This window comes from Veillonella sp. 3310 (assembly GCF_003999875.1).
Lineage (GTDB): Bacteria > Bacillota > Negativicutes > Veillonellales > Veillonellaceae > F0422.
In genome coordinates this window covers 230,687-288,357 of record NZ_RQVJ01000001.1, presented here as the reverse complement: position 1 = coordinate 288,357, position 57,671 = coordinate 230,687, and the positions used below count along the sequence as shown (strand labels likewise).

56 protein-coding genes and 1 riboswitch (1 of these 57 cut by a window edge) are annotated in these 57,671 nt (G+C 37.5%); of the genes, 51 read left to right on the top strand and 5 right to left on the bottom strand.

From position 1 onward, the window contains the following. Positions 1 to 82 precede the first annotated feature (82 nt). The 7 genes from ylqF to trmFO all read left to right on the top strand — a co-directional run bounded on the left by ylqF (position 83) and on the right by trmFO (position 8,637). The gene (ylqF, locus tag EO127_RS01425) at positions 83 to 976 is read left to right on the top strand and encodes a ribosome biogenesis GTPase YlqF (protein ID WP_127447705.1); all 894 of its coding nucleotides are present in this window, start codon (positions 83 to 85) and stop codon (positions 974 to 976) included. Next, positions 963 to 1,766, top strand: coding sequence for a ribonuclease HII (locus EO127_RS01420; RefSeq protein ID WP_127448055.1), 804 nt, complete (start codon positions 963 to 965; stop codon positions 1,764 to 1,766). The genes ylqF and EO127_RS01420 overlap by 14 nt, the downstream gene beginning before the upstream one ends. A gap of 244 nt (positions 1,767 to 2,010) precedes the next feature. Then, positions 2,011 to 2,367, top strand: coding sequence for a YraN family protein (locus EO127_RS01415; protein ID WP_127447704.1), 357 nt, complete (start codon positions 2,011 to 2,013; stop codon positions 2,365 to 2,367). A 15-nt stretch (positions 2,368 to 2,382) separates the two neighbouring features. Next, the gene (locus tag EO127_RS01410; RefSeq protein WP_127447703.1) at positions 2,383 to 3,954 is read left to right on the top strand and encodes a YifB family Mg chelatase-like AAA ATPase; all 1,572 of its coding nucleotides are present in this window, start codon (positions 2,383 to 2,385) and stop codon (positions 3,952 to 3,954) included. After that, the gene (dprA, locus tag EO127_RS01405; RefSeq protein ID WP_127447702.1) at positions 3,955 to 5,058 is read left to right on the top strand and encodes a DNA-processing protein DprA; all 1,104 of its coding nucleotides are present in this window, start codon (positions 3,955 to 3,957) and stop codon (positions 5,056 to 5,058) included. Between the two features lie 13 nt (positions 5,059 to 5,071). Then, entirely contained in the window at positions 5,072 to 7,321 is a 2,250-nt protein-coding gene (gene topA, locus EO127_RS01400; RefSeq protein WP_127447701.1) for a type I DNA topoisomerase, read from the top strand. Beyond that, a complete protein-coding gene (trmFO, locus tag EO127_RS01395; RefSeq protein ID WP_127447700.1) occupies positions 7,318 to 8,637 on the top strand; it encodes a methylenetetrahydrofolate--tRNA-(uracil(54)-C(5))-methyltransferase (FADH(2)-oxidizing) TrmFO in 1,320 nt (439 codons plus the stop codon). The genes topA and trmFO overlap by 4 nt, the downstream gene beginning before the upstream one ends. Before the next feature lie 194 nt (positions 8,638 to 8,831). Here trmFO and lgt read toward each other — a convergent pair whose 3' ends face one another. Further along, positions 8,832 to 9,644 carry a prolipoprotein diacylglyceryl transferase gene (lgt, locus tag EO127_RS01390; RefSeq protein ID WP_127447699.1) on the bottom strand — a complete coding sequence of 271 codons (813 nt, stop codon included), beginning with the start codon at positions 9,642 to 9,644 and terminating at the stop codon, positions 8,832 to 8,834. Positions 9,645 to 9,781: 137 nt separating this feature from the next. Here lgt and EO127_RS01385 point away from each other — a divergent pair, with 137 nt between their 5' ends. From EO127_RS01385 to EO127_RS01375, 3 genes are read left to right on the top strand one after another with little or no spacing between them, the layout of a single operon-like run. Further along, entirely contained in the window at positions 9,782 to 11,209 is a 1,428-nt protein-coding gene (locus EO127_RS01385; RefSeq protein WP_164742246.1) for a glycosyl hydrolase family 18 protein, read from the top strand. Between the two features lie 51 nt (positions 11,210 to 11,260). Then, a complete protein-coding gene (leuS, locus tag EO127_RS01380) occupies positions 11,261 to 13,729 on the top strand; it encodes a leucine--tRNA ligase (RefSeq protein ID WP_127447698.1) in 2,469 nt (822 codons plus the stop codon). Between the two features lie 12 nt (positions 13,730 to 13,741). Continuing rightward, entirely contained in the window at positions 13,742 to 14,221 is a 480-nt protein-coding gene (locus EO127_RS01375) for a dCMP deaminase family protein (RefSeq protein WP_009354146.1), read from the top strand. Between the two features lie 142 nt (positions 14,222 to 14,363). Here the strand turns inward: EO127_RS01375 and EO127_RS01370 are convergent, their stop codons facing one another. Beyond that, positions 14,364 to 14,858, bottom strand: coding sequence for an S-adenosylmethionine decarboxylase family protein (locus EO127_RS01370; protein WP_127068727.1), 495 nt, complete (start codon positions 14,856 to 14,858; stop codon positions 14,364 to 14,366). Between the two features lie 225 nt (positions 14,859 to 15,083). On the opposite strand from EO127_RS01370, the gene EO127_RS01365 reads away from it, so the two are divergent. From EO127_RS01365 to EO127_RS01305, 13 genes are all read left to right on the top strand, one after another. Next, positions 15,084 to 17,900: an FAD-binding and (Fe-S)-binding domain-containing protein gene (locus tag EO127_RS01365; protein ID WP_127447697.1), complete on the top strand. Its 2,817-nt coding sequence runs from the start codon at positions 15,084 to 15,086 to the stop codon at positions 17,898 to 17,900. 134 nt (positions 17,901 to 18,034) lie between these two features. Continuing rightward, positions 18,035 to 18,165: riboswitch (FMN riboswitch) on the top strand. A 95-nt stretch (positions 18,166 to 18,260) separates the two neighbouring features. After that, complete coding sequence (gene ribD, locus EO127_RS01360; RefSeq protein ID WP_127448054.1) at positions 18,261 to 19,391, top strand: bifunctional diaminohydroxyphosphoribosylaminopyrimidine deaminase/5-amino-6-(5-phosphoribosylamino)uracil reductase RibD; 1,131 nt, start codon at positions 18,261 to 18,263, stop codon at positions 19,389 to 19,391. Next, positions 19,372 to 20,025, top strand: a complete 654-nt coding sequence (locus EO127_RS01355) for a riboflavin synthase (protein ID WP_127447696.1) — start codon at positions 19,372 to 19,374, stop codon at positions 20,023 to 20,025. Before ribD ends, EO127_RS01355 begins: the two co-directional genes overlap by 20 nt. A gap of 14 nt (positions 20,026 to 20,039) precedes the next feature. Beyond that, positions 20,040 to 21,236 (top strand): bifunctional 3,4-dihydroxy-2-butanone-4-phosphate synthase/GTP cyclohydrolase II, encoded by a 1,197-nt coding sequence (locus EO127_RS01350; RefSeq protein WP_127447695.1) that lies wholly within the window; start codon positions 20,040 to 20,042, stop codon positions 21,234 to 21,236. A gap of 72 nt (positions 21,237 to 21,308) precedes the next feature. Further along, the gene (ribE, locus tag EO127_RS01345; protein ID WP_127447694.1) at positions 21,309 to 21,773 is read left to right on the top strand and encodes a 6,7-dimethyl-8-ribityllumazine synthase; all 465 of its coding nucleotides are present in this window, start codon (positions 21,309 to 21,311) and stop codon (positions 21,771 to 21,773) included. Between the two features lie 14 nt (positions 21,774 to 21,787). After that, positions 21,788 to 22,660, top strand: a complete 873-nt coding sequence (gene hslO, locus EO127_RS01340) for an Hsp33 family molecular chaperone HslO (protein ID WP_127447693.1) — start codon at positions 21,788 to 21,790, stop codon at positions 22,658 to 22,660. 28 nt (positions 22,661 to 22,688) lie between these two features. Further along, the gene (mtnA, locus tag EO127_RS01335; protein ID WP_127447692.1) at positions 22,689 to 23,741 is read left to right on the top strand and encodes an S-methyl-5-thioribose-1-phosphate isomerase; all 1,053 of its coding nucleotides are present in this window, start codon (positions 22,689 to 22,691) and stop codon (positions 23,739 to 23,741) included. A gap of 9 nt (positions 23,742 to 23,750) precedes the next feature. Then, entirely contained in the window at positions 23,751 to 25,028 is a 1,278-nt protein-coding gene (locus EO127_RS01330; protein ID WP_127447691.1) for an amidohydrolase, read from the top strand. A 292-nt stretch (positions 25,029 to 25,320) separates the two neighbouring features. Further along, the gene (locus tag EO127_RS01325) at positions 25,321 to 26,271 is read left to right on the top strand and encodes an ABC transporter substrate-binding protein (RefSeq protein ID WP_127447690.1); all 951 of its coding nucleotides are present in this window, start codon (positions 25,321 to 25,323) and stop codon (positions 26,269 to 26,271) included. An 18-nt stretch (positions 26,272 to 26,289) separates the two neighbouring features. After that, positions 26,290 to 28,437: a TonB-dependent siderophore receptor gene (locus EO127_RS01320; protein ID WP_127447689.1), complete on the top strand. Its 2,148-nt coding sequence runs from the start codon at positions 26,290 to 26,292 to the stop codon at positions 28,435 to 28,437. A gap of 124 nt (positions 28,438 to 28,561) precedes the next feature. Beyond that, positions 28,562 to 28,741, top strand: coding sequence for a 30S ribosomal protein S21 (gene rpsU, locus EO127_RS01315; RefSeq protein ID WP_009353131.1), 180 nt, complete (start codon positions 28,562 to 28,564; stop codon positions 28,739 to 28,741). A gap of 20 nt (positions 28,742 to 28,761) precedes the next feature. Then, positions 28,762 to 29,214, top strand: coding sequence for a GatB/YqeY domain-containing protein (locus EO127_RS01310; protein WP_127447688.1), 453 nt, complete (start codon positions 28,762 to 28,764; stop codon positions 29,212 to 29,214). Positions 29,215 to 29,333: 119 nt separating this feature from the next. Continuing rightward, a complete protein-coding gene (locus EO127_RS01305) occupies positions 29,334 to 31,229 on the top strand; it encodes a glutamine synthetase (RefSeq protein ID WP_127447687.1) in 1,896 nt (631 codons plus the stop codon). 63 nt (positions 31,230 to 31,292) lie between these two features. On the opposite strand, the gene EO127_RS01300 is transcribed toward EO127_RS01305, so the two are convergent. Together EO127_RS01300 and tpx are read right to left on the bottom strand one after the other, a co-directional pair. Continuing rightward, a complete protein-coding gene (locus EO127_RS01300; RefSeq protein WP_164742245.1) occupies positions 31,293 to 31,712 on the bottom strand; it encodes a phosphate-starvation-inducible protein PsiE in 420 nt (139 codons plus the stop codon). A gap of 69 nt (positions 31,713 to 31,781) precedes the next feature. Beyond that, the gene (tpx, locus tag EO127_RS01295) at positions 31,782 to 32,297 is read right to left on the bottom strand and encodes a thiol peroxidase (protein ID WP_127447686.1); all 516 of its coding nucleotides are present in this window, start codon (positions 32,295 to 32,297) and stop codon (positions 31,782 to 31,784) included. A 124-nt stretch (positions 32,298 to 32,421) separates the two neighbouring features. Between tpx and EO127_RS01290 the strand changes: the two genes are divergently transcribed. From EO127_RS01290 to EO127_RS01245, 10 genes are all read left to right on the top strand, one after another. After that, positions 32,422 to 34,158 carry an ABC transporter ATP-binding protein gene (locus tag EO127_RS01290; RefSeq protein ID WP_127447685.1) on the top strand — a complete coding sequence of 579 codons (1,737 nt, stop codon included), beginning with the start codon at positions 32,422 to 32,424 and terminating at the stop codon, positions 34,156 to 34,158. Then, positions 34,148 to 35,881, top strand: a complete 1,734-nt coding sequence (locus EO127_RS01285; RefSeq protein ID WP_127447684.1) for an ABC transporter ATP-binding protein — start codon at positions 34,148 to 34,150, stop codon at positions 35,879 to 35,881. The genes EO127_RS01290 and EO127_RS01285 overlap by 11 nt, the downstream gene beginning before the upstream one ends. Before the next feature lie 12 nt (positions 35,882 to 35,893). Next, positions 35,894 to 36,697, top strand: coding sequence for an RNA methyltransferase (locus tag EO127_RS01280; RefSeq protein ID WP_127447683.1), 804 nt, complete (start codon positions 35,894 to 35,896; stop codon positions 36,695 to 36,697). A 59-nt stretch (positions 36,698 to 36,756) separates the two neighbouring features. Next, a complete protein-coding gene (locus EO127_RS01275; RefSeq protein ID WP_127447682.1) occupies positions 36,757 to 37,623 on the top strand; it encodes a ChbG/HpnK family deacetylase in 867 nt (288 codons plus the stop codon). Beyond that, complete coding sequence (locus EO127_RS01270) at positions 37,620 to 38,618, top strand: flippase-like domain-containing protein (RefSeq protein ID WP_127447681.1); 999 nt, start codon at positions 37,620 to 37,622, stop codon at positions 38,616 to 38,618. Before EO127_RS01275 ends, EO127_RS01270 begins: the two co-directional genes overlap by 4 nt. A 2-nt stretch (positions 38,619 to 38,620) precedes the next feature. After that, positions 38,621 to 39,073, top strand: a complete 453-nt coding sequence (locus tag EO127_RS01265) for an ACT domain-containing protein (RefSeq protein WP_062402832.1) — start codon at positions 38,621 to 38,623, stop codon at positions 39,071 to 39,073. Positions 39,074 to 39,091: 18 nt separating this feature from the next. Continuing rightward, positions 39,092 to 40,384, top strand: coding sequence for a homoserine dehydrogenase (locus EO127_RS01260; RefSeq protein ID WP_127447680.1), 1,293 nt, complete (start codon positions 39,092 to 39,094; stop codon positions 40,382 to 40,384). A 10-nt stretch (positions 40,385 to 40,394) separates the two neighbouring features. Continuing rightward, a complete protein-coding gene (thrB, locus tag EO127_RS01255; protein ID WP_127447679.1) occupies positions 40,395 to 41,324 on the top strand; it encodes a homoserine kinase in 930 nt (309 codons plus the stop codon). A gap of 80 nt (positions 41,325 to 41,404) precedes the next feature. Further along, entirely contained in the window at positions 41,405 to 42,268 is an 864-nt protein-coding gene (gene htpX, locus EO127_RS01250; protein WP_127447678.1) for a zinc metalloprotease HtpX, read from the top strand. 64 nt (positions 42,269 to 42,332) lie between these two features. After that, positions 42,333 to 42,836 carry a cob(I)yrinic acid a,c-diamide adenosyltransferase gene (locus EO127_RS01245; RefSeq protein WP_127447677.1) on the top strand — a complete coding sequence of 168 codons (504 nt, stop codon included), beginning with the start codon at positions 42,333 to 42,335 and terminating at the stop codon, positions 42,834 to 42,836. 114 nt (positions 42,837 to 42,950) lie between these two features. On the opposite strand, the gene EO127_RS01240 is transcribed toward EO127_RS01245, so the two are convergent. Continuing rightward, positions 42,951 to 43,301, bottom strand: coding sequence for a hypothetical protein (locus EO127_RS01240; protein WP_009353780.1), 351 nt, complete (start codon positions 43,299 to 43,301; stop codon positions 42,951 to 42,953). Positions 43,302 to 43,373: 72 nt separating this feature from the next. Here EO127_RS01240 and cobU point away from each other — a divergent pair, with 72 nt between their 5' ends. The 18 genes from cobU to EO127_RS01150 form a co-directional block, all read left to right on the top strand. Further along, positions 43,374 to 43,961 (top strand): bifunctional adenosylcobinamide kinase/adenosylcobinamide-phosphate guanylyltransferase, encoded by a 588-nt coding sequence (cobU, locus tag EO127_RS01235; protein WP_127447676.1) that lies wholly within the window; start codon positions 43,374 to 43,376, stop codon positions 43,959 to 43,961. After that, a complete protein-coding gene (locus EO127_RS01230; RefSeq protein ID WP_127447675.1) occupies positions 43,954 to 45,474 on the top strand; it encodes a cobyric acid synthase in 1,521 nt (506 codons plus the stop codon). Before cobU ends, EO127_RS01230 begins: the two co-directional genes overlap by 8 nt. Further along, the gene (cbiB, locus tag EO127_RS01225; RefSeq protein ID WP_240645958.1) at positions 45,474 to 46,451 is read left to right on the top strand and encodes an adenosylcobinamide-phosphate synthase CbiB; all 978 of its coding nucleotides are present in this window, start codon (positions 45,474 to 45,476) and stop codon (positions 46,449 to 46,451) included. The genes EO127_RS01230 and cbiB overlap by 1 nt, the downstream gene beginning before the upstream one ends. 7 nt (positions 46,452 to 46,458) lie before the next feature. Beyond that, positions 46,459 to 47,196: an adenosylcobinamide-GDP ribazoletransferase gene (cobS, locus tag EO127_RS01220; protein WP_127447673.1), complete on the top strand. Its 738-nt coding sequence runs from the start codon at positions 46,459 to 46,461 to the stop codon at positions 47,194 to 47,196. A 19-nt stretch (positions 47,197 to 47,215) separates the two neighbouring features. Continuing rightward, the gene (locus EO127_RS01215) at positions 47,216 to 48,094 is read left to right on the top strand and encodes a GHMP kinase (RefSeq protein WP_127447672.1); all 879 of its coding nucleotides are present in this window, start codon (positions 47,216 to 47,218) and stop codon (positions 48,092 to 48,094) included. Positions 48,095 to 48,105: 11 nt separating this feature from the next. After that, positions 48,106 to 49,200: a threonine-phosphate decarboxylase CobD gene (gene cobD / locus EO127_RS01210; protein WP_127447671.1), complete on the top strand. Its 1,095-nt coding sequence runs from the start codon at positions 48,106 to 48,108 to the stop codon at positions 49,198 to 49,200. Positions 49,201 to 49,211: 11 nt separating this feature from the next. Beyond that, on the top strand, positions 49,212 to 49,856 hold the full coding sequence (locus EO127_RS01205; RefSeq protein ID WP_127447670.1) for a histidine phosphatase family protein: 645 nt from the start codon (positions 49,212 to 49,214) through the stop codon (positions 49,854 to 49,856). Beyond that, entirely contained in the window at positions 49,846 to 50,571 is a 726-nt protein-coding gene (locus EO127_RS01200; protein ID WP_127447669.1) for a pseudouridine synthase, read from the top strand. Before EO127_RS01205 ends, EO127_RS01200 begins: the two co-directional genes overlap by 11 nt. 74 nt (positions 50,572 to 50,645) lie before the next feature. Beyond that, positions 50,646 to 51,716 (top strand): Xaa-Pro peptidase family protein, encoded by a 1,071-nt coding sequence (locus EO127_RS01195; protein ID WP_127447668.1) that lies wholly within the window; start codon positions 50,646 to 50,648, stop codon positions 51,714 to 51,716. Positions 51,717 to 51,730: 14 nt separating this feature from the next. Continuing rightward, a complete protein-coding gene (gene efp / locus EO127_RS01190) occupies positions 51,731 to 52,288 on the top strand; it encodes an elongation factor P (RefSeq protein ID WP_062402805.1) in 558 nt (185 codons plus the stop codon). A gap of 96 nt (positions 52,289 to 52,384) precedes the next feature. Next, positions 52,385 to 52,747, top strand: a complete 363-nt coding sequence (locus tag EO127_RS01185) for an Asp23/Gls24 family envelope stress response protein (protein ID WP_127447667.1) — start codon at positions 52,385 to 52,387, stop codon at positions 52,745 to 52,747. Positions 52,748 to 52,756: 9 nt separating this feature from the next. After that, positions 52,757 to 53,137: an Asp23/Gls24 family envelope stress response protein gene (locus tag EO127_RS01180; protein WP_127069247.1), complete on the top strand. Its 381-nt coding sequence runs from the start codon at positions 52,757 to 52,759 to the stop codon at positions 53,135 to 53,137. Beyond that, positions 53,124 to 53,522 (top strand): transcription antitermination factor NusB, encoded by a 399-nt coding sequence (nusB, locus tag EO127_RS01175; protein WP_127447666.1) that lies wholly within the window; start codon positions 53,124 to 53,126, stop codon positions 53,520 to 53,522. The genes EO127_RS01180 and nusB overlap by 14 nt, the downstream gene beginning before the upstream one ends. A gap of 1 nt (position 53,523) precedes the next feature. Then, the gene (locus EO127_RS01170; RefSeq protein ID WP_127447665.1) at positions 53,524 to 54,516 is read left to right on the top strand and encodes a metallohydrolase; all 993 of its coding nucleotides are present in this window, start codon (positions 53,524 to 53,526) and stop codon (positions 54,514 to 54,516) included. Position 54,517: 1 nt separating this feature from the next. Beyond that, positions 54,518 to 55,723, top strand: a complete 1,206-nt coding sequence (xseA, locus tag EO127_RS01165) for an exodeoxyribonuclease VII large subunit (RefSeq protein ID WP_127447664.1) — start codon at positions 54,518 to 54,520, stop codon at positions 55,721 to 55,723. Continuing rightward, positions 55,716 to 55,925 carry an exodeoxyribonuclease VII small subunit gene (gene xseB, locus EO127_RS01160; protein WP_062402788.1) on the top strand — a complete coding sequence of 70 codons (210 nt, stop codon included), beginning with the start codon at positions 55,716 to 55,718 and terminating at the stop codon, positions 55,923 to 55,925. The genes xseA and xseB overlap by 8 nt, the downstream gene beginning before the upstream one ends. 82 nt (positions 55,926 to 56,007) lie before the next feature. Beyond that, positions 56,008 to 56,886, top strand: coding sequence for a polyprenyl synthetase family protein (locus EO127_RS01155; RefSeq protein ID WP_127447663.1), 879 nt, complete (start codon positions 56,008 to 56,010; stop codon positions 56,884 to 56,886). A gap of 9 nt (positions 56,887 to 56,895) precedes the next feature. Next, positions 56,896 to 57,671 carry the 5' portion of a TlyA family RNA methyltransferase gene (locus EO127_RS01150; RefSeq protein ID WP_127447662.1) on the top strand. It continues 28 nt past the right edge of the window, so 776 of the gene's 804 nt are visible here — the first part of the coding sequence; it begins with the start codon at positions 56,896 to 56,898; its stop codon lies off the right edge, out of view.

The following is a 57,671-nucleotide window of genomic DNA, read 5'->3' as shown; positions in this document are numbered from 1 at the left end:
TAGCCATGAGACGTAAGTCTATGGCTAGCCTTTTTTTATTTCCATAAGTATATGATATAGATAATAGACGTATAGGTGAAATATGAGTCAAGAAATTTTTCCAGTCGTACAGTGGTTTCCAGGCCATATGGCGAAAGCCACTCGCATGATTACGGAACATAAAAAGAAAGTAGATGTGGTTATCGAATTACTAGATGCACGTATTCCTCGGAGTAGTGCTAACCCAGTGATTCGTGAATTGATCGGCGATAAGCCACATGTAGTGATTTTAAATAAATGTGATTTGGCGAATCCAAAAGCTACAAAAGAATGGATTGAATTTTTCAAAAACGAAGGTATTCATGCCATAGCTATTGATTCCAAAAATGGGAAAGGTAATAAACAGTTGGTGAAAACTGTAGAATCCTTAGCACAGCCCATCATCGATCGTTGGCTAAAAAAAGGTATCAAAGGTCGCACCGTGCGCACTATGATTTTAGGTATTCCCAATGTAGGCAAATCCACATTAATCAATAAATTAGCTGGATCTGCAGCGACACGAACTGCCAATAAACCGGGTCATACACGGGGTCAACAATGGGTTAAGGTAGGTAAGAATTTAGAACTGTTAGATACGCCAGGTGTGTTGTGGCCTAAGTTTGAAGACCAGCGAGCGGCCGCACGGTTAGCGATGACCGGGGCGATTTCTGATGATGTGTATGATTTAGATTCTGTTATTAAGCAGCTCTTGGCATATTTAGAAGAGCATGAACCGACGTTACTGCATGAACGCTATAAATTGACGGAAGAAGAACGCACATCTGTAGATACTATGTTAGAGGCTATCGGTCGTCGCCGTGGTTGTTTAGTAAGCGGTGGCATCGTAGATTATGATAAGGTACGTCGTGTGATTTTAACTGATTACCGCAATAATAAATTGGGATACATTACTTTTGATGGCGTCGATGAGGAGCCGTACTATGTTGACGAAGAATGACTTTCACCAGCTGAAAGTAAAAGAAATTAAGGAACTGTTGCAAGGGGAATGTCCTTTTGACTATGTGCAATGGGCATTAGAAGATCCTCGTGAATCCGTTAAGAACGCAGCGGGTGTGTATTTACGAAAGCAGAAAAAGGTCTTAGAAGAGCAACAACGGTTAGAAGCCATGTATGCCTATGAAGATAGCTTCTATGAAGAAGGAAAATTCTTAGTAGCTGGCGTTGATGAAGTGGGCAGAGGCCCGATTGCAGGCCCAGTCACGGTAGCAGCTGTTATTTTACCACCTCATTGCAAGTTAGTAGGTTTGAATGATTCTAAAAAACTAACACCAGAAAAGCGGGATGCCTTATTTGATCAAATCATGGAAGTGGCAGTAGCTGTACACTGTGTGTCTTATGAGGCGGAAGTCATTGATACACTCAATATTTATGAAGCTACGCGACAAGCTATGTATGAAGCCATACGCCATTTGCCAGTACAGGCAGAAGCTGTCTTGTCGGATGCCATGAAATTACCAGATTTAAAGGTACCAGTAGAATCTTTGATAAAAGGGGATTCGAAAAGTGCGTCTATTGCCGCCGCCTCCATTATAGCGAAGGTAACGCGGGACCGCTTCATGGAATCTATGGAAGAAGAGTATCCAGGTTTTGGTTTTGCTATTCATAAAGGATATTATACAGATGTACACAAGCAGGCTATCAAAGACTTAGGCATTACTCCATTGCATCGGCATAGTTTTGAACCTATAAAATCCATTGTAGCAGGTAAGCCTGTGGAAGAAATATAAACTGTAGAGTATTAGCCTAGTATAGGCTTACAGGTAATATCTTATCTGTCATCTCTATTGGTGATAAATAATAGTATATTGTTTTATAAAAGCGTTCTTATAGATGATTCTATGAGAATGCTTTTTGTATATCGATAATTGTATATGGATTATAACACTCTTAGAGGAGTACACTCCTAACAGTGTGGGGTGCCCCGTTTACATTCTTTCATAATGAAAGTAATCTAGAACTAAGGAGGTGCCTATGAACCACATTGAATTAGGAAGATACGGAGAAGACCTAGCTACAAATTATTTGAAAGATCAAGGCTATGATGTATTGGAACGAAATGTACGCTATCGATTTGGTGAAGTAGATATTATCGCTAAAAAAGAAAATATACTTATTGTAGTAGAAGTGAAAACGAGACGTACCCAAACCTATGGAATGCCCTGCGAGGCGGTGCATTGGAAAAAGAAACAACACATACGTCATGTTATATCAATGTTTTTGGCAACTCGTGATATAGAGTATGAATCTATACGATTTGATGTGATAGAAGTATATGTGCCTCAAGCAGGAGATCATGAATTACGGCATATGAAAGCATGTCATTTATAAGATAGGAGGAGAACCATGTATGCAAAAACCTATGGAGTATGTGTAAGTGGTATTGATGGCTATGTGGTGACCGTAGAAGTAGATATTAGCCCAGGCTTACCAAGTTTTGATATTGTTGGCTTACCAGCTACCTCTGTGAAAGAGGCAAAAGAGCGAGTCCGATCGGCTATCAAAAATGGGGGCTTTGAGTTTCCTATGAAACGAATCGTGGTCAATTTGGCGCCTGCACATATTCGGAAAGATGGATCATCCTTAGATTTAGCCATTGCCATGGGTATTTTAGCAGCCCTACAGGAAGGTAAACATAAGAAAAAACAGTCTATACAATGGAATCACCATGTATTTATAGGAGAATTATCATTGGATGGTTCTTTGCAACCTGTAATGGGTATGTTATCTATGGTGATGGGGGTGACAAATCAGGAGTTAGAAAATGAACATAGTTATACTTCTATGGTAGAAGATATTATTGTGCCACTGGGAAATCAAGAAGAGGCTACTAGTGGTTCTTCCATACCTGTGTATGGATTGTCTAGCCTATCTGAAGTTGTTGAACTAGTAGAGCATCCTGAAAAGAAAAAGCACCTAAGTATACAAACATCGATAGAGATATCAAAACATAGGATGGAAATGCTAGACTTACAAGATGTAAAAGGACAAGTGATGGCTAAGCGAGCCTTAGAAATAGCAGCGGCGGGTGGTCATCATTTGTTGATGACAGGACCTCCGGGGTCGGGCAAGACTATGTTAGCAAAGCGATTGCCCTTTTTATTGCCACCTCTTTCAAGGGAGGAACAACTAGAGGTAAGCCGTATTTATAGTGTGATGGGTTTATTAAAAAGTGGTCGATTAATGGAAGAACGACCATTCCGGAGTCCTCATCATACGAGTACCTTAGTGGCCATGGCAGGAGGGGGACAACCACCGAAACCAGGGGAAATTACGTTGGCTCATAAAGGTGTGTTATTTTTGGATGAAGCACCAGAGTTTCGTAGACCTGTTATAGAGGTATTGCGACAACCCTTAGAAGAACGGCAAATACATATTGCACGGATTGGAATGGCAACGACCTATCCCAGTGATTGTATTGTTGTCATGGCTATGAACCCATGTCCATGTGGATGGTTTGGAACGGAAGAAGATTATCGATGCACATGTACAGCTACGCAAATTCAACGGTATCAACGGGTTTTATCGGGTCCTATTTTGGATAGAATGGATTTAGTAGTTCCCGTAGAACGGCCTACGTTAACAGAGATATATGCACCAAGGGATGAAGTTAGTACGAAGCAAGTACGGAACCGTGTAATTCGTGCGAGAGCTATGCAAATGGAAAGGTACAAGGGTACGAATATCAGCGTGAACTCACATTTAAGTCATAGTGATATTGAAATCTATGCGAAACTTTCTGAAGAAGCTAAAAATTTACTAGATTCAGCTTTTACCACGTTGCATTTGAGTTTACGTAGTTATGACCGCATCATCAAGGTAGCAAGAACGATTGCTGATTTGGCAGAATCTGAAGAGATTTTGGCAGAGCATGTGGCAGAGGCCTTAAGTTATCGGCAAGTACAGGAGGGATTGTAAATGAAAGAGGAAATCTATGCGAGTGCTCTCCAACATGTGGTAGGGTTAGGTAATGCTAGTTTAGGTAATTTATTTACTTATTACGAAAGTGCAAAGGAAGCTTGGCATCATGTGTTACATCATAATGTAGAACCATCGTTAGGTTGTAAATATGAATTGTTTGATGAAATTCGTCGACCTATCAATGAAAGCTTTCTATTACAATTAGAAGAAGATTTAGAGCGCTTTCATATGCATGTGATTACTTGGGAATCTCCTTACTATCCTAAATCGTTACTAGAGATTTATAATAGTCCCCGAGTGTTGTATGGGCGTGGAAATATAGAAGTGTTGCAGCATATGGATCGTTCATTAGCAATGGTAGGCGCTAGAAAGTGCTCTTCTTATGGTGTACAAGTAGCTAGATACTTTGGTCGTGCTTTATCTAATTTAGGTATTATCGTTGTTAGTGGCGGCGCTATGGGCATCGATCGTGCTAGCCATGAAGGAGCTTTGCAAGGACAAGCTCCAACGATTGCCGTCATGGGCTGTGGTTTAAATGTAACCTATCCAAGAACAAATCGGAATTTATTTTTAGAAATTTTAGAAAAAGATGGATTATTACTATCTGAATATGGACCGCATATGCAAGCTAAGAGCCATCACTTTCCTTCTCGAAATCGAATTATTAGTGGTATGACGAGAGGCACCATTGTTGTGGAGGCAAAAGCTAGCAGTGGTTCTTTGATTACTGCTGATATGGCGATAAATGAAGGAAGAGATGTGTTTACTATACCAGGGAATGTATTGACACATACTTGTGATGGAAATCATTGGCTTATTCAGCAAGGGGCTACTGTCTTAACAGATCCTGAACAAGTATTGCATGAATATGGTTGGCAAAAAGTCGCAAAGTATAGTAACATGAATAGTGAACAAGTAAACACAGTGAATGAAGAGGAACAACGTGTGCTAGAGGCTATGAATCCTGGTGGAAATACAACGATTGAAGAATTAGTACATACGACTCAATTGCCTTTAACAAATCTTCATACATTGCTGTTACAATTAGAACTAAAACAAATGATTACACATACCTCTCAGGGGTACGTACTACATACTTAGAGGAGGAAGATTTTTGGCCATTACTAGATCCTTCGTTACAGGGGAGAAGAAAAAAGACAAAGAAGCAAAAGAAGCTGTCAAATCAAGCGCCAAAGCACCAGAGCCTAGACCTTTGGTTATGCGTCCAGAACCGATTGAAATAGAGCATAAACGGACTTTCAAAAAAGATGGAAAAACTTTAATCATCGTGGAATCTCCAGCAAAGTCAAAGACCATTGAAAAATTTTTAGGTGATGACTATGTGGTAAAAGCTAGCATGGGACATTTAAGAGATTTACCTAAAATGCAAATGGGTGTATCTATTACTAATGGATTTTTACCTAGATATTTGAATGTACCAGGTAGAAAGGCTGTTATCGAAGAGTTACGTAAAGAAGCAGATAAGGCAAAAGCTGTATATTTGGCAACTGACCCTGACCGTGAGGGAGAGGCCATCTCTTGGCATTTAGCTCATATTTTAAATATAGATGGAACTACGCCATGTCGGGTGACTTTCAATGAGATTACTAAGCATGCTATTCAAGAAGCGATAGCAGCACCTAGACCGATTGATATGCATATGGTAGATGCTCAACAGGCTCGTCGTGTATTGGACCGTATTGTAGGTTATAAATTAAGCCCTTTACTGTGGAAAAAAATTTGTAAAGGTCTAAGTGCCGGACGTGTTCAATCTGTAGCCGTACGCATTATCTGTGATCGGGAGCGAGAGATCCAAGCCTTTGTTCCAGAAGAATATTGGACTATTGAAGGTGTGTATCAAACTGCTAAGAATGAACAATTTGATGTGGTAGTGACTCACAAAGGCAATGAAAAGTTAACGATTTCTAATAAAATAGAAAGTAATGCCGTATTAAGCGTTATTCGTGGTCGTGAAAGTGTAGTTAGTTCTGTAGAATCACGGCAACGTAGTCGTAAAGCACCTGCTCCATTTACGACGTCTACGATGCAACAAGAAGGTGTACGAAAACTGAATATGAATGCAAAACGCATTATGTCTGCTGCACAACATTTATATGAAGGTAAAGAAATTGGTGGCTATGGTCATGTAGGTTTGATTACGTATATGCGTACAGATTCCAATCGGATATCGAAGGAAATGCAAGAAGCAGCTAAAGCCTATATTCTTAAGACTTTTGGGAAGGAGTTTTATCCAAGTAAACCAAATGTATTTGGAGCGAAGGCGAATGCACAAGATGCGCATGAAGCAATTCGCCCTACCATGTTGGAATTGCCACCTAAAGCGGTAGCGTCCTATTTAACTAGTGATGAGCTAAAATTATATACCTTGATTTGGAATCGATTTTTAGCTAGTCAAATGGCTCCACAGAAAAGTGAAACAGTAACCATGCACTTTCATGTAGATGAGTATACGTTGAAGGCGTCAGGGAATCGTGTGCTATTCAAAGGTTTTACAGAAGTCTATGAGGAAGCTAAAAAAGAGGATGACCATATATTGCCAGCTCTAGAGAAAGGGCAAACTATTATGCCTATTTCTATAGATGGTATACAGCATTTTACGCAACCTCCAAGTCGTTATTCTGAGGCAGGTCTTATCAAAGTATTAGAAGAACAAGGAATTGGTCGTCCAAGTACCTATGCAGCAACCATTGATACCATTTTAAAACGGAATTATGTGGAACGGAAGGACAAACAGTTTATTCCTACTGACTTAGGATTTGCTGTGGTGGAGTTTTTAACAACTCACTTTGAAAAGTTCATTAATATGAAATTTACAGCCTCTATGGAAGAAGATTTAGACCATATTGCACAAGGGACTAACTTCTACGAAGCCGTGATTCATTCATTCTATGAAAGTTTCGAGAAGGAGTTATACACAGCTGAATCGGCTGAAAGGATAGAGATAGAAGCAGAGAAGAGTGGTATTCTTTGTGAAAAATGTGGACATGATATGGTCTACAAATTAGGGCCTTATGGTAAATATTTAGCATGCTCTAATTTTCCAGAGTGTCGAAATATTAAGTCCATTACAGTTAGCACAGGGGTTATATGTCCTAAATGTAAATCTCATGAAATTTTAGAACGTAAATCTAAGAGAGGTCGTATCTTTTATGGTTGCGAAGGGTATCCATCTTGTGATTTTACTATGTGGGATAAACCTATTGATAAAACCTGTCCAGTTTGTGGCAGCTTAATGGCTGAAAAAGTATATAAAAACGGCAATAAGAAAGAGTTTTGTTCTAATCCTGATTGTGAAACAAGACCAAAACGTAAACCTAGAACAAAGAAAGAAGATAAAGAATGAAAGATTTTGTAACTATTATTGGAGCTGGTCTTGCTGGCTCTGAGGCAGCCTACCAATTGGCTAAACGTGGTATTCCTGTACACCTATATGAAATGCGTCCAAAAGTGTCTTCACCGGCTCATCATACAGATCAATTTGCAGAGTTAGTATGTTCTAACTCTTTGCGTGCAAATACCATAGAAAATGCAGTGGGTCTTTTGAAAGAAGAAATGCGTCGCTTAGATTCCTTAATTATGGAATCTGCCGATGCTACGCAAGTTCCAGCAGGTGGTGCCTTGGCTGTAGATCGTCATGCTTTTAGCAAAAGGGTCACAGAACGTATTAAAGAACACCCCTTAATTACGGTGATTCATGAAGAAGTGACTGAGATTCCGGCAAAAGGTATTGTTATTTTTGCAAGTGGCCCACTTACATCAGAAACTTTAGGGGCTAAAATTAAGGAGTTAACTGGTTCTAAAGATTTTTATTTTTATGATGCAGCAGCGCCTATCGTAACAGCAGAGTCTTTGAATTACGATAAAGTATTTGCAGCCTCACGGTATGATAAAGGGGATGCAGACTATTTAAACTGCCCTATGACGAAAGAAGAATATGATGCTTTCTATGAAGCTCTGACTACAGCTGATGTGGTACAACCCAAAGATTTTGAAAAAGAAATTTATTTTGAAGGTTGTATGCCTGTAGAAATTATGGCATCCCGTGGGGTAGATACATTGCGTTATGGACCTTTAAAACCAGTTGGTCTCGTAGATCCTCGGAACAATATTGAGTGGCATGCGGTAGTGCAGTTACGCAAGGAAAACAAAGAAGCTACTATGTACAATTTGGTGGGCTTTCAAACACATTTAAAATGGGGCGAACAAAAACGAGTATTCCAAATGATTCCAGGTTTAGAGAATGCAGAATTTATTCGCTATGGCGTGATGCATCGTAACACGTATATTAACTCTCCAGAACTGTTAAACCAAGCATTCCAATTACAGTCTAATCCACGATTATTCTTTGCTGGTCAAATGACAGGTGTGGAAGGCTATTTAGAATCAGCAGCTGCAGGTATGATGGCAGCTATCCAAGTGGCACGTATGTTACAGGATAAAGAATTTGTTACATTCCCAAAAACAACGGCTCTTGGTGGGTTAAGTCATTATATCAGTGCCTATGAAGGTTCTAATTTCCAGCCAATGAATGTAAATTTCGGCATCATGGAACCTTGGGGAGCTAAAGTACGTAAGAAAAAAGAAAAAAATGCATTAATTGCGCAACGTGCTTTAGAAGAATTAGATGCATTAATTGCGCATGAAGAGTTACTATCTTAATTCATGAATTGGTACCCAATAGGTATAGTACTTTAGATGTACAAAGATAATAGGACCTTGTAATAATTGAAGTATTATAGATAAAAAAGAGGAAAGAAGCCGTCATGGCATTCTTTCCTCTTTGTATTTCTTATAGATATGTGATTATATTGATGTTACGTCTATCACGACGTGTTGGAAGATAATAGAATCTATTATTTTACTTTTTTGCTTTTTCCTGTAGGGAATACATGTGTGTCCGTTGTTCCTTTATAATGAAGGTATAGCCAGATACCAAAGGACACAGCCATTACAATTAAGCTTGTAACCTGGGCTGACTTAAAGCCTAATGTTAGATTTACATAATCTCCACGTAGGAATTCTAAGAAGAATCGTAAGCCAGAATACAAGAAGGCATATAAGCAGAAGATTTGTCCTTTTTTATGAGGGAATACATTAGCCAATAGTAGGATAACAAACAAAATAATATCTACTTGACCTTCCCAAATTTCAGCAGGCCATAATGGTTGATTACCATAGGTACGGTATGCCAAGGTAGTTTCTGGGTAGAGAATACCAAAGTTTCCCCCGGTAGGGTGACCAAAGGCATCACCATTCATTACATTCGCCATACGTCCTACAGATTGACCTACCATTAGGGCTGGTGCAAATAAATCAGCAAATGCCCAAGGATCTACTTGTTGTTTCTTTAAATAATAAATCCCTGCAATGGCACCTAATAAGACGCCACCTTGGATAGCCATACCACCTTGCCACACATAAGGGATTTCCAATAAGTGATTGTGATAGTATCCCCAGTCGAAGAAGAATACATCCCATAGTCGAGCACCGATGATACCAGCTATAGCGACAGTAATGGTGAAATCCACCATATGCTTTTCCCAACCACGGCCATCTTTTTTCATAATAAAGTAGCCCACAATAGCAGCACTAATAATACCTAAAGCAAGTAGTAATCCGTAGGCTCTGACAGGAAAGCCTCCGATGAAAAATAAATATTGATACATAGTACCTCCTGATATTTTACTAAATATATTTTTAATATTCCTACCTTTGTAGTGTACCATAAATTTTAGAGAAATAGTATAGTGTTCCCAATATATGGACCGAATGTGATATAATAGAAAGGTTAAAAGGAGCGCTTATGAAACACTTACAATTTATGAAACATATGGTGCTAGGAATATCAACCTTGAGTTTATTTGCTTCCTATCAAGTGGCAGAGGCAACAATCCATATTCCTTTTCCAGCACTTTCCAATACAACAACAGCAGTAGCACCTACACAATACGTAGGTCCTATGTTACATGTACCAGAGAAACAAGAAGTTACATTGCCGATTACTATGGTATTTGATCCCATAGTATCAGAAACGGCCTATGATACAAAGTATGTACAGAATGGCACGTCGATCATGTCTCCAAGTTGGTTTGAATTGACTACGTCCGGTCTAAAAGCTAGTCCTAAGCTATCTCATGACTACGTGAATAGTTATAAAGAAAAAGGATATCGTGTATGGCCTTTGATTACAAACCAATTCGATCCAGACATGACTAGTAAAATCCTTGCGAATGAATCGATGTGGGAACGATATAAACAAGGGCTTATTAATTATGCTACAGAGTATGGTTATGATGGATATAATTTTGATTTTGAAAATGTCCACTATAAAGATAAAGCACAGCTAACTAAGTTTGTAGATTTTCTTGCTAAGGGATTGAGAGATTATAACTTACATAGTTCTATTGATGTAACGGGGTATTCTAATAGTGAAAACTGGTCTTTAGTGTATGACCGTAAGGCCTATGCTGATGCAGTAGATTATGTGGTGCTTATGGCTTATGATGAAACGTGGGCATCCAGTGATACAGCGGGACCAGTTGCTTCCTATCCATGGGTGAGAAAGCATACAGAGAAAATGCTTTCAGAAGTGCCTGCATCAAAACTCGTATTGGGTATTCCATTTTATATGCGTGAATGGTCTGTACCAGTGAAAGGTTCTTGGGAAGGAAAAGCAAAAAGTAAAACCTTAGCAATGACCAAAGCGTTGGATTTAGAACGTGAATACAGAGATGTGATGCGTTGGGATGATCGTTTAAAAGGTAATTATTTAACATTAACGAATAAAAATGGCGTCTATGGTATCTATGATGAAAAGAAACCATATGAAGGGACACTCACAAAAATTTGGTTTGAAGATCCACAGTCTTTAAGCTATAAAGTGGGCCTTGTAAAAGAATTCCAACTTGCAGGAGTAGCGGCTTGGCGTAAAGGTTTTGAAGCTTCCGATGTATGGCCAGTATTGAGTTTTGCTCTAGATAGTGCTACTACAAATAGCACTGAAAAAGGGAAAGCGGATTCAGATAAAAAAGATCATAAAAAAGAAGTAAAAAAACAAGAAAAAAAGAAAGATAAGAAGAAAAAGTCTAAACATATAGATACTTCAGAAGTGACAAAAATTTCTAAAGATGGTAAAGAAGTGGTGTTAAAATTTAAGAAACCACATAAACAGTCTGATGAAACAGGCATCGTAAAGGTTACGAAAGAAAAAAAGTCTTTGCCTAAAGACTAAAGTTTGGAGTATACTTAAATGTATTAACACATACAAATGAGGAGGCATAGCATGTACGAAAAATACGTGGCGCAAGATATTGAAAAGAAATGGCAAACATATTGGGAAGAGTCTGGAGTATTTAAAACAGAATATGACCCAAGTAAAGAAAAATATTATGTATTAGAAATGTTCCCATACCCATCTGGTAACTTACATATGGGGCATGTGCGTAACTATTCTATCGGTGATGTAGTAGCGCGTTTCAAAAAAATGCGTGGATTTAACGTATTACATCCAATGGGATGGGATGCCTTCGGTATGCCTGCGGAAAATGCAGCCATTAAACATGGTGTGTCTCCAAAAGATTGGACATTGGATAATATTGCCAATATGACACGTCAACAAAAAGAGTTGGGCTTATCCTATGATTGGGGCCGTGAAGTTGCGACTTGTAAAGAAGATTACTATCGCTGGACACAATGGTTATTCCAACAATTTTATAAGCAAGGCTTAGCATACAAAAAAGAAGCGAAAGTAAACTGGTGTGAACACGACCATACTGTATTGGCGAATGAACAAGTTATTGATGGGAAATGTTGGCGCTGTGACAATGATGTGGTGAAAAAAGACTTGAAACAATGGTTCTTAAAAATCACTGACTATGCCGATCGTTTGTTAGAAGATTTAGATACATTAGATCAATGGCCAGATCGTGTAAAAGCAATGCAACGCAACTGGATTGGTCGTAGTGAAGGTACACAATTTGCATTCCATGTGCCTAAAATTGATAAAACCTTTGAAGTGTATACAACACGTGTGGATACTTTATTTGGTGTGTCCTATGTGGTATTAGCTCCTGAGCATCCATATGTAAAAGAATTGATTCAAGATGCTGCTAATAAAGCGGAATTAGAAGCTTTCATTGAAACATTGCGCAACCAAAGTGATATTGAACGTACTTCTACAGAAGCAGAAAAAGTAGGTATGTTCACAGGTTCTTATGCAACACATCCTATTACGGGCAAAGAAGTACCAATTTGGATTGCTAACTATGTATTAGCTGACTATGGTACTGGTGCTGTTATGGGTGTTCCGGCTCACGATGAAAGAGACTATGCATTTGCGAAAAAATATGATTTACCTGTGAATTGGGTAATTCAAAATAATGCCCAAGATTTAGATTTCCAAGCATTAGACGAAGCCTTTACAGAAGATGGTGTATTGGTGAACTCTGGTGATTTCAGCGGTAAAACATCAGAAGGAGCACGCCAAGCATTGGGTGATTATTTCACTGAACAAGGTACAGGTCGTAAGACTGTAAACTTCCGTCTACGTGACTGGTTGATTTCCCGTCAACGTTACTGGGGATGTCCAATCCCAGTTGTGTATTGTGAAAAATGTGGAGAACAACTAGTACCAGAAGATCAATTGCCTGTAAAACTTCCAGAAGATGTATCCTTTGATGGTGGTGCTATTTCTCCATTGGCAACGTCGGAAACTTTCTTGAACACTACCTGCCCATGCTGTGGTGGTCCTGCTCGCCGTGAAATCGATACGATGGATACATTTATTGATTCTTCTTGGTATTTCTTACGCTACACTGACGCTCGCAATGATAAGGAAGTGTTCAACAAGGAAATCGCGAAATACTGGATGAATGTAGACCAATATATTGGTGGTATTGAACATGCGATTTTGCATTTATTATATGCCCGTTTCTTTGTCAAAGTATTGCATGATATTGGTTTAGTAGAAGTAAATGAACCTTTCAAAGCTTTGTTAACACAAGGTATGGTGTTAAAAGAAGGCTCTAAAATGTCTAAATCCAAAGGCAATGTAGTATCTCCAGAAGAAATTATTGCCAAATACGGTGCAGATACAGCTCGTTTATTTATTTTATTTGCAGCACCAGTAGATCGTGATTTGGATTGGAGCGATCAAGGGGTAGAAGGTTCCTATCGTTTCTTAGGTCGTGTATGGCGTATTATCGATACATACCAACAATTAGGTGCCTCTGGACATCATGATAGCTTATCTAAAGATGAAACTGCATTACGCCGTGAATTGCACCGTGCCATCAAAAAAGTAACAGAAGACTTAGATGGTAAATTCAATTTTAACACTGCCATCAGTACTGTTATGGAATTGGTAAATGCAATGTACCAATTTAAAGATAGTCATGATACAGTACAAAGTGAGTTAGCGAAAGAACTAGTTGAAAAGTTAACATTATTGCTTGCTCCATTTGTACCACATATTACAGAAGAAATCTGGCATGAATGTGGATTTGAAGGTTCTGTACATGCTGCATCTTGGCCGACGTATGAAGAATCTGCTTTAGTAGTAGATGAGGTAGAAGTGGCAGTGCAAGTAAATGGTAAAGTACGTGATAAATTGACAGTATCTGTTTCTTTATCTAAAGAAGAACTAGAAGCCGCTGCAAAAGCATTACCACGTGTACAAGAGTTTACAGAAGGTAAAACGGTTGTGAAAGTAATTGTAGTACCTAAAAAATTAATTAATATTGTAGTCAAATAAAACGAGGTTCCTATGGAAAAACGTAAGGACTATATTAGCTGGGATGAATACTTTATGGGTGTTGCCATGTTAGCAGGGCAACGCTCTAAAGATCCTAATACCCAAGTAGGAGCTTGCATTGTAAGTGATGATAATAAAATTTTATCTATCGGATACAATGGTATGCCCTTAGGTTGTGATGATGATGATTTCTCTTGGAATCGTAATCGAGAAGAAGACAATAAATACTTTTATATCGTTCATAGTGAATTGAATGCCATATTAAATTATCGTGGTGGTTCTTTAGAGGGCAGTAAAATCTATGTTACTTTATTCCCTTGTAATGAATGTGCCAAAGCTATCATTCAAAGTGGGATTAAAGAAGTCATTTATTGGCGTGATGATTATAAAGATACACGAGAAGTGCAAGCATCAAAGCGATTGTTTCAAACTGCGGGAGTAACGATTACGGCTTATGAACCAAGCGGTAGACAATTATCGTTACAACTGTAATTAATTTGACTACATATGTATATAATAAGGCTGAACTTGTGGAATTGATTCCTAGGTTCAGCTTTTTATATGTGTTTAGTATAATATCGAACAAAAGAACGGCTAGCTCCTATTAGGGACTAGCCGTTTATATGTTCGATATTTAATTGTTATTACCCATTACTTTTTTGATGGCTTTTACGCCCTTGGAAGTAATGTTTTTACCAGTTTTTGTCAATCGTGTACGAGTACGTGTGACTCTACCCATAGCAGTTAGAGAAGACTGTTTACGAGGCTTCATATCTCTTTCATTACCGAAGTCACCACGACGAATACTTGTGGCTTTTACCTTTTCAGAACCCACAGATCGTTGCAATTCTTTCATAATTACTTTTGGTTCTACAGATTTTTCAAATGTATATACATCTGCTGCTACATAGCCTAATTGAGGATACGCATGAAGAATTACATGGCAATGATGAGATACAGCTACCAAGAAGATTTCATCTTCTAAAATTTGGCAATCAATTTCTTCAACACATTGATTGGTAATTGCTAAGGCATTTACAATAGCATCTTGTAAGACAGCAGGAGATTCTATTTTTTCATCAATACAAGAATATAAATCAATTAAGACGTGCTCACCTAAAACGTGCATGTTTTCACCTACTTTCATTCATAGTCTATTATATAAGATAATTTTAATTTTGTAAATTTGTTATACTTTTTTGTAATAGTACTAATTATAAAAATTAATTATAGAATTTACTAAACTCTACTACTATGGTAAGCTATAGATAAGACATAGAGAGCTATGCCCTTTTGAACGAGTTGTTCAAATTTGTGAATGATACTACATAAGGTAATGCTAGGAGGTCCTATTATGAAAGCACCGTTACGTTACGATTTTGCTTCTTTTTCTACGGAAGCGCAGGCTGTATGCCCTGAACGAGTATTTACAGATTTTTTACACCGCTATGCCTATGGTGTAGATGCTTCTTGTTATTCCTATGTACCACAAGTGGTGGTGAAAGTTAATAATGAATCAGAAGTGATTCGTATTTTAGCTTTAGCAAATCAATATGGTACACCAGTGACTTTTAGAGCAGCAGGTACATCTTTATCTGGACAATGTTCTAGTGAACATGTATTAGTGGTTGCTAATGATGGCTTTAAACGAATGGAAGTATTAGACGGAGGTAAAGCATTACGTTGCGATTGTGGCGTTATTGGGGCCGACGCGAACGAAAAGTTAGCTCCTTATGGCCGCAAAATTGGCCCAGATCCAGCTACTATTGCGAGTGCTTTAGTAGGGGGGATTTTCAATAATAACTCTTCAGGCATGTGTTGTGGTACTGTAGAAAACTCCTATCAAACAGTAAAATCTGTACGTGTTGTATTAGTGGATGGTACGATTTTAGATACTAGTGATCCAGCTAGTGTACAAGCTTTCATGAACTCTCGCGCTGACCTTGTAAAAGGATTACTAGATTTACGTAAATGGATTTTTGATGATCCAGAATTAGTAGAATTAATTCAACGTAAATTTAAAATTAAAAATACAACAGGATACTCCATTAATACCTTAGTTGACTTTGAAGATATTGTGGATATTTTAAATCATATCTTTATCGGTTCTGAAGGCACATTAGGCTTTGTATCTGAAGTGGTGTACAACACAGTAGAAGATAAAAAATTCAAAGCCTGTGGTCTTGTATTCTACAAAGAGTTATCCGATGCATCTCGGGCTGTTGTAACATTAGCGAATATGGGACGTAAATATGTAGTATCCGCTGAAATGATGGACTATCTCAGCTTAAAAAGTGTACAAAAATTAGAGCAAGTACCTGATTTTGTGCGCGGTGTACTAGAGGGTACTAGCTGTATTCTATTCCAATCTGAAAGCAATAACGAACAAGAATTGGCGGAACAAGTGGAATATATTAAAGACCAATTAAAAGATATTCCTACGATTATTCCAAGCTTATATTCTACAGATCCAGCAGAATATAATTCATGGTGGTATATCCGCAAAGGCTTATTACCAATTGCTGCAGGACAACGTAAATCTGGTTCTACTGTAATCACAGAGGACGTATGCTTTAAAATTGAAGATTTCGTTAAAGGTATTGGAATTATTACAGAATTATTTCGTACCTATGACTTTATGGATAACGGCATTATCTTTGGACATGCTTTAAGTGGTAATGTTCACTTTATTATCACCCCAGATTTGAATGACCCTAGAGAACGTGATAATTTCAGTGGTCTTGTGAAAGAAATGGCAGAGCGTGTAGCAGCTGTAGAAGGTAGTATTAAAGCTGAACATGGTACAGGTCGTATGGTAGCGCCATTTGTAGAACTAGAGTGGGGTGTTAAAGCTTACCAAGTTAACCGCCGCATCAAAGAATTATTTGACCCTACGTATTTGATTAATCCGGATGTTATTATTACTGATGATCCAGATGTATATAAAAAGAATTTAAAAGCCATGGCAGCTATCGATCCATTGTTCAATATGTGTATTGAATGTGGTTTCTGTGAAAAGAACTGTCCATCTAAAAACTTAACATTGACACCTCGTCAACGTATTTCTTTAGTGCGTGAAGAGACTCGTCTTCGTCAAGAAGGTAAACATGCTGAAGCTGATGCATTAGCTGAGGGATACCAGTATTATGGTGTGGATACATGTGCAGCATGTTCCATGTGTTCCATGTTATGTCCGTTAGGTATTGATACTGCACAAATTGCTTTATCTGTTCGTAAAGTAACGGCAAAAGGTCATGGCATTGCAGAAGCGATTTATGACAATTTCCCAGCTACTTTAGCAGCAGCTCGCATGGGTGTGACATTAGGTGGTGCAGCAGGCAAAGTAATTACGAATAAGCTGATTTCTAAAATTACAAAAGGTGCTCATGAATTAACGGGAATTACACCATATGCACCAACAACATTGCCAAAAGCAAACCGTCATACATTGAAGAACCAACGAAATACAGTAGGCAATGATAATGTTGTATATTTTAGTACCTGTGCAAACCGTGCATTTAAACCAAATCAAGGACAAAAAGATACTCGTAGCTTACAACAAGTAATGGAAAACTTATGTAAAAAAGCAGGGTATAACGTGATCTATCCACGCCATATTGAAAATCTATGCTGTGGTTTGAGCTTTGAAAACTATGAAGATATTGATAAACGTGCTTTGCGCGATTTAGAAAATGCTTTATTAGAAGCAAGCTGTGGTGGAGTGTATCCAGTTGTCATTGATCATTCTGCATGTTTCTCTCATGCGTTTAAACACATTAAATCAGTTACAATCCTTGATATATCTGAGTTCTTGTACACACATATTGTTCCTAAATTAGAGATTATGAAATGTAAAGAACGTGTTATCGTACATAAACAATGTAAAATCAAAAAAGCTGGTAAGGAACAATATATTGAACTTATTGCACGAGCATGTACTGATGAAGTATTCAATATTAAATCCTTTGCATGCTGTGGTTTTGCAGGGCAAAAAGGTTTCTTCACACCTGAATTGAACCATTCCGCTACACGGGATTTGGGAGATGAAGTGAAAGAGTACGGAGCAACATTAGGAGTAAGCTCTAGCTCTACCTGTGAAATTGGTTTAGGAGAACGTGCAGGCATTCCATTTATTGGTATTGCATACCTATTAGATGCATGTTCTAAATAACTATCTATTACAACCGTATACAATGAAAAGAAAAGCAGTCCTTTTGGGGGTTGCTTTTCTTCTTTCATTGCTATATTAAGTAATCTATGATACAATAAACTCATCTTATAAAGATAAGAACTACAATCAAATACATAAGTCTTTGAGGCAAGGTGCGAGGGAAACCTCAATTCCTGACCGGCGGTATAATAGTCCGCAAGCTCTTGAGAGCAGATCCGGTAATATTCCGGAACCGACAGTAAAGTCTGGATGGGAAAAGACAGTATATTGATAGCTATTGTGTAAGCTATCAAATATTTGGAATGCTAAAGGGACTATGTATATAGTCCCTTTTTTGTGTAGAGGTGAGCCATGACACATATGACAACTGATGAAAAATATATGGCAAAAGCGATTGAATTAGCAGAAAAAGCAAGAGGATGTACATCTCCGAATCCGATGGTAGGGGCTATCATTGTAAAAGATGGTCGCATCATTGGTGAAGGGTATCATCAAAAAGCAGGGGAACCTCATGCAGAGGTATATGCTTTGCATCAAGCTGGTATGGATGCCAGAGGAGCTACCTTGTATGTAACGCTTGAACCATGTTCACATTATGGAAAAACACCGCCCTGTGCGAAGAGGGTTATTGCCGCTGGTATTACTCGTGTTGTCATTGGTATGATTGATCCAAATCCATTAGTAGCGGGTAAAGGATTAGAGATGCTACGAGAAGCTGGTATAGAAGTGGAGATTGGCGTCTTAGAACGGCAATGTGTGGAAATGAATGAAGCATTTATTACATACATTAAAACAGGTAAGCCCTTCGTGATTTTAAAATCTGCCATGTCTATGGATGGAAAGATTGCTACCGCTAGTGGCGAATCAAAATGGATTACCAACGAAGAAGCAAGAATTGATGGACATCGTATTCGTAAAGAGGTAGATGCTATGTTAGTGGGCGTAGGCACAATTATAGCGGATGATCCATTGCTAAGTTGTCGTCTTCCACAAGAAACAATAGAAAAACAACCACATCTATTTATTCTAGACTCCCAAGGTCGAACGCCATTAGATGCGACTATTTGGACAGTACCTAATCGCAATATAACAATATTTGTTGGCGAAGAGTGTGGGCTAGAACAAATGGGTGCTTTCAGTGATAAAGGCGCAGAAGTTATTGTGACACCATCAAATGAAAGAGGCTTAGATATTTCTTTTATTTTAGAAGAGCTAGGCGCTCGCCAATGCATGAGTTTGCTCATTGAGGGCGGTAGCCAAGTGGTGGCTAGTTTTGTAGAGACAAAATCTTTTGATAAACTGGTAACCTATATTGGAAATCGTATTATTGGCGGTATTGGCGCAACACCAGCTGTAGGTGGTTTAGGATTTTCTAGCTTGGACGAAGCAGTGCAACTAGACATTGATGAAGTGATGGCTGTTGGTGATAATATGAAGATAATTAGTTATCGAAAAGGAAGAGAAGGCGTTTATGTTTACGGGGATCATTGAAGAAATAGGTACCATACAGAGTGTAAAACGTTCCCAAAGCTCACTTACCCTTGAAATTGCAGGAACTGTCATTTTCGATGACTTAAGAATTGGTGATTCTGTAGCAGTAAATGGCGTGTGTTTAACCGCAACTACCATTGGAACCCAGAGATTTACAGCAGATGTGATGCCAGAGTCTGTGAACATGACAACATTGCTCAATCTTTCCACAGGAAGTAAAGTCAACTTAGAACGAGCTATGGCTGCCAATGGTCGTTTCGGTGGCCATGTTGTGGCAGGCCATGTAGACGGTCAAGGTAAGATCATCGGTAAAGAACATGTGGGTAATTCCATTGTGTTTCGTATTGCTACCGATGATGCTATTCTACACTATGTCATATACAAAGGATCTATCACTGTGGATGGAGCTAGTTTGACCGTTTCCAAGGTGGGAACTGGATGGTTTGAAATTTCAATTATTCCTCATACAATTGGAAACACTATTTTGCAATATGCTACGATTGGCACTACAGTGAACTTAGAAACAGATATTTTTGGCCGTTATATCGAGCACTTTATGAAAGGAACTCATCAGGAATCTAGTAATACTAGTACAGTAACGATGGATACTTTGGTGCGTAACGGCTTTTTATAGAAAGGATGATACTCATGTCCTATACATTAAACTCTATTGAAGAAGTAATTGAAGACTTAAAAGCAGGTAAGCCTGTGATTATTGTAGATGATGAAAGTCGCGAAAACGAAGGTGATTTAGTATTGGCGGCTGAATTTGCTACTCGTGAAAGCATTAATTTTATTATCAAAGAGGCTCGAGGTTTACTGTGTACACCGATGTTGGAGCGTGATTTGCTACGACTTGGTATTCCTCAAATGGTAGAAAGGAATACGGATAATCATGAAACAGCATTCACTGTGTCAGTAGACCATGTGGACACTACCACAGGTATTTCTCCAGAAGAGCGTGCTGTAACGATGCAAAAGCTCATTGATCCAAATGCAAAACCAGAGGATTTTAGACGTCCTGGACACGTATTTCCATTGCGTTATAAAGAAGGTGGAGTACTAGTGCGCCAAGGTCATACAGAAGCGTCTATTGACCTTTGTAAACTAGCTGGATTATATCCTGCGGCAGCAATTTGTGAAATTACCAATGATGAAGGCTATATGTCCCGTATGGATGATTTATTGGCTTTTAGTAAAAAACATAATTTAAAGATTGCCTCTGTGGAAGCCTTGATAGAATACAGAAAACGTCACGATAAATTGGTGAGTATTGCAGCAGAAACGAAATTACCTACGAAATACGGTGATTTCCGCATCATTATATTTAAAAATGAAGTGGACCATAAAGAACATCTTATGATTGTAAAAGGTGATGTGCGTGGTAAATCTGACGTGTTAATGCGCATTCATTCCGAATGTTTGACCGGCGATGTGTTCGGTTCTCATCGTTGTGACTGTGGGGAACAATTGGAAAATGCGTTGCGATGCATTGAAGAGCAAGGAGAAGGCATCGTTATCTACATGCGTCAAGAAGGACGTGGCATTGGGTTAACGAATAAAATTAAAGCCTATACATTACAGGATCAAGGTTACGATACAGTAGAAGCTAATGTGAAGTTAGGATTCCCTCCTGATATGCGTGAATACTCTTTGGCAGCACAAATGTTGCGCGAATTAGATGTGAAAAGTGTTAAGCTATTAACAAACAATCCTGAAAAGAAAGAGGATTTAGAACGTTGGGGTATTACTGTATCCAAGCGTGTTCCTATCGTTATTAAAGCAAATAGTATTAATGCAAAATATTTAAATACAAAAAAAGAAAAAATGCGTCATATGCTGTAATACAATGTATGAAAGTAATACCTAGCGTATGGAGCGCTCAGGTCTAAATATGTCTACTATAAATAGAGGAGAATGACAATGATTCAAGAAGGTAAATTAATAGGTACAGGTAAGAAATTTGCTATTATCGGTTCTCGTTTTAATGAGTTCATCACATCTAAATTAATTAGGGGTGCAAAAGATGCATTACTACGTCATGATGTACAAGATAGCGACATTACTACTATTTGGGTACCAGGTGCGTTTGAAATTCCTTTGATTGCTCAAAAAGCGGCAAAAAGTGGTAAATATGATGCTGTTATTTGTTTAGGCGCTGTTATTCGTGGTGCCACAACTCATTATGATTATGTGTGTAATGAAGTAGCAAAAGGTATTGCCCATGTGTCTTTAGATTCTGGCGTACCTGTTATGTTCGGTGTAGTAACAACAGAAAACATTGAACAAGCTATCGAACGTGCTGGTACAAAAGCTGGTAATAAAGGTTTTGATTGCGCTATGGGTGCTATCGAAATGATTAATCTATTGGAATCTATGTAGAAAGAAGGATATCCGTGGATTTTATTAAACGTTATACAACAGCAGAAGGGTTGCGTCTATCTATTGCCGTAACCACTGATACCGTAGAAGAGGCGAGAGTTCGCCATGATTTGTGGCCTGTGGCAACTGCTGCTCTTGGTCGTACAATGACTGGGGCTATGCTAATGGCTAGTGATTTTAAAAATGATGAAAATGTAAGTATCCGATTGCGTGGCGATGGACCGTTAGGCATAGTTCATGTGGATGCATTTAGTAATAATACTGTACGAGGATATGTGGACCATCCGCATGTAGATGTACCTTTATTGCGAGAAGGGAAACTCGATGTAGGGGCCGCTGTAGGTCGTAATGGAGAAGTTCAAGTGACTCGGTTTACTAAACTACGTCAGAACTATACCTCCCAAAGCCCTATCCAAACAGGCGAAGTGGCGGAAGATTTAGCTTATTATCTAGCTATGTCTGAGCAAGTAGGTTCTGTTCTTAGTTTGGGTGTACTAGTGGATCCAGATTACCATACAATTGTAGCAGGTGGTTTTTTAGTACAAGCTTTACCAGATGTAACGAATGATGCGTTTGACAAAATTGAAGCAAATCTGAAAACCATTGGACCTGTGACTAATTATTTGAAAGCAAATCCTAATGCGGAACACTTGATGGAACGTATTTTGGATGGATTTACTGTACAAGAGGTCTATAGTGAGCGTATTCATTTTGCATGTCCTTGTAGTCGAGAGCGATTTTTTGATCGCTTAGCAAGCTTACCAATGCATGATAAACAAGAACTAGCCCAAGATGAAGTGACAGAATTAACCTGTCATTATTGCAATGAGAAATATCATTTTTCTAAGGAAGATATGCAAACTTTATTAATCGAAGAAACACATTAATACTACTTGTTTCTATGGAGGGAGCGGTATGAAAAGTATTGAATGGAATGGATCAGAAGTTATTATCTTAGATCAAACGAAATTACCTACATCTGTGGAATATGTACGTTGTACTGATTGGCGTCAAGTGGCTGAAGCTATTAAAATGCTTCGTGTTCGTGGGGCCCCTGCGATCGGTGTATCCGCTGCCTATGGATTAATTCTTGCCTTCCGTGAAAGCTATCATCGTGGTGGTGCTAGGGCAGAGATTCTATCTGAATTTAGAGCTTTTGCGGAAACGTTACGTCAAACTAGACCGACAGCTGTTAATTTAATGTGGGCTATCGATCGCGTTTTACGTGTGGTAGATACTTTTAAAGGAGATATTAGCGAATTAGATGCGGTGCTTGTAAAGGAAGCTATCGCCATCGATACAGAAGATGTAGCCTTAAATGAAAGTATGGCAAAACATGGGGCTACCTTATTCCAAGATAAAGAATCCTATCGTATTTTGACACATTGTAATGCAGGAGCTTTGGCTACAGCAGGAATAGGTACTGCCTTAGGCGTGATCCGTGAAGTTCACGCACAAGGTAAGCTAGATCGTGTCTATGCAGATGAAACAAGACCATTATTGCAAGGCTCTCGGTTAACGGCCTTTGAACTACATGAAGACGGTATTCCTGTGACATTGCAAACTGACAATATGGCTGGTTACGCTATGCAACAAGGTCTTATTGATGCAATTATTGTAGGAGCTGACCGTATTACTCTAGAAGGTGATGTGGCAAATAAAATTGGCACCTATAGTGTAGCCGTATTGGCCAAACATCATAATATTCCTTTTTATGTAGCAGCGCCGTATAGTACTTTTGATTTTTCCATGGAACAAGGAGCACATATTCCTATTGAAATGCGTAATCCTCAAGAAGTATTACAATTCCAAGGCGTGCCTTCTGCACCACAAGGTATTGAAGTATTGAATCCGGCTTTCGATGTTACACCTCATGATTTAGTGACAGCTATTATTACTGAAGAAGGGGTATTACGTCCTCCATTTAAAGAAAGTATTCGTCATTTAGAAGAAAAGAAAATGAAATAGGAGTTAACTATGGTTGATGTTGTTATCACACATGTAGATGTGTTACAAGGAAATACAATTCTAAAAGATACTGCTATTGTTGTTGAAAATGGATATATTAAAGAGTTTGTTACCAATGATACAGTTCCTCAAGCTAAGGAAGTAATCGATGGAAAAGGCATGCTTGCTGCTCCAGGTCTAATCAATACGCACACGCATATTGCTATGGGATTATTGCGTAATTACGCAGATGATCTAGAGTTAATGGATTGGTTACAAACTGCCATTTGGCCAGCGGAAGCCAAATTGAATAATCACTTAGTCTATTGGGGTACACAATTAGGTATTGCAGAAATGTTCCGTTCAGGTACCACTTGTTTTAGCGATATGTATTTCTTTATGGATCAAACGGCTGAAGCTATTAAAGAAACAGGTATTCGTGCTGTTTTATCTCGTGGTATGGCTGGCGTTGCGCCTACGGCAGAACAAGCTTTAGTAGAAAGTAAAGAATTGTTTGAAACATATCACGGTTATAACCAAGATCAAATCAAGGTGATGCTAGGACCTCATGCACCTTATACCTGTCCTGATGCGTATTTGGAACGAGTAATTCAATTAGGTCATGATTTAGGGGCGCAAGTTCATATGCATTTAAGCGAAACTAAAGGAGAAGTGGACAATGTTATAAAAGCTACTGGTAAAACTCCTATTGCGCATATGAATGACTTAGGCTTATTTGATTTAGGTTGTTTGGCGGCTCACTGTGTACACGTAACAGATGAAGATATGGATATCATGAAGGAAAAATCCGTTCGCGTGGCACATAATCCACAATCTAACTTAAAATTAGCCAGTGGCATTGCACCAGTGCCAGAAATGCTTGCTAAAGGAATTGTGGTAGGTTTAGGTACAGATGGTTCTGCTAGCAACAATAATGCAGATATGTTAGAAGAAGTGCGTTTGGCGGCCATGTTACATAAAGCTCGTCTATATGATCCATTGGCTATACCTGCTCAAACAGCTTGGGAACTTGGTACCGTTATGGGTGCTAAAGCATTAGATTATGATGATTTGGGTGTATTAGATGTAGGATATCGTGCAGATATTGTGCTCTATGATACATCAGGATTACATTGGCAACCGCGGTATAATGATGTAGCATCCTTAGTGTATGCGGCCAATTCATCAGATGCTACTACCGTGATTGTAGGTGGTAAAGTGGTGATGAAAGATAAAGAGTTATTGACCATTGATGAAGAAAAGTTGCGTTACGAAATACAACAAGCTCAGGCGATCTTTCAAGGGTAATGCTAGCCATCAGTGTATCCCGGCATAGTAGTTATATATAATTCCTATGCTGTGATCATGGGTCATAGTAGCGTACTAACAATATGAAAGTTTAATAGGTATAACCTATATAAGCGAGGTCTTTATGACCTCGCTTTTGATTGACAAAAATTATCAACTATTATATTATAACAGTAATTGATTTAACAATTTGTAAATTTAAGTAACAAGTGAGCAAGTGCTCAATATATAGTATTCGGATAAGTTCCATTTTCCACAGGGAAAATGGATTTTTTTTATTAGGAGAATAGAAATGCAACTCAGGAAATCACTGGCATGTGCAACAATCCTTTGCGGCATGATGATCATTTCAGGGTGTTCTTGGACAGGGCTTCAACAAAGTGTAATTACTCAGGAAGCCTCTACAAGAACGGAAATCGATAAGACGGGTACGTCCGTTGTTATGCCAGCTCATCCTAAGCGCGTAGTCATATTGAATACAGCTAATATTGATATGTACTTAGCGGTACAAGGAAGTATAGTGGGCCGTATGGATGCGGCTTCCTTATCAGGAGAGTTAAAAGATAAAGTGAAGGATATCCCGTCTGTAGGAAATACATATAATCCTGATGTAGAAAAAATTATTAGCCTCAATCCAGATTTGGTGATTGGTATGAATATAGCAAATCATATCAAACTAAGAGAGGCTTTACAGGCTGCCAATATTCCTTTATACATTAATGATTTGGACTCCTTTGAAGATGTGAATAGATCCTTGCAACTATTCGGTGAACTTACGAATCATTCAGACATAAGCAAGATGCAAATAGAGAAAATCAATACTGTATTTGCAGACTATCAAGGGAAAATAAAGGATAAGCCACATCCTAAAACATTGTTGTTACTGGGTACACCAGGTAATCTAAACGTCAGTACAAATCATTCTTTCAGCGGTAAATTATTAGATACATTAGGTGCCGATAACATTGGTAAATATATGAAGAGTGAAGCGCCTTATGTGCCACTGAGTTTAGAATTTATACAGGAACAAAATCCTGAGCGAATTATTTTTGTAGTTATGTATCCAGATCCATCAATTAAGGAATCCTTTTTGAAAGAAATGCAATCGAATCCAGCTTGGCAACATATCAAAGCCGTAGAAACGGGGCAGATTCACTATGTACCGGGTGGTTTGTTTGCCTTGAACCCTGGCACAAGAATAACAAAAACATTGGAATTAATGTATAACGCATTATATGAATAATTTTTAGGAGGTTGTATCATGAATAAACTAGTAAAAGTATCCTTGTATGGAGCTATTTTCAGTACTTTATTAGCACCTACATATGTAACACATGCAATGGATGCCAGTGATAATAATGTAGTAGTTGTTACGGCATCAAAACGCGCAGAAACTATTAAAAATAGTCCTGCTGCGGTGCAAGTCATTACGCAAGCAGATATGAAACGGTTAGGAGCAGATACAGTAGAAAGTGCATTACAATTAGCTGATAATATTAATTTATCAGAAGCAGGGATGACTGGTAATCAGGTGATGATTCGTGGTATGGAATCACGCCATTCCCTTGTGCTAGTTAACGGCCGTCGTTTAGCTGGTGAAGATGCATCCAATACGACAAATGTGTACACTTTGCGTAGAATTAATTTAGATCAAGTAGATCGTATTGAAATTGTCAGAGGATCATCCTCTGCTTTATATGGATCAGATGCTATGGGTGGTATCATTAATATTATTACGAAACAGCCTACTCATATGTCTCAATCCTTTGGTGTATCTAGCGGTACTAAACATGAACAAGCACATTATACATTTAACAGTGGCAATCAAGATCGTTGGAATGCAAGTTTCAATGTAAACGTCACAAAAGAAAGACCTATTAATCGACATATGGCAGATCAGACTTTCAATGAAAGAACAAAACAATTAACAGGCTATACAGAAGGATATCGTCGTATCATGTATGGACATAAGCAATCCTATAATAGTAGTGTTATTTATGATTTAAAAAATGCTAACCAAAATAAAATTAAAGTAGATTTCAGTTATTTTAAAGAAAAATTACAAACTGATAATGCTGATAAATATGCTAATGTATTCCATAAAAGTGGAATGGTATTTATGGCGGGTGCCAAAATGGTTCCTGTGAATTTAAATAAGCAAGAACAGTTTGATAATAAGAGTATTCAAACTGGTATTACCTACACAGGTAAAACAGCAAGAAATGCCTATGAAATTTCTACTTATTATAGTCAATTAGACAAATCTTACCGTATGACAGATAGTCGGACCTTACCTGAAGGTGTTATCAATGTGATGATGCCAAGTAAACCACCAACACCACCAACATCATTGAAGTTTGATTATCAATCTTTATATCCTGCTAGTGATTATGATGCGGCTAAGTACAAAAATATTGTCCTCGAAGGGAAAGACACTATGTATGTAGGGGATCATCATAATGTAACTTTCGGTGGTGAGTACCGACGTGTTATCTATGAAGGAACTCGTCTAGGTGGGTTGGATGCACATAAAATGAAACAAACTAAAAAGTTTCATTATGATTCTTGGGCAACATACTTAGAAGATTTGTGGCAAGTCAATGCAAAACTTTCTTTTACACCAGCTATTCGTTATGAACACAATAGTCAATTTGGACATAATGTAACACCAAAAGTGGGTGTAGTTTATGGAATCGATACACATACACGGATGAAATTCAACTTTGGTAAAGGATACAAAGCCCCAAGTATTTCAGAATTATACTTAAATATGTTCCATACAACACCAATCGGAGTATTGAATATTATTGGAAATCCAAATTTGAAACCTGAAACTTCTACCTCTTTTGATATTGCATTGGAAGCAGAACGGGGTAAAACATTTGGTAAAGCATCCTATTACCATACACGTGTAAGTAATCTAATTGATAGTCATCGGATACAATCTGATGTGCCAGGTGTATCACAACGTCATCAATATTACAATGTAGGTAAAGCTAAAATTCAAGGGGTAGAGTTGAGTCTAGGTCACAAAGTAACTGACCGTCTTACCCTAAAAGGAACCTTCAACTATATCGATGCCAAAGATATGAGTACTCATGAACGCTTAAGTAATCGTCCGCGTTCTATTAGCACGTTACAGCTAATTTATGATGACCATAAATCCAATGGATATAGTGCTGTATTATGGAATAGTTTTACACATAAATATGGTTTTGAAGAAGCGCGAAATCGCGGTGCTAGTAGTTATAATGAATACTCTTTTAATACATTGAATTTCAGTGTCAATAAAAAATGGAATAATGGATTATCTGCCTATGTAGGAATTGATAATCTATTAAACCGTGAAGTACATGATTTATATATTGATGGTCGTATGTATCGAATTGGCATGGAAATGAAATTATAAGATAAAATCCTAGAAACTATAGGGGACTAGGCTTGACAAATATATGTCAACTGCTTATAATATCTGTATGTGCGTATATAAATTACCTGCACTTCCATTATACGTTTTGGAGGGGGGGATATAGATGTCAGAAATTAAAGTCGGTAAAAATGAATCGCTTGAAAGTGCACTTCGTCGTTTTAAACGCTCCTGCCAAAAAGCAGGTGTTTTATCTGAAGTACGCAAACGCGAACATTACGAAAAACCAAGCGTAAAAAGAAAGAAAAAATCTGAAGCAGCAAGAAAACGCAAATTCAAAGCGTAAGTCAATCTTGGAGGTACAACATGTCCTTAAAAGATCAGCTCAAAACAGATATGAAAGAAGCTATGAAAGCTCGCGAAGCGGGTAAAGTTGCTCTTTCAGTCATTCGCATGGTAAATAGCGCCATAAAAAATACAGAAATCGACAAGAAAATTGAATTAGAAGATTCAGATGTTATCGCTATTTTAGCGAAAGAGATGAAAATTCGTCAAGATTCGTTAGCTGAATTTGAGAAAGGTCATCGTGATGACCTAATTGCTCAGGTAAAAGCTGAGATGGAAGTATTAGCAAAATATTTGCCTGCCCAATTAAGTGAAGATGAGATTCGTCACATTGTGGTAGAAGCGATTTCCACCCTAACTGCACCAATTAAGATGGGTGACCTTATGCCATTGGTTATGCCAAAGACTAAGGGTTGTGCAGATGGCAAGTTAGTCAATGCGATTGTCAAAGAAGAACTTGCAAAAGTCAACTAATGTGTTGACAGACTTAATTGATTATGTTACTATAATCGCATAATATAATACTAAGTCAATGAGGACTCTAAGAAACATAGTTTCTTGGAGTCTTTTTGTTTATTATGAGGAGGTTTATCATGAGCAAAGAATTATTATATTACATTCCAGCAGGCCAATATGGTAAAGAAGGTGTTCTTGCCTTACTAGAACAACATCCAGAAATTCGTTTTGTATCTTTAGTCGGTGTTGATTTAGCGGGTAATGATACTGACGAAAAAATTCCAATGGAGCAATTCTTTGATGATTATGAATCTTTCTTTGAAGGTCGTGCAGTACAAACAGATGGTTCTTCTGTTGTATTGACAAATATTGCAACATTGAACAATGCACGTGTAGATATGTGGGGTGACCCAAGTGTAAACTGGTTTGTGGACTACAACTATGAACACATTGATGAAGCTACAGGCAAACCAACAGGTACACTTCGTATTCCAGCATTCTTAAAGCACTGCGATCGCTACGTAGATTCTCGCTCTATTTTAAAACGTAGTTGCGAGTATGTAAAAGAAGAATTGATGAAATTATTACAAGCGAACCAAGTAAAAGGCATGGAATTCATCGATGCTAATGAAATTGCAGATGTTATTTTTACATCCGCTACAGAATTAGAATTCTGGGTTAAAACTCCATCTAAAAATGTAGATGCGAAAGCATTATCCGTATCTCAAAAATTACAAGAGCAATACTGGCAACGTACACATGGTTCTGTTCGGACAGCCTTAGAAAAAGCTGTATCCTTACTAGATAAATATGGTTTACATGCAGAAATGGGCCATAAAGAAGTAGGTGGCGTAAAAGCAAAACTTGATGACGAAGGTAATGTGGACTGGGTATTAGAACAATTAGAAATTGACTGGAAATACACGAATAATCCATTACAAACTGCAGATAACGAATTACAAGCTCGTATCATCGTTCGTGAAGTATTCCGTGAAAATGGTTTAGATGTTACTTTCAATGCGAAACCAATCATCGGCGTAGCAGGTTCTGGAGAGCATACACATTTTGGTGTGATGGTAAAAATGAAAAACGGCAAAGTGTACAACTTGTTCTCCCCAGCAGATTTGCGCAAAGAACATGCCAGCCCATTGGCATATGGAGCAATCATGGGTCTATTAAAACACTATGAAGCAATCAACCCATTCATTTCTTCCACAACAGATTCCTTGAACCGCTTAAAACCAGGATTTGAAGCACCTGTATGTATCGTTACATCCTTGGGTACAGATCCTGCTTTGCCAAGCCGTAACCGTACAATTCTTTGTGGCTTGATTCGTGATGTGGATACACCGATGGCAACTCGTTTTGAATTGCGTTCTCCAAACCCATATACTAATACATACACAGCATTGGCATTGATCTACTTATCTGCTTTTGATGGAATGAAATATGTTATCACATCTGGTAAAGCACCAGAAGTAATTTTGGCAGAATTATCCAAAAAAGAAGGAGAAGCAGCTGATTATTTAGATGCATCTCGTGAATATCGCTCTGAAGTTGACGTATTTGATGATTTCACAGCAGAAGAACGTGATCGCAAATTCGGTAAAGCACCTGCTACTGTGTGGGAAAATATTCAAGGCTATACAAATAATCCTGAGAAAGTAGCATCTTTAACATTAGGTGGAGCATTTGATAAAGATTTGATGGATTCTTTCATGGCTGGTGTATTAAATCGTTGGAAATTAGAATTAGCAAATCGTATTGTACCGGCTAATGTTCAATTAGTACGTTCTTTACAAGCCATCCATGATACAGCTGATGCCTTCGATAGAGCCAACTGGAATAAAGTGAATGCATTGCGTATCTACTTAGCAAAAGATAGTGTAGAGTCTAAATCTTTATTCTCTCGTATAACTGAAGCATTGGCAAATGGTGACTATGATACAGCGTCTACATTACAAGTAGAAATGAATGAAAAAGTGATTGAATTAGAAGCTCTATATGCAGAATATACTCGTAATATTTTATAATAGGTACCTAGTATAAAAAAGGACTGACCACAACATTGTGATCAGTCCTTTTGCTATGAGAATTTATAATCTTTCACTACTATTAGGCTCTTTACCATATCGAACTACTAAGACTAAACTGATGACTAATGCTAGAATAGCGGATGACCATAAAAATAGATCTATAGAAGATTCATGAGATACAATTATTAATCGGATAATAGCAGTTATACCAATATAGATAAAATAGCGAAGAGGGAAGTGGAAATTATTTTTAAAATATTTCACTACTAAAGATAAGAACTCGAAAAATAAGAAAAAATTAATGATTTCTTCTAAAAATGTAGTGTATACTACATCAGTTGTAAATAAACCTGGTATGAGCGTCACAATATAAAATGCAGTATTTAAAACAGCCACGGTCAAAACGATACCGATAGAAAATAAAGTGAAGTTTAGAACCCACTGAAAAAATGTAGACACTTGTTGTAAAAAATAATTCATATGGACCTTTCCAATAAAAAAGGGTGGAGTGACGAATCACTGCACCCTTATATACTTTGTAAGTAACGATTATACTAACGCTTTAGTTGCTGCTTCAGCTGCCTCGAAGTTAACAGCAGACGTTACTTCTGGTACGTATTCTACATAACGAACTACGTCGTCTTTGTCGATGACAACGATACCACGAGATAATAAGCGTAAACCTTCAAGAATGAAACCATAATTTTCACCGAAAGAAAGGTCACGGTGGTCAGATAAAGTTTCCACTTGGTCAATACCAGCAGCACCACACCAACGTTTTTGAGCAAATGGTAAGTCTACGGATACAGTCAATACAACAACATTTTCACCTAATTTAGAAACGTTTTGATTAAACCAACGAGTTTGCGCATCACATACGCCAGTATCCAAAGATGGCACTACAGAAATAACTTTAACTTTACCAGCATAATCAGCTAATGTTTTTTCACCTAAGCCATTGTCTAATACTGTGAACGCAGGAGCTTTATCTCCCACTTTTACTTCTTTACCCAATAAAGCGATTGGGTTACCTGCAAATGTTACTACACCTGTACGTTTTTCCATTGTATGTTCCTCCTTAAAATACGGAATAATATCTTTTGTATAATGACATTATAACATGGTACAATAAAATTAGTAAATAAACTTTATCGAAAAAAATCGAAATCATAATAGAATGGGGGTACCTATGAAAGGTTTTCACTTATTCCGATACTTTTTTAAAGAACATTCCTATAAATATATCATAGGAATCCTTCTACTTCTTACAATTAATGGATTATTCTTATTGGTTCCTACTTGGATGGGGGAAGCCATCAATACATTGTATGTGGGAAAAGATAGAATCTGGCATTATGTGGGTCTGTTCATACTGCTAGGTATTGTGATTACCGTATTAAAATTTATTTCTCGTCATATGCTCTTGGGATCTATTCGTAATTTTGAGTTCTATTTACGTCGAGAGCTATTTCGTCATGCTTTGCGTATTCCTACGTCTTATTACGATGAACATGGTCCAGGGAAGGTTATGGCGCTGATGACAAATGATGTCACTTCTTTACGTGTGTCTCTAGGTTTAGGCGTTATGTTATTTGTAGATGCCTTATTCTTTGGGGTTATTGCATTTTGTATCCTCGTTCAAAAAATGTCTCTATGGTTAGCGGTGGTGACTATTTTACCAATGCCTTTTATTGTGTATGGTATGTTGAAACTTTCAAAACATCTACGAGGTCGTCAAAAGAAAGCACAAAGTTCTTATAGTGATGTAACAGAATATGCGCAAGAATTATTCTTAGGGATGGCAGTGATTCGGGCATTCAATAAAGAATATACAAGCTGGAAGCGTTTTACGAAAGTAAATGAAACAAACTATGAAAATAATTTAGATGTGGTGCGCATCGATTCCTTATTAACTCCATTAACATATATGGCCCCCTTTGTTTGTTATGCTCTCAATATGTATGTATGTGGTCAAGCTATTATCAATGGTGAACTAACAGTAGGGGAATTTGTGGCACTTAATGGATATGTCATGCTTGTAATAGGTCCTATTATGGCAATTGGATCCTTAACTTCTGTATTGCAAAAAGGCTTTGCCTCTTTAGAACGAATGGAAGAGTTCTTTGAACTCCCTCAAGAAGAAATCCAAGAACAGGTAGGACATTTACCGCTAGAAGATATACACATTCAAGGATTAAGTTTTGCCTATGCTACTAGCAAAGAACCAATTTTAAAAGATGTATCTATGCATATTCCAAAAAGATCCTTTATTGGTATCGTTGGTGGGCCAGGATCGGGAAAATCTACTTTATTTAAATTATTATTAGATATTCAGCATGCCCCTAAAAATAGCATCTATTTTGGTTCTACAGATATTCAAGATATTCCACTTAGTACATTGCGTAATAGTATTGCCTATGCACCGTCTACTCCTTCATTACTAAGTGTATCTATCCGAGATAATATTCAATTTGGTTATACGAACGACGAATGTTCTAGGATAACCATTGAAAAAGCTGCGGAACGAGCGGGATTATTTAGAGATTTAGAGGAACGTATTGAAGGTGCACGCAAACATGACAACTTAGAAGAGGGTGGTTCCAATGTATCTGGAGGACAACGACAGCGGATTTCTTTGGCCCGTGCATTCTACAAAGATGCTCCTTACTTGTTGTTAGATGATGCTTTCTCTGCATTAGATGCTCATAGCTTAAGTCATATTTTAGAAACATTACGATCTAATACAGAACAGACTATTGTATGTATTTCGCAGCGTTTAGAGGCATTAGAAGGTGCAGATTGTATTTATGTATTTCATGAAGGTCATATCGTTGAATCTGGTACACATGGAGAATTATTACAGCAAAAAGGTATGTATCATCAGTTGGTGATGTTGCAAAAACGAGGGGATAGCGATGAGAACTAAACAAAAAACAGATTATCATGTGCTATTGCATTTGTGCACATTTATCAAACCTTATATGGCCTATATGTGTCTTGGCGTATGTATGTTAGTGTTAGTACTAGGTGTGCAATTAATACGCCCTGTCATTATGAAAGAGTTCATAGATGTAGGTGTAGCAACGAAAGATATGGGACTCATCACGAAGTATGCAGTAGGTTATATTGGATTGATTTTGTTTGGAATGGTCGCATTAGGTATAGAAAACTATGCATTACAAAGTTTTGGACAACGTATTATCTTTGATATTAGAAATAAAATTTTTGAAAATATATTAACTATGAGTCCTAGAGAATTTACTGCATATCCTGTAGGAAATCTAGTGACAAGAGTTACGAACGATACAGAATCGGTTCGCACCTTATACACAGAAGTGCTGGTAAAAATAAGTAGTAGTATCTTTCAGATTATTGGTATACTAGTGTTTATGTTTCTGATAGATACAACATTAGCTACCATAGTGTTACTATTAGTGCCTGTATTCACAGGAGTTATCTTTATTTATCGTAAGTATGCTAGAAAAGCTTTCAGAGGCGTTCGTAGTAAAGTAGCGGCATCCAATGCATCTGTACAGGAAATGTTAAATGCTATTTTGATGATTAAAACCTATGTAGGTGAAATCATTATGGAAAAAAGCTACGATAAAGTAAGTCGAGAGTTTTTAGAAGCAGGTCTATTTGAGGTAAAAACATTTGCTATTTTTAGACCTATTGTAGATGGATTATTTTTTGTCGCTCTGATTGCTATTTTTACTGTAACCGGATATTTTGACTCCATAACTGAAGCTGGCACAGTATTTGCATTCCTACAATATATTAATCGCATTTTTGAACCTATCAAAGAAATTGCTGAAAAATATGGTAATCTACAGTCTGCCTTAGCAGGAGCAGAACGTATTTTACCAATGTTGGAAAGTGAAACGAAGCAGGTTCAAGAGAATATTGTGCTGCCAGAGGAATTTTCTGCAATTCATTCTATCGAGTTTGATCATGTCTATTTCTCCTATGATGGAACAGAAAATTATGTGTTGAAAGATATTAATTGGTCTTTACAAGAGGGGGAATTCTTAGGGATAGTAGGTCCATCTGGTGGTGGTAAGTCCACGATGATGCAGTTACTACTTGGTTTTGAACAGCCTACTAAAGGTTGTATTCGTATCAATGGCCATGATTTAAGTACTTTGGACCCAAGAATTATACGCCAATCTATGGGCTATGTATTCCAAGACTCTCATTTATTTAAAGGTTCTATTGAAGAGAATATTTCTTTATTTGATAGAGCTATTACGTCAGAAATGGTAAAAGAAGCAGCTAAACGAGCTCATTTAGATACCTCAATACAACGCTTAGAAGAAGGATATCAAACGCCTGTGGGATACTTAGGATCTTTACTTTCACAGGGGCAACGTCAATTATTGTCCTTGGCCAGAACCTTAGTACAGAATAAATCATTATTAGTATTCGATGAGGCTACTTCTAATATAGATAGTCACACAGAAGAATTACTGCAACAATCGATTGCAGATATGAAAGGTGAAAAAACGATGATAGCCATAGCACACCGTTTATCAACCTTACGTGATGCTACACAAATTATTGTCATATCCGATGGTGAAATTGTAGAACAAGGTGCGTTGGAAGAATTGCTGACTCAAAAAGGTTTGTTCTATCAATTATGGAATGCATAAAGAAAGGGTATTATGGAAGAGATTACTTCACGAGATAATAAAAAAATCAAGCACATTGTGCAATTGTATAAACGAAAATATCGCACTACACATCAAGAATATGTGGCCGAAGGATATCGTACAGTCATAGATATGCTGCCTACTGGTACAGTACGGTATGTAATTGTCAATACAGAATCTATAAAACAGGAGCAGTTACATCCATTGCTATCTTTATGTAAGACCTATGATGTGCAGGTATGTTCTATTTCAAATAGCCTATGGAAAGGGATTGAAACAACCGTGCATGGACAAGGTGTCATTGCTGTAGTATGTCAAAAAGTACGGCGATTAGAAGATTTTAAAGTAGAAGAAAATGCTCTATATGTGCTCATTGATGGCGTACAGGATCCAGGTAATTTAGGTACTTTAATTCGAACTGCTGTAGGTGCTGGTGTAGAGGCAATGTTTTTAACTTCTAATACTGTTGATATATACAATGAAAAAACAGTGCGCAGTACTATGAGTGGGTTGTGTAAACTGCCGATTTATATAAATGTCTCAACGGATGATGTGGTAAAACTCAAAGAATTAGGAATCAAACTATATGGAACCGTGTTGGAAGATAGTGTTGACTATGGGCAACCTACTTATGAAGGGGCAACTATGATTGCTTTAGGAAATGAAGCTAATGGTATCTCAGAAGATATATTACAACTGGTTACACAAAGAATTTCCATTCCTATGTATGGTCCCATGGAATCTCTAAATGTTGCCATAGCAGGAGCTTTGTGCATGTATAAAGTACAAGAAAGAAAACTTTGTCTATCCAAATAACAATAATTTTGGTAAAATAAGAATACAATTATCCATTTAGTGCGTACAGGAAGGTAACTATGAAACGTCTAATTGTGAATGCAGATGACTTTGGTTTATATCCTCTTATTAATGAAGGAATCTTAGAAAGTCATCAACAAGGAATAGTAACAAGTACGTCTTTATTGGCATCTGGAGAGTATTTTGAGGATGCCGTCTCATTAGCTAAGACAACACCTACATTGGGCGTAGGTATACATATATGCTTGGTTGGTGGTCTTTTACCAATTTGTGACCCTAAAGAAGTTCCAAGTCTGCTCATAGATGACAAATTTCCTATGACACATACAGAATTTATAAAACGGCTTTTTACAGGGCAAATAAAGGGAAATGAATTACGAAAAGAAATTGAAGCACAATTTCAAAAAGTAATGTCTACAGGATTACCGATTACTCATGTGGATGGACATCAACATATGCATGTGCTACCACAAGTATTGCCTATCGTGGCAGAACAAATGAAGCGCTATGGTTTAACTAAGATTCGTATGCCTGATGAAACTCCATTTTTATTGAATGGTGTGTCTTCATTAGGGCGTTGGATTGGTAAAGTAGGGCTTACGGTTATTACACAACAAGCCTATGCTACATCTCGTGACTTAGGATTTTCATCGCCCCTATATTTTTGGGGCATGATGAATGGTGGACAGTTGAAGGAAGATGCCTTATTAGCAATTTTAGAAAAGGTTGCTAAGAAACAAGGAGTCCATGAAATTATGACACATCCTGGCAAAGATAATGAGACACTTCGATCCTTATATGATTGGGGATATCATTGGGATGAGGAACGATCTGCTATGACTTCGACTAGAGTGAAAGAATATATTGGTACTCATGATATTAGCCTAATTCATTATGGACAATGGAATGAAGGAGACCATTCATGAGTACCATGATAAAGCGAGGAATCTTAATTGGATTGTTGCTTCTGATTGTGTCAGGTATAACAATTTATTTTACAATCGATTTAGATTCATTGGCTACGCTAGGTACATTCAACATTACATCTTTATTATTGGCGATAGTAGCGCTTGCGTTAGGTATGTACTTTGATGGATTGCGCCTACAACGATTGGTACGTATGGGAGGATATAGTTTATCCTTAATTGCCATTCTACGAGTTATATTTGGTAATTATTTTATGGCTATGCTAACACCAGGTGCTAGTGGTGGTGCGGTGGCACAGGCTTTAATTTTACGGTCCTATCATGTTCCTATTGGCAAAGCAGCACCTATTGTATTAGTGCGAACCGTATTTTCTATTTTATTTTTAATTGTCATGTTACCGATTATATTAGTAACAGAACCAATTGAAGTACCCTATATAACAAACACACAATTGTTAGGTATATCAATTTTCGTTGTGATTTCAACATTTATGGGAATGTATCTATTACAAACGCGACTCATGAAACGCTTGGTAACTTGGATATGTAAAATGATGAAAAAAGGAAATCCAAAAGGCTGGCTTATTAAGTTAGATGAATTTAATGGAGGACTTAGTTTATTATATGCAAATCCGATGCAATCTTTCATTGTGTTCATTGAGTCTGCATTGAGCTTATTATTTTTATATGCTATTGCTCCGGCTTTGATGTATGCGTTTACGTCAGATATTAGCATTGTTGAAATTTTAAATCGCATGATTTTATTAAATTTAATTTTATATTTTGCTCCCACACCTGGGGGAACAGGAGTTGCTGAAGGATTATTTGTGTATTTGTTTGCCTCCTTTGTTCCCATTGGAACAGTGGGGCTAGTTGCAGTGGCATGGCGGATTGTAGCTGAATATATTCCGTTCTTTATCGGTATGTACTCCGTATTTACTTTATATGGACAACACATCGCAAGTTCCGTATCCACTAGTAGTGAAGAGGTGTAGTTATGGCTGTGAAAGGCAAAAAAGACAAATTTTATTTAGTGAATGAAGTAATTTTACCAGAGGCGATAAAAAAAACAATCAAAGTAAAATCTATTTTACAATTGGGAGAAGCGAAAACGATTAATGAAGCTGTGGAAAAAATGGATTTAAGTCGTTCTGCCTATTATAAATATAAAGATTATGTCTTTCCATTTTATGAACTTTCACAAGGTAAAATTGTGTCTATTAATGCACTGATTTCTAATGAATCTGGTATGCTATCTAACATTTTACGGATCATTGCAGATTATAATGGCAGTGTATTGACAATTAATCAGAATTTGCCGCTACAAGGTGTAGCACATGTGAATATTTCCTTTGAAACGAAGGAATTAACATTACCCGTAGAAGATGTTTTGCACGAAGTACGACAATTAGAGGGAGTTATTAAGGTCGAACTAATTGGTCAAGCCTAGTGCTTAAGGAGATAGAGAATGAAGCAAGGCGTAAAGATTGCCCTCTTGGGGTTTGGTACTGTTGGACAGGGTACAGTTGAACTATTAACAAAAAATTTGGATGTTATACAAAATCGTATAAGTGTACCAGTGATCGTGGATAAAATTTATGTGAGAAATCCAGACAAATATAGTCATGTTACACTACCTGCAACGGCTACATTTGTAACAGATTATAAAGAAATTTTACAAGATCCATCTGTAGATATTGTGGTAGAAGTGATGGGTGGTACCACCTTTGCACGTACCTGTATTGAAGAGTCTATCATTGCAGGTAAACATGTGGTGACGGCTAATAAGGATTTATTAGCAGAAGCTGGTCCCTATCTTATGGAATTAGCTACGAAACATCATGTGGATTTACGTTTTGAAGCCAGTGTAGCTGGAGCAATTCCAATCATTCGTGCCTTATATGATTCCTTTGGTAGTAATCAAATTACGGAAATCATGGGAATTCTAAATGGAACCACAAATTTTATTTTGTCTAAAATGAGTGAAGATGGATTAGGCTACGAAGAAGTACTGAAAGAAGCACAAGAACTGGGCTATGCGGAAGCTGACCCTACATCCGATGTGGAAGGCTATGACGCAGCACGTAAATTAGCTATCTTAGGTTCTATTGCCTTTAATAAACGTATCTTCTTTGAAGATGTAAGTTGTGAAGGAATTACACAAATTGATGCTAGTGACATCCAATTTGGTAAAGAGTTTGGCTATACGATTAAATTATTAGGTATTGCGAGAGAAACGAAAAAAGGGTTGTCTTTAAATGTACATCCTGCTTTTATTGCCAACACACATCCATTAGCCTCTGTTCGAGGTTCCTTTAATGCTGTATTCTTACGTGGCAATGGCTTTGATGATGCTATGTTCTATGGTCGTGGAGCTGGTAGCTTACCAACCGGTAGTTCTATCGTGAGTGACGTAATGGAAGTAGCCCGCAATGTGGTGCAAGGCAAAACAGGGGAAATGAAACAATTCTATTATCCGCAAAAAACAATGTATAGTTCCAGTAAAATTGAATCTGCTTACTATATTCGTATGACTGTGGATAACTCTACAGGTGTATTGGCAAAAGTAGCTACCAAACTAGCAGAACAACGTATTTCTGCTCATTCAGTGATTCAACGTAAAGCAGATAATGATACGGCTACATTAGCGATCATTACTTCTAAATGTCCTCATGCGTATATTCAAAATTTAATTGATTCTTTCAACCATTTACGTGTCGTTAGAGAAGTGGGTAGTGTTATCCGCATTATGGTTGAATAAAGGAGTGTTCATGAAATCTATTACGGTACAAGTACCGGCTACGAGTGCTAACTGTGGTCCTGGATTTGATTGTCTAGGAGTCGCATTAAACTTATATAATTTATTTACCTTTGAACCTGATACAGAGGCTACATCTAATACGTATACTTTTGAAGGTTTTGGGGCAGACTTATTGGAACAGGAAGACCACAGCCAAAATCTAGTAGGTATTGCCATGGAACGGGTATTTAAAGAGGTGAATGCTACACCAGTATACGGTCGTATTCATTCTAATACACAAATTCCTCCATCAAGAGGACTTGGCAGTAGTTCTACCGCTATTGTAGGTGGTTTACTATTGGCCAATGCCTATTTACAGGAGCCTTTAAACAAGGACCAGTTATTACTTATTGCCAATGATATGGAAGGGCATCCAGATAATGTAGCGCCAGCTATTATGGGGAATTTGGTTTGTGCTGTTGGTGGAAATGATACGGTATTCCATTCCCATATTGATGTACCAAGTAATTTAACTTTTGCTGTGGTAGTACCAGAAGTGATTGTAGAAACATCTTATGCACGTAGCGTACTACCAACAGAATTAAGTTATAAGGAAGCAGTTGCCAATGTAGGATTTGCTACTTTATTCGTAGGTTCGATGATACAAAATCGTATGGACAATTTGTCTGTAGCATTACAGGACTATCTACATGTACCATACCGTAAAACTTTGATTCCATATTGTGACGAAGTATTTATGGCTGCTAAGGAACATGGGGCTTATGGATCTACTATTAGTGGTTCAGGTTCTACTTTAATAGCCTATTGTTCTCCAGAACATGGGGTGACAGTAGCAGATGCTATGAGTTCTGTCTTTATAAATCACGACATTGATTGTCGTCGCTTTGTGCTTCATGCAGACCGTGAAGGTGCTAAAGTTGTGAAAATTAAATATGAGTAGAATGCTTCATGATTCTTTTAAACTGTATATGATATAATTAAGTATATATATTCTAAAATATATCTAAGTAGGAGGAATACATGAACAATATAAAAACAGCAGCCTTGTTGGCATTATTATCAGGATTATTGATGGTGATCGGTCAAATGGTTGGAGGTCACTCTGGAATGATACTGATGTTTATTATTTCCTTAGGTATCAACTTCTATACTTATTGGAATAGTGCGTCTATGGTACTACGTGCGTATGATGCAAAAGAAATTACAGAGCAAAATAATCCTAATATCTTTCAAATTGTAAAAAAATTAGTTCATAACGCTGGGTTACCGATGCCAAAGGTGTATATAATTGAATCAGAAGTACCTAATGCATTTGCTACAGGTCGTGACCCTGAGCATGCAGCAGTGGCTGTGACAACGGGTATTATGAATCTTTTAACCGATGATGAAATTGAAGGCGTTCTGGCTCATGAACTCTCTCACGTGAAACATAGAGATACACTAATTAGCACTATTGCAGCAAGTATGGCAGGATTTATTGCGATGGTGGCGAATATGTTACAATGGGCAGCTATTTTTGGTGGCCGTAATGAGGAGGAAAATTCTAATCCTTTAGCCTTAATCGGTACTATCATTTTAGCTCCATTAGCAGCTAGCTTAATTCAAATGGCAATTTCACGATCTCGTGAATATTTAGCAGATGAAGAAGGGGCGATGATGAGTCGTAAGCCTTTATCTTTAGCATCTGCATTAGCTAAAATTGAGCATTATGCTAAATTTGGTGTGCTACCAGGTCAAAGTGAAAGTCGTGTATCATCTACAGCACACATGTTTATCATTAATCCTTTAAGTGGAATTTCTTCCACTATGACTCAATTATTTAGCACGCATCCATCTACAGAAAGTCGTATTCAACGTTTGCGTGAAATAGCGAGTCGCATATAAAGGTAGTGACATCTATCTTATGTTACAAAAATCGTAAGATTTCTAATTGTTAAGGAGGTATACTATGGCAAAAGTGTACACGAAAACAGGCGATGCAGGTTCTACTGGTTTATACACTGGTGAACGTGTAAGTAAAGCATCTCAACGTGTTTGTACGTACGGAACCATTGACGAGGCGCAAGCCTTTCTTGGAGTAGCTCGTGCGTACTCTGATAAAAAGGTAGTGCAAGACGCATTATTGCAACTTGAAAAAGAACTATGGATGATTATGGCTGATATCTCTAGTTTAGGGCAAGAAGCTACTATTACAGATGAGCATGTGACTAATTTAGAGCAGATCATCGACAAATTTGATGAACAATTAGAGCCACTATCTAAATTTATTTTACCTGGCGATAGTAAAACATCTAGTTTCTTACATTTAGGTCGGACCATCGTTCGCCGTGCAGAACGTGATCTATGGAAATTAGGAGAAACAGAAGAGATTCATATGTCGAATCTTCGCTATTTGAATCGATTATCCGACTTGCTATTTATCTTAGCTCGCGTAGAAGATGAAGTGAAATAGTTTACCATATAAAAGGAGGTACTCCATGTGGGGTACCTCCTTTTAGTATCTCTTAGATTATTTCTATCAAATCTTCTTGGATGTGCTATAATACTATGTATGTAGTTACTGTAATTAATGTTGTACTTCTTGTACATCTACAGTTTTGTTTAACACATCTTCTGGGCTTGGATAGAAGAAATAGATCTGGTCGATCTCATTTTTAAATTTCTCACGGATGTGTACAGATAATAATGTTTCAAACTGAATGATGTCTTCTGATTCCATCACAGCATCTTCTACCAATACAAATAATTGTGGATCTGCTTTTGGGGCATTCGGTGGTAAACGATCTGGTGAAAGTGGAACATTCACGATGATGCGTACAGAAGCTACATAATTTCCATTTTGATCTTTGATGGCTGCACGGTATGTATTTTCCCATAGAGTGGCCATTAATTGGATGTCTAAGTTTAATAATTCCATAGTTGTCTCCTTTATTAATGAACATATAGTACATATGATAACTGATAAAGGGCAACTTTGTATAGGTATACTATGAAAAATCGTATCATATTTTGTACAGGTGGCGCCCGTAGTGGAAAAAGTGAATTTGCGGAAACACTGGCATTATCAAAAGAAGGACAAAAAGGATATATTGCTACAGGTCAAGCCTATGATGAAGAAATGAAACATCGAATTCATTTGCATCAAGAACGGCGTAAACAGATTTGGAACAATTATGAAATTCCCTATGCTATGAGTGCTGAAATTCAAAAAATACTAGATGAATGCTCCGTGGTATTAGTAGATTGCTTGACGATGTGGACTACTAATCTAGTATTACAAGATGGAGAATTTACATCTCAGGAAGATATAAATAATCGTGAAAGATTTATACTTTCAGAAGTACAGGCTGTACTCGATGCTATTCGAGCTTACAGGGGAGACGATGAAAAAACAGTTATTTTTGTTACCAATGAAATTGGTTTAGGTGTTGTGCCAGAAAATAAGTTAGCTCGCATTTTCAGAGATATTATGGGCCGTGTCAATCGTATGGTAGCAGCAGAGGCTGATGAAGTGTACATGACAATCAGTGGTATAACAATTGATATAAAAGCATTGGAGGTAAATCACCATGGCTAAAAAAATTATGTTTCAAGGCACCAGTTCTAATGTAGGTAAAAGTATTTTAGCTACAGCAATGTGTCGTATTTTACACAATAAGGGATATAAAACAGTACCTTTTAAAGCACAAAATATGGCATTAAATTCCTATGTTACAAAAGCAGGGGATGAAATTGGTCGTGCCCAAGTAGCGCAAGCGGAAGCAGCAGGTTTAGAACCTATTGTACAAATGAATCCTGTTCTATTAAAACCTACAGGGAATCAGTCCTCTCAAGTCGTGTTAATGGGCAAACCAGTTGGTGTGTATAGTGCTAGAGAATACCACACAAAATATTCCTTAACAGCGTTAGATAAAGTAAAAGAAAGTTTACAATATCTTGATGATCATTTCGATATGATTGTTATTGAAGGTGCTGGTAGCCCTGCGGAAGTCAATTTAAAAGCTAATGATATTGTTAACATGCGGGTTGCTAAATTGGCAAAGGCTCCTGTTATGCTTATTGCCGATATCGATCGTGGCGGCGCCATTGCCTCTGTGGTGGGAACCTTAGAATTATTAGAACCAGATGAAAGAGATTTAGTAAAAGGCATTATCATCAATAAATTCAGAGGTGATGTCACATTATTACAACCTGCTTTGGATTTTATTGAAGAAAAAACTGGTAAAAAAGTGGTAGGTGTAGTGCCGGCTATTGAAAATCTTGATATTGACGAAGAAGACTCTGTGGCTTTAGAAAGTAAATATAGAGGTGTATCTAAGGAGATTACCATTGCTGTTATACAAACTCCTAAAATCTCTAATTTTACAGACTTTGATGCTCTTGCTTATGAACCAGATGTGTCCGTCCGTTTTGTAAAACAAGGGGAACCTATCGGGCACCCTGATATGGTTATCTTGCCGGGATCAAAAAATACATTAGCTGATTTGGCATACTTACAAGAACATGGTTATGACAAGGATATTCATGCCTTAGCAGAAGCTGGTGTGCCAGTACTAGGCATTTGTGGTGGCAACCAAATGTTAGGGGAAATGCTTTATGATCCGGAAGGGATCGAAGGGGATATTCCTGAATTAAAAGGTTTAGGTTTGCTTCCAACAGCAACTACTATGAAAACAGAAAAATTAACACATCAAGTTTGTTTTGATGTAAAGAATTTATCTTTCTTAGGTACTCAGTATAGTGGTGAAAATCTTGTAGGCTATGAAATCCATATGGGAGATACTCAGCCAGTAGGACCAGGAGAGCGGTGTTTCCATATTCAAAAACGTAGTGATGCTAAGGTAGATGTAATTGATGGTTTTGTCACTAGTAATGGTCAAGTGATGGGCACATATATTCACGGTATTTTAGATAATGATGGATTACGTCGCTCTATTCTGAATGCATTGCGTACAAAAAAAGGATTAGAGCCATTGGATATTGTATTCCGCTACTTTGAACATAAAGAAGCTGCCTATAATCGATTAGCTAAGATTGTAGAAGAACATTTAGATATGGATTATATTCAATCATTATGGGAGCAAGAATAATGGAATGGTTTTTGCACCATCTTCTATATTTTATTCCTCTTGGAGCACTTTTATTAGATACTTTAGTGGGTGATCCTAGGAGTAAGTATCATCCTGTAGTATTGATTGGTAATTGTATTTCTTTCTATGAAAATATTTTGTACAAAAAAAATGCTACACCAAAACATCAAATCTTGTTAGGTATCTCTACCGTTTTGTTAGTCATAATCTCTGTAATGCTCATTGTTACGGGCCTATTGTTCATCGGTGGTACTATTCATCCTATCGGCTATTCTATCGTTTCTTTGTTGTGCCTGTATATCGCCATTAGCCCACGGTGCTTAGCCGAGTCAGGTATAGAAATTGCTAATTTATTGCGCAAACAAGATATATTAGAAGCGCGCCGTAAAGTAGGTTGGATTGTAGGTCGTAAAACCAGCAATCTAGATGAAAGTGAAATTACACGTGCCACCATTGAAACAGTAGCAGAAAATACAGTAGATGGTATTATTTCTCCTCTATTTTGGTTTGTTCTATTAGGCCCCTGGGGTGCCATTGGCTACAGAACGATTAATACTATGGATTCTATGTTAGGCTATAAAAATGACCGCTATTTATATTTTGGTCGTTTTGCGGCCCGCTTAGATGATGTAGTCAATTATATTCCTGCACGTATTACTTGTGTTTTATTTGTGATCGCTTCTTTTCTCTGTGGTAAAGATTGGAAACATGCCATTCGGATAGCTTTACGCGATGCACATAAACATCCTAGTCCTAATGGAGGTTATGCAGAGGCTCCTGTAGCTGGGGCATTACATATTCGGTTAGGTGGACAAAATGTGTATCACGATAAAGTTACCTTCCGGGCCTATATGGGAGATCCTATAACATCTATGGTAGGAAAACATATTTATCAAACTATATATTTGATGTATACTGTTTCTATCCTAGGTGTTGCGTTAACGATGGTCAGTACATATGTAATTAATCAATGGTAGGTGGAATATGAAAGGATTTTTTGTAGGACTTCAGTTTTTAACACGCTTAAAAATTGTAAACCAAACAGAGTGGAAAGTAGAAGACTTTGGCGCATCCGTTACCTATTTTCCTTTAGTAGGTCTTGTCATCGGTGCCTTTATGTGGGCCCTGTATAGCTTAGCAAATCCTTATATTCCTGTATCTTTACTGATGCTTATATTGGTCATCTTTGAATTTCTATTTACTGGTGGACTTCATGCAGATGGATTTATGGATACTTGTGACGGCTTATTCTCAGGGCGTGATCGAGAACGTAAATTAGAGATTATGAAAGATAGCCGAGTAGGGAGCAATGGGGTAGTGGGTTTTGTATTTTTAACCCTCTTAAAATGGCAATTATTAGTCAATCTACCGTCTGTAGTTGTCCCTTTAGTTCTGGTGAGTATGCCTATATTGAGTCGCTATACAATGGTGATTAGTATTCAAAAATTTCCTTATGCAAGACCAGAAGGTATCGGTAAATTTTTTGCTGCTAATGCCCCTAAGTATGCCACATCGGTAGCAACGATATTGGCATTATTGCCGGTGTTCTTCTATGAATGGTTTTATGCGTATCTATTTGTCATTGCTTTAGCTGTAAATCTTATCATTAATTCTTATGTAACAAAGCATTTAGGGGGAACGACAGGGGATACGTACGGATTTGTATGTGAATTATCAGAAATTTTTATTATTTTAGGTGCAATTATTGTCAGTGTTATATAAATGAAAGGAGGAAGTAGAGTTGGCATTTTATGTAAGAACGCCAGGCACTTGTGGAGAGTTTATTCAAGGATCTATAAAAGGACAACGATTTCTAGTAACTTGTCCTATTAATCGTTATTCCTATGCCATTGGTGATGTACAATATCCACTTCCTCTTTCATCGATTTCTTTACAGTCAAAGGCCTATCAAGCGTACATCGCAGTATTGGATACATTGGGTATCGATAGAGCAATAGCGAAGCCCGTGTATTTACATTCTGATATTTTACAAGGAAAAGGATTGGCCTCTAGTAGTGCCGATATTAGTGTAGTGGCTATGGCTACAGCAAAAAGCCATGGCCATAATTTATCTATGGAGCAATTGGCCTCTATCTGTTTATCAATTGAGCCTACTGATGCCCCCTTTTACCCGGGTATTGTTCAATTTGATTATCTCAATGGTACATGTTGTGAATTATTAGGCACATGTCCACCGATCCGCATCGTTATGTTCGATGAAGGCGGTACTATTGATACAGTACAATTTAATCATCAACAAAATTTAGATGTGTTAATTGATGAAAAAGAAGAGTTGATGGTAGAAGCTTTAGCAAAATTTAAAGAAGGCATACATAAGCATAATGTAAAACTTATTGGTGAAGCCTCTACCATTAGTTCTTTCGGTAATCAACGTATTTTGCAGAAGCCAAATTTATATGCTTTGCATCAAATTGGTGTAGAGTGTAATGCTATCGGAACGATTATTGCCCATAGTGGAACCGTGCTGGGGTTGCTATTCCCCCCAGATTCACCAAGTGTTGTACACTGTTTACAACGAGTAAAACAGGAATTGCCAAATCTTACCTTCATGGATATAGTAGAAACCACGAATGAAGGAATTACTTTCATGGAACGATAAAGGAGGTTATCATGGTGAAAACAACAAATGTACATGGTGGCAATGTGCATAAAGCGAGCCGACTATTACATACTTCCTTAGATCAGATTTTAGATTTTAGTGCCAATATTAACCCATTAGGGATGAGTAGTAAGGGCTTGGATGCCGTGAAGGATGCTTTGCAGGATATCATTCATTATCCAGATCCAGATATGACTCATCTTTATTCCATCACTTCTGAATTGTGGAATATCCCAAAGGAATGTATCGTTTTTGGCAATGGAGCGGCAGAGTTAATTTATGCTATCTGTCGATTGCCTCAGATCGAAGGTGTTTATGTGCCAGCTCCAGGATTTTCCGAATACAGTCATGGCGCTAAGTCTTATGGTTTGCCCATTGTAGAATACCCCTTAGAATTTGATGAGCATATATTTAGCTTTTTCTACGATTTTAATATTATGTTACAAGACCTACAGCAGAGCAAACACCAGCTAGTATTTATTGGAAATCCCAATAATCCTTGTGGTACTTTATGGAAACATGAAAGTTGTGAATTGTTTGAAGTGTGTAAAAAAAATAGCCATTATCTAGTGTTTGATGAATCATTTGTTGATTTTTTAGGGGACGCTTATTCTATGCGTAACTATGTAAAAGAGTATGACAATGTGATTGTTGTACATTCTTTAACTAAGTTTTACGCAGTCCCTGGTTTACGGATTGGGGCGTTGATGGCAAATCCTATGATTATTAACTTTATCAAATCTCATATTCCATCTTGGACTGTCAATCATTTAGCGCAAATATATAGTGAAAAAGCTTTACAAGACAACGACTATATAGAAGAGAGCCGTACAGCACTAAAAATAGAAAAAGAATGGCTATATAAGGAGCTTATGCAGATGGACTCCTTACAGTGCATTGAACCATCTGTGAATTATATTCTTTGTCACCTACATGAGCAGTATTCATTAGATGATATGATTCAGAACTTATATCATCAATCTATCTTACTTAGAGACTGCTCTCAGTATACTGGGCTAGGGCCTAATTGGTTTCGGGTCGCTGTCAAAACAAGAAAGCAAAATCAACAACTAATACAGGCTTTACAAGCATATTTTAGATTATAATAGGAGATATTATGATACAAATTTATTTTGTCCGCCATGGTGAAACAGATTGGAATCATCTTGGAAAGCATCAAGGATTCAGCGATATACCATTAAATAAAAAGGGCATGGCTCAAGCTGTGGATGTGGGGAATGCTTTACGAGATGTTCATTTTGATAGAGCTATTGTTTCAGACCTAGTACGAGCTAGAGTTACGGCTGAAGAAATTTTAAAAGGCCGATATATTCCTACTACTTTCACAGAAGGATTACGAGAAATTAACTTTGGTGATTGGGAAAGCTTAACCTATTCTGAAATTAATGAACAATGGCCGGGCCAAATCGAAGCTATCTATGAAGATCCGTCACAAAAACCAATCCCTAATGGGGAGACTGTAGAAATGGTGCAAGAGCGTGCCTATGCTAGACTGATAGAAGAATTATCGCTTATGGAAGATGGAGAGCGATTATTAGTAGTTTGTCACGGCGGAACTATACGCACATTATTATGTGCATTAACAGGTATTCCATTAAATTGTTTATGGCGTTTAGCACAGGGGAATACAGCTGTTAGTGTAGTGGATTTCTGGGGTGATAAATCCCCTTATAATCGTATTTGTATCTTAAATGATACATCTCATACTCATGTGAGAGAAGGTGGTTACGGTGAGGATTGATAAATTTTTAGCCCATAAAGCTTTTGGTACAAGAAAAGAAGTACATGATTTAATTAAACAAGGTCTGGTAAAAGTAAATGACACTATTATCAAGAAGAAAGATATACATATCAATCCTGATGTAGATGTTGTTACGGTTCAAGATCAAGTCGTACAAGCACAATTAGAATATTATATTAAACTTCACAAACCAGCTGGATATGTAACAGCAGTTGAAGATTCTGTAGACCCTACTATTATGGAATTACTTCCTGAAGAGTTTCAAACTTTAAAAGTATTTCCTGTAGGACGACTCGATAAAGATACAGAAGGGTTGCTACTATTAACCAACGACGGTCCATGGGCTCATAAAATTATTCATGGCAAAAAGAATATTGGTAAAACCTACTATGTTGAATATAGTGGCACTTTGTCCGAGGAAGGTATTCGTCGTATTCAAGAAGGTATGGTGTTAGGGGATGGTATAGAGTGCAAACCAGCAGAATTAACTCTTCACAATGATGAGGATGTGATAAATGAGTCGGGTGAACTTATTCACTCCTGTGAGTTGACGATTTACGAAGGAAAGTATCATCAAGTGAAACGTATGATTGGTGCTTGTGGTGGAACGGTAACATACTTACAACGTATTGCTATCGATAGAATTACACTTGACTCTATTGAAGAAGTAGGCACATTCATAGATTTAACAGAAGAAGAAAAAGAAACTGTCTAATCGAATCTATTCAATTTGTCATAACTATGCATTATATGGTATCATTAGTTGATGCTTTTTAAGGAGGCCAGACGATGAATGGATTAGTCGCTTTGCAAGCATTTCTAAGAGAAGAAACATATGGAGGAGCCATCCTCATTAGCCCTATTAACTTACATTACTTTGCAGGATTTACAGGGACCACTGGAGTGGCATTTGTAACCCCTGACAAAGCCTATATGATAACGGATAGTCGTTATACTGAACAGGCTAAAGAAGAATGTGAAGGATATGAGGTTATCCAATATACGGGGGATGTATATGATACTATCAACAGTACACTAGCTTCCTCAAACACTACGTTATCCACATGTTGCTTTGAAGGAAATTATATGAGTGTCGATGTATTTCAAGATGTTTGTGATACATTAAATGAAACAGAATTTTTATCCTTTGATTTTGCCAGTCTACGAATAACAAAACGGGACGACGAACTACAGTGTTTACGACAAGCTTTTCGCATTGCTGATGAATCATTTGCAGCTATGTTGCCACAATTAAAGGTGGGGATGACTGAAAATGAAGCTCGCATTATTTTGGAAACAGAAATGTTAAAACGTGGCTCTAGAGAGCCGTCTTTTACCACTATTGTAGCTTCTGGCTATCGTTCTAGTATGCCTCATGGGGTGGCTAGCGATAAAGTGATTGAGCGAGGCGATTTTGTTACCTTTGACTTTGGTGCTATGTATAAAGGATATCATTCCGATATGACACGTACCATCGTATTAGGTAAAGCTAGTGATGAACAAAAGAAACTCTATTCTATCGTACTAGAAGCACAAACTCGAGGTGTTGCTTTCATTAGAGAAGGCGTTACCGGTGCAGAAGTAGATGCAGTATGTAGAGACTATATTAAGGAACAAGGTTATGGTTCTAATTTTGGTCATGGTACAGGTCATGGTGTAGGCTTAGACATCCATGAATTACCAGTAGCATCACCTAGATCCAAAGATGTATTAACAGAAAATATGGTCGTCACCGTGGAACCAGGTATTTATTTACCAGGCCATATGGGGCTTCGCATTGAAGATACAGTTATAGTTACTAAGGAGGGCTGTGAAATACTCACACAAACTCCTAAAGATTTAATAGAACTAGATGTGTAATGGAGGGATTTACAATGATTTCCAGTAATGATTTTCGTCCAGGCGTAACTGTCGAATTAGACGGTAATGTATGGCAAGTAGTTGACTTTCAACATGTTAAACCAGGTAAAGGTGCCGCTTTCGTACGTGCTAAATTGAAAAACCTACAAACAGGTGCTGTAGTAGAGCGTACTTTCAATGCTGGTGAAAAAGTGCCAAAAGCTCATGTTGACCGTCGTCGCATGCAATACCTATATGAATCTGATGGAGCATATACTTTCATGGATAATGAAACATATGACCAAATTGAGTTAACAATTGACCAATTAGGAGATGCTAAAAACTTCTTATTAGAAAACATGGAAGTATCTATCATGTTCTTCCAAGGCATTGTTATCGGTATTGACTTACCTGTAGCTGTAGAGTTACGTGTAGTTGAAACTGACCCTGGTATCCGTGGCGATACTGCAACTGGTGGTAATAAACCTGCTACATTAGAAACAGGTTATGTTGTAAAAGTACCTTTATTCATCGAAGTAGACGATGTATTACGTGTAGATACACGTACTGGACAATATATTGAACGTGCTTAAACCACAGATTTGATCTTTTAACAACTAATATAGTATTGTAATTAAAAGCATTTGTTGGCCTGTGGTAGGACGACAAATGCTTTTTTTGGTAAATATATGGAAGATAATCGCTTTTTTGAAGGACTAATACAGTTTGATCATTCTGTTTATGAAATGATTGCTACCATGACGGCACTAGAAACGAAAGGTGTTGCGGGTATGAGCACAACATTTGGAGATACGGTAAGTAGTTTATTTGGTAGAAAAACTGCCATGGAAGGTGTAAAAGTACAAGTTATGGAAGATGGTTCATTACAAGTAGCTCTACACATTGCCGTGTATTATGGATATCGTGTTCCAGATATTGCATTACGTTTACAAGAACGTGTGAAAAGCGCTCTTGTATCTATGGCAGATGCTACTGTAAACAGTGTTGATATTTATGTGCAAGATATTATTTTTGAAAGTACCATATCATAGGGGATTTGTATGTCAGATCATTTAGAAATAGAAATTACAGATGCCGTTATTTTAGATGTCACTGCAAGAGTTTTGTCATCATTTGATGAAATCCACTCTATGAGTAAACGATTTTTTGATGGTGTTGTAGATGGTATCTCACAAAAATTAGGGCAAAAAAGTTGGCCTGGAATGAATGTAAAGCATAAACGAGATACCTTTGGAGATGCTTTCATAGAAATTAATTTATATCTTCGTTTATATTGTGGATCACATCCATTAGAAGTGGCACGACAAATACAACAACAAGTGCGGCAAGATTTACGAAATATGTTAGACTTATACCGTGTCCGTGTAGATGTGCACATCGACGGTTTAGAAAGAAGGGAACCTAATCATGAATCATCGTAGGTTAGCAAGGGTATTTGCATTCGAAACAATTTATGCAGATACATTTTCAGGCGACGTAATTGAAGAGGCAGTGTTAGATACAACTAACATGCAAGGAAAGGCCAATCAATTTGCAGAGCAATTAATTGCAGGTGTACGTAATGAAAAAGAACAATTAGATGCAGCGTTACAAGAATTCTCTCCAAAACGTAAAATGGAGCGTTTTCCTAAAGTAGAACTTACTATTTTACGTATGGCAGCTTGGGAGATATTACATCCTCAAGAGGATACACCAGCTAAGGTTGTCATCAATGAAGCTGTTCTATTGGCGAAAGAATTTGGTGGAGAGACTTCCTATAAGTACATTAATGCTATCCTTCATAATTTAGCAGCATCGAGACAATAAAATGGCCTATTATTTAGGAATAGATACAAGCTGTTATACCACATCTTGTGCACTTGTTGATGAGGAAGGTAGATTAGTACAGGAAGTTAGAAAACTGTTAAAAGTACCGCAAGGTAAGCGAGGATTACAACAGTCACAAATGGTCTTTCAACATACTCGTGCCTTAGGTGAACTGATTCAGTCCTTAACATTGGATCAGCCCATTGCAGCCATCGGTGTTAGTGGGTTTCCAAGGCGAGAAGAAGATTCTTATATGCCAGCATTCCTAGTAGGACTTAATACAGCAAAATCACTAGGACATTGCTTACAAGTCCCTGTCCATATTTTTTCACATCAAGAGAACCATATATGGGCAGCCTTGCGTGAAATCGGTGAAATTCCAGAAGGACCTTTTTTAAGTTTACACCTTTCAGGGGGAACTACTGAATTTGTTCTTTGTGAACGCATTCATAAAAGTGGTTTTAAAGTGCAAATAGTCGGTGGCTCTGATGATATAGCTGGAGGCCAGTTAGTGGACCGACTAGGTGTATTAATGGGATTACAATTTCCAGCAGGTCCAAGTATGGAAACACTGGGACGACGTATTAAATACAACGTATACTCTGTGCTTCCTATATCCGTAAAAGAATCTACTATTAGCTTTGGTGGTCCATATAGCGCTGGTCAACGTTGGTGGGAATCATTGCAACATGAGCCTATCGATTGGACTGATAGAGAATCATTTAGCACAGAAAAAGATGCACAAATTTTGGCAGCCTCTGTGTTCCATTGTATTGGAAGTTCCCTAGAAAAAGCTTTATCTCATATTCTAACAGAACATAACATTACAACATTAATTACTGCTGGTGGTGTTATGGCGAATACCTATTTACAGGATCGTTTAGTTCATTGGGGACATCATCATGATTTAGATGTATTATGTGTATCTTCTAAATATAGTGCAGATAATGCCTCAGGTAATGCGTATGGGGCAAAGGTTGTTGAAGGAGAATAGAATGGATGCTTACTCCGTTGGAGAATTAAATAGAATTATAAAGCAAACCGTAGAGGGAGAATTTCTATTAAAAAATTGTATTGTTGAAGGCGTTATCTCTAATGTGAAACGTCACAGCACAGGACATTATTATTTTTCCCTCATCGATGATACTGGGTCCATTGATATGGCTATGTGGCGTTCCAAAGTACAACAACGTGGCTTGGAAGGTGCCCTTGAAAATGGCTTGTTAGTGCAAGTACGAGGAAATATTAGCTTTTACGAAAAAACTGGTCGTTTAAGTTTTATATGTGAAGATATTCGTATTGGTGCCAAAAGTGACTATCAAATTGCTTATGAAAAATTAAAACAAGAATTATATGCATTAGGGTACTTTGACGAACGTCACAAACAAGCTTTACCACCTGTACCGAGCTGTATTGGTGTTGTCACATCTGCATCAGGAGCCGTCATTCACGATATTTTACATGTAGCATCCCATCGCAATCCATTGGTAACATTTAAAGTGTTTAATGTGCCTGTACAAGGACCTACAGCAGGCCCTGTTATTGCTCGTGGTGTAGCTATGGCAGATGCGGACCCAGATGTAGATTTGATCATCGTAGGTCGTGGTGGCGGTTCTATGGAAGACTTGTGGTGCTTTAATGATAGAGCCTTAATAGAATCCATATTCAAATGTACAACACCAGTTGTATCTGCAGTAGGTCATGAAGTAGATTATACGTTATGTGATTTTGTAGCTGATGTAAGAGGGGCTACACCAAGTCATGCTGCTGAGTTATCTATTTATCCATTGGTGGATTTACAAGAAGAAGTACAGCAGAAGTTAGAATTTATTCATAACACAGTACAGTATCGTATTCAAAAAGAAAAACAACAGTTATTTTCTATTACCAATCGTAAGATTACAGTACCTGCCATGAATTTGGTGCATCAACAGAAAAATATATTACAACGCTTTGAACACCAATTACATAGCGCCATACAAAAGAAATCCCAAGATGAATCACGTAAATTAGCTATATTAACGACTCAATTGGATAATAAAAATCCTTTAGCTAAAGTCATTAAGGGCTTTGCTAAAGTAGATCTTAATGGGGCTCCATTACAAACAATTGAAACTGTGAAAATCGGGGATACATTGGATATACATATTCAAGATGGCTCTGTGAAAGCAACTGTACAGGAGGTAACACAACGTGGCTAAATCCATAAAAAATTATGAAAAGAAATATACAGCCTTAGAAGAAGTAGTAAAAAAACTAGATGATGAAAGCTTATCTATGCATGAATTATTAAAAACTTACAAGGAAGGTTTAACTCTAGTTAAAGAATGTTCTGATTTATTGCAGCTTGTAGAAGAAGAAGTTGAACAAATTATTGAAACTGTACAAGTAGATACGAATTAGGAGACAAAGTACGTTTTTTTAGGTATAATAGAGTTAGAATATTTATACAAAAATTATTATCTTTCAAAGAATTGAGGATATTATGTTAAAAGAGTACTTGCAACAAAGTAAAGCAGACATTGAAAGTTATTTATCCTCTGTATTAGAATCACCGAATACGGAGTATGCTAAGTTATATGAAAGTATGAAATACAGTTTATTGATGGGCGGTAAAAGAATTCGGCCTATTATTACAAAAGCTGTCATTGAATCTTTGGGCGGATCCTGGGATGCTTATAAAGATGTAGTATGTGCCATAGAATTAATTCATACCTATTCGTTAATTCATGATGATTTACCGGCTATGGATAATGATGATTATCGTCGTGGAAAGCTAACCAATCATCGTGTATATGGTGATGGTATGGCTATTTTAGCCGGAGATGGATTATTAACCTATGCCTTTGAATTAGTGAGCAAGCACACAGAGTTATCCGCAGAACAAGTGGTGCAGATTATTCATGTCTTAGCAAAAGGTGCAGGACCTAGTGGAATGGTGGGTGGTCAGGCCTTTGACCTACAATCAGAAGGAAAATTCTTATCATTAGAAGAATTAGTGGTTCTTCACAAAGGTAAAACAGGGGCTTTATTTAGTGCAGCTGTTGAAATTGGTCTGATCATTATGAATGCTCCTACAGCCGTAAGAGAATCATACCTACGTTATGCAGATCATTTAGGTTTATTATTCCAAATTACTGATGACATCTTAGATGTAGTAGGTACGCAAGAAGAATTAGGGAAAACTCCTGGTAGTGATGAACGTCAGCATAAAGCAACGTATGTATCTATTTTAGGCTTACATACAGCTAAAGAACGTGCTCAAGAAGTGGCAAATCTAGCATTAACAGCATTGCACGATTCTAATAAAACATCACCTATCCTTGAAGGGCTAGTCCAATATTTGATGGACCGCACACAGTAGGAGACATGTATGAGTCAAAAAGAACGTCTTGATATACTACTTGTGCAACGTGGTGTATTTGAAAGTAGAGAAAAAGCTAAGGCTGCTATTATGGCAGGACTTATCTTTTCTGGTACACAGCGATTGGATAAAGCTGGCACTAAAGTATCAGTAGATACACATTTGGAAGTAAAAGGTAATACCTTACCATATGTGAGTCGTGGAGGCTTAAAGTTGGAGAAAGCCATCGAGTTATATCCCATAGATCTAACGAATGCTGTTATGGTAGATATTGGTGCATCTACAGGTGGGTTTACCGACTGTGCCCTACAACATGGAGCAGCTAAAGTGTTTGCCATTGATGTAGGATATAATCAATTAGCCTGGAAGTTACGACAAGATCCTAGAGTCATTAATATGGAAAAACAAAATATTCGCACTGTTACACCTGTACAATTAGGAGAACTTAGTGATTTTATTTCCATTGATGTGGCTTTTATCTCCTTAGATAAGGTACTTCCAGTAGCGACAACCTTATTGAAAGATACTGGTTCTTTAGTAGCTTTAATCAAACCGCAGTTTGAGGCTGGTAAAGAACTAGTCGGTAAAGGTGGTATAGTACGTGAAAAATCCACACATAGATTGGTGTTAGATCGTATCTTGCACATCGCTAAAGATTGTGGCTTATATTTACATGGACTAACCTATTCTCCCATTAAAGGAATGGAAGGAAATATTGAATTTTTAGGATATTTTACAAAACAAGAAGAGGGCTCCTTGGAGATTACTGAAGAGCTAATTACAGC

Excerpts from the sequence above, each read along its gene's own strand:
- ylqF (WP_127447705.1), top strand. The coding sequence starts at position 83 with ATGAGTCAAGAAATTTTTCCAGTCGTACAGTGGTTTCCAGGCCATATG.
- EO127_RS01415 (WP_127447704.1), top strand. The coding sequence starts at position 2,011 with ATGAACCACATTGAATTAGGAAGATACGGAGAAGACCTAGCTACAAAT.
- EO127_RS01410 (WP_127447703.1), top strand. The coding sequence starts at position 2,383 with ATGTATGCAAAAACCTATGGAGTATGTGTAAGTGGTATTGATGGCTAT.
- dprA (WP_127447702.1), top strand. The coding sequence starts at position 3,955 with ATGAAAGAGGAAATCTATGCGAGTGCTCTCCAACATGTGGTAGGGTTA.
- trmFO (WP_127447700.1), top strand. The coding sequence starts at position 7,318 with ATGAAAGATTTTGTAACTATTATTGGAGCTGGTCTTGCTGGCTCTGAG.
- lgt (WP_127447699.1), bottom strand. The coding sequence starts at position 9,644 with ATGTATCAATATTTATTTTTCATCGGAGGCTTTCCTGTCAGAGCCTAC.
- EO127_RS01385 (WP_164742246.1), top strand. The coding sequence starts at position 9,782 with ATGAAACACTTACAATTTATGAAACATATGGTGCTAGGAATATCAACC.
- leuS (WP_127447698.1), top strand. The coding sequence starts at position 11,261 with ATGTACGAAAAATACGTGGCGCAAGATATTGAAAAGAAATGGCAAACA.
- EO127_RS01375 (WP_009354146.1), top strand. The coding sequence starts at position 13,742 with ATGGAAAAACGTAAGGACTATATTAGCTGGGATGAATACTTTATGGGT.
- EO127_RS01370 (WP_127068727.1), bottom strand. The coding sequence starts at position 14,858 with ATGCACGTTTTAGGTGAGCACGTCTTAATTGATTTATATTCTTGTATT.
- EO127_RS01365 (WP_127447697.1), top strand. The coding sequence starts at position 15,084 with ATGAAAGCACCGTTACGTTACGATTTTGCTTCTTTTTCTACGGAAGCG.
- ribD (WP_127448054.1), top strand. The coding sequence starts at position 18,261 with ATGACAACTGATGAAAAATATATGGCAAAAGCGATTGAATTAGCAGAA.
- EO127_RS01355 (WP_127447696.1), top strand. The coding sequence starts at position 19,372 with ATGTTTACGGGGATCATTGAAGAAATAGGTACCATACAGAGTGTAAAA.
- EO127_RS01350 (WP_127447695.1), top strand. The coding sequence starts at position 20,040 with ATGTCCTATACATTAAACTCTATTGAAGAAGTAATTGAAGACTTAAAA.
- ribE (WP_127447694.1), top strand. The coding sequence starts at position 21,309 with ATGACAATGATTCAAGAAGGTAAATTAATAGGTACAGGTAAGAAATTT.
- mtnA (WP_127447692.1), top strand. The coding sequence starts at position 22,689 with ATGAAAAGTATTGAATGGAATGGATCAGAAGTTATTATCTTAGATCAA.
- EO127_RS01330 (WP_127447691.1), top strand. The coding sequence starts at position 23,751 with ATGGTTGATGTTGTTATCACACATGTAGATGTGTTACAAGGAAATACA.
- EO127_RS01325 (WP_127447690.1), top strand. The coding sequence starts at position 25,321 with ATGCAACTCAGGAAATCACTGGCATGTGCAACAATCCTTTGCGGCATG.
- EO127_RS01320 (WP_127447689.1), top strand. The coding sequence starts at position 26,290 with ATGAATAAACTAGTAAAAGTATCCTTGTATGGAGCTATTTTCAGTACT.
- rpsU (WP_009353131.1), top strand. The coding sequence starts at position 28,562 with ATGTCAGAAATTAAAGTCGGTAAAAATGAATCGCTTGAAAGTGCACTT.
- EO127_RS01310 (WP_127447688.1), top strand. The coding sequence starts at position 28,762 with ATGTCCTTAAAAGATCAGCTCAAAACAGATATGAAAGAAGCTATGAAA.
- EO127_RS01305 (WP_127447687.1), top strand. The coding sequence starts at position 29,334 with ATGAGCAAAGAATTATTATATTACATTCCAGCAGGCCAATATGGTAAA.
- EO127_RS01300 (WP_164742245.1), bottom strand. The coding sequence starts at position 31,712 with ATGAATTATTTTTTACAACAAGTGTCTACATTTTTTCAGTGGGTTCTA.
- tpx (WP_127447686.1), bottom strand. The coding sequence starts at position 32,297 with ATGGAAAAACGTACAGGTGTAGTAACATTTGCAGGTAACCCAATCGCT.
- EO127_RS01290 (WP_127447685.1), top strand. The coding sequence starts at position 32,422 with ATGAAAGGTTTTCACTTATTCCGATACTTTTTTAAAGAACATTCCTAT.
- EO127_RS01285 (WP_127447684.1), top strand. The coding sequence starts at position 34,148 with ATGAGAACTAAACAAAAAACAGATTATCATGTGCTATTGCATTTGTGC.
- EO127_RS01280 (WP_127447683.1), top strand. The coding sequence starts at position 35,894 with ATGGAAGAGATTACTTCACGAGATAATAAAAAAATCAAGCACATTGTG.
- EO127_RS01275 (WP_127447682.1), top strand. The coding sequence starts at position 36,757 with ATGAAACGTCTAATTGTGAATGCAGATGACTTTGGTTTATATCCTCTT.
- EO127_RS01270 (WP_127447681.1), top strand. The coding sequence starts at position 37,620 with ATGAGTACCATGATAAAGCGAGGAATCTTAATTGGATTGTTGCTTCTG.
- EO127_RS01265 (WP_062402832.1), top strand. The coding sequence starts at position 38,621 with ATGGCTGTGAAAGGCAAAAAAGACAAATTTTATTTAGTGAATGAAGTA.
- EO127_RS01260 (WP_127447680.1), top strand. The coding sequence starts at position 39,092 with ATGAAGCAAGGCGTAAAGATTGCCCTCTTGGGGTTTGGTACTGTTGGA.
- thrB (WP_127447679.1), top strand. The coding sequence starts at position 40,395 with ATGAAATCTATTACGGTACAAGTACCGGCTACGAGTGCTAACTGTGGT.
- htpX (WP_127447678.1), top strand. The coding sequence starts at position 41,405 with ATGAACAATATAAAAACAGCAGCCTTGTTGGCATTATTATCAGGATTA.
- EO127_RS01245 (WP_127447677.1), top strand. The coding sequence starts at position 42,333 with ATGGCAAAAGTGTACACGAAAACAGGCGATGCAGGTTCTACTGGTTTA.
- EO127_RS01240 (WP_009353780.1), bottom strand. The coding sequence starts at position 43,301 with ATGGAATTATTAAACTTAGACATCCAATTAATGGCCACTCTATGGGAA.
- cobU (WP_127447676.1), top strand. The coding sequence starts at position 43,374 with ATGAAAAATCGTATCATATTTTGTACAGGTGGCGCCCGTAGTGGAAAA.
- EO127_RS01230 (WP_127447675.1), top strand. The coding sequence starts at position 43,954 with ATGGCTAAAAAAATTATGTTTCAAGGCACCAGTTCTAATGTAGGTAAA.
- cbiB (WP_240645958.1), top strand. The coding sequence starts at position 45,474 with ATGGAATGGTTTTTGCACCATCTTCTATATTTTATTCCTCTTGGAGCA.
- cobS (WP_127447673.1), top strand. The coding sequence starts at position 46,459 with ATGAAAGGATTTTTTGTAGGACTTCAGTTTTTAACACGCTTAAAAATT.
- cobD (WP_127447671.1), top strand. The coding sequence starts at position 48,106 with ATGGTGAAAACAACAAATGTACATGGTGGCAATGTGCATAAAGCGAGC.
- EO127_RS01205 (WP_127447670.1), top strand. The coding sequence starts at position 49,212 with ATGATACAAATTTATTTTGTCCGCCATGGTGAAACAGATTGGAATCAT.
- EO127_RS01195 (WP_127447668.1), top strand. The coding sequence starts at position 50,646 with ATGAATGGATTAGTCGCTTTGCAAGCATTTCTAAGAGAAGAAACATAT.
- efp (WP_062402805.1), top strand. The coding sequence starts at position 51,731 with ATGATTTCCAGTAATGATTTTCGTCCAGGCGTAACTGTCGAATTAGAC.
- EO127_RS01185 (WP_127447667.1), top strand. The coding sequence starts at position 52,385 with ATGGAAGATAATCGCTTTTTTGAAGGACTAATACAGTTTGATCATTCT.
- EO127_RS01180 (WP_127069247.1), top strand. The coding sequence starts at position 52,757 with ATGTCAGATCATTTAGAAATAGAAATTACAGATGCCGTTATTTTAGAT.
- nusB (WP_127447666.1), top strand. The coding sequence starts at position 53,124 with ATGAATCATCGTAGGTTAGCAAGGGTATTTGCATTCGAAACAATTTAT.
- EO127_RS01170 (WP_127447665.1), top strand. The coding sequence starts at position 53,524 with ATGGCCTATTATTTAGGAATAGATACAAGCTGTTATACCACATCTTGT.
- xseA (WP_127447664.1), top strand. The coding sequence starts at position 54,518 with ATGGATGCTTACTCCGTTGGAGAATTAAATAGAATTATAAAGCAAACC.
- EO127_RS01155 (WP_127447663.1), top strand. The coding sequence starts at position 56,008 with ATGTTAAAAGAGTACTTGCAACAAAGTAAAGCAGACATTGAAAGTTAT.